Source organism: Corynebacterium sp. MSK150 (assembly GCF_030229215.1).
Classification (GTDB): domain Bacteria; phylum Actinomycetota; class Actinomycetes; order Mycobacteriales; family Mycobacteriaceae; genus Corynebacterium.
Map to the genome: position 1 here is coordinate 1 of NZ_JASPHM010000009.1, position 54,647 is coordinate 54,647.

Below are 54,647 nucleotides of genomic sequence, written 5' to 3' on the forward strand. Positions count from 1 at the left end.
TCCTAGCGCACCGTCGGCCGTACTGATTATCCCAACGACTAGGACTTCACTTACACCGTCTACGCCCAGTCAGCCGGCCTGGAAGCTGGCAAATCTAACCCCCACCGACACGCCGAACCAGACACACATTTTGACCCTTAACCCCCCAAAGCTCCCTGGCGGAGAAAAACTAAAATAGACCCCGACCTGTATTAACAGGTCGGGGCCTTGCGCGGTGGCGGCGGGATTTGAACCCGCGGTTGGGGGTTACCCAACAATCGCTTTCGAGGCGATCACCTTCGGCCGCTCGGACACGCCACCGCGTTCCAGATTACGGGAGTGGGCCCGAGCGACAAAATCGCTGCGCCGGCGGGGTGCCAGCGCAGCGAGATACGGAAACGAGGGACGAGGATTAGTCGTCCTTCAGGCCGCCGATAACCTCGTTGGCCTTGTCCTTGATGCCGTCGGCAGCGTCAGACAGCTTGTCCTTAGCCTCGGAGGTGACCTGGTCGGCCTTGCCCTCGTTGGCTACGTCCTCGTTGCCGGTAGCTTCGCCGTAGGCTTCCTTTGCCTTGCCTACGAGGCCATCCTTCTTGTTTTCCAAATCGCCCATAATCACTCCTTTGAGTAGACGGTTGTTGTATAACGACCAGTGTACGCGCGTTTAGCGCAGGCCGTCGAAGAATTTACGGAGCCCGGCGGCGCACTCCTCTTCGAGCACGCCGCCGCGGACCTGCGGGGTAAAGGGGGCGGTGGGGGCACGCAGGACATCGATAAGCGAGCCGCACGCGCCCGTCTTGGGTTCAAAGGCGCCGAAGACGACGGAAGACACCCGCGCGGCCTGCAGCGCACCGGCACACATGGCGCAAGGTTCCAGGGTGACCACGAGTTCGCAGCCGGAAAGCCGCCAGCCATCGCCGTGTACACGGACGGCCTGGCGAATGGCCTCAACCTCGGCGTGGGCGGTGGGGTCCGCCAGCTTTTCGCGGCGGTTGACGCCGGTGGCAAGTTCGGTTCCGGCGGCGTCGTAAAGCACCGCACCCACGGGGACATCGCCGGCCGGCGTACGCTTGGCGACGTCGAGAGCGCGGCGCATCCGAGCCTCAGCGCGCAGCAGGGGCTCAGGCGTTATCAATGACGTCTTCCAACTCATCGCCAAAGCCGAGCTCGCCGGCGATGCGCAGCAACATATCGGAAGGCCAGTCCTCATCATTGTCAATGATGTAGCCCACCTGGTCCTCGGACAGGCCAAGGTCGGCGAAAATATCGAAATCGCCCTCGCCATAAGGATCGGCCTCTTCGGGGTCCACATCCGGGATTTCATGGTCGTTGATATCCATGAAATCGGCAGCGAAGTCATCGTCCACGCCATAGGTGGCATCCGAGATGAGCATCTTCACCCCGCCCGGCACCGGGCGCACGGCAATAAAATAGGCATCCTCCACGCACAGCAGCGCGAACGCAGCACCCTCGGAACGCAGGCTGCGCACCGCATTGATGGAGGTCTGCGGATCCTCAAAGTCATCGTTGAAGCTGCGCACCAGCCATTGGCCCGCGTTGCGGGCGACGGTTACTGCGAAGGAGTAATTTTCGTTGCTCATACCTCGTGAGATTAGTCGTGTTGTGCCACAATTGTCATCGTGAGTTCTCAAGATGTTCAACGCCCTATCTGCATTATTGGCCTCGGCCTCATCGGCGGCTCTTTGCTGCGCGATCTCGCCGGATACAATCACCACGTTTTTGGCTACAACCACTCCACATCCGGCGCCCGCACTGCAGTAAAGCAGGGTTTTGACGTCACCGATGATCTTCCCGCGATTTTGACCCGCGCGGAGACGGAGAACGCGCTCATTGTCATAGCCGTGCCGATGGGCGCTGTGGGAAGCGTCCTCGATGCCATTCAGGAGCACGCGCCCAGTTGCGGCATTACGGACGTCGTTTCCGTTAAGACGGCCGTGCGCCAGCAGGTGCTGGAGCGCGGTATGGAGTCGCGCTACGTGGGCGGCCACCCAATGGCGGGCACGTCCAAGTCCGGTTGGGATAACTCGCAGAAGGATCTGTTCCGCCGTGCGGCGTGGGGCATTACCTATGACTACGCCGCCGAGTGCGAGGCGCGCGGGGAAAAGATTCCGAAGCAGTGGATTGAGACCTTCACCGAGGTCGTGCGCATGACCCAGATGGTGCACGCAGAGGCGGTGCCTATCCGCGTGGCTAATCACGATGCCGCGGTGGCGCGCATTTCCCACCTGCCACACGTTTTTGCGGAGATCCTCGCCGTGGTGGGCGATAACGGCGGAATCCTGGCGCAGTCCCTGTCTGCCGGTTCTTTCAAGGACGCTACCCGCGTGGCCGGCACGCACCCGGAGCTGGTGCAGCAGATGTGCGAGACCAATGCGCCGGCGTTGGTGGAAGCATTGGACGAAGCCTTGGACCTGCTGCGCGATGCCCGCGAGAAGCTCGACTCCCCCGAGCCTTCCATCGCTGAGCTTTCCGACGCCGGCTATCGCGCCCGCACCCGCATCGATGCCCGTTCCGGCGCGCGCAAGGAATCGGTCTCCCCGATCAAGATTTCTTCCCGCCCGGTGCTGCGCCTCCACCCAGGCGGTCCGAACTGGGTGGCGCAGCTGCGCCAATCCGAGTCCCTGGGCGGGCGCATCGAGATTTTCTAGTCCTCACGGCCGCGGTTGCGCAGGCGGGGAATCCGCGCCAGCACCGCGGCGGCGATAAGGCCGATGGCGGCTATGCCCGCATAGAGCCCCGCACGATCTGCACTGGTCTGCGGGGTTTTCGGCGGTTCGGGAGTGGTTGCCGCGGTGAGAATCGCTTCCTTATCGCGTCCGCTCACTACTGCCTCGATCCACTCCTTGGTGCCGGCCAGAGTGGTAATAGCCGCACTAGGTGAAGGCAGGTCTGGGTCCCCGTTCGCGGTGCCCGCCGTGGCGAGTCCGGCGAGCTTACCGTCTACAAAGAAGGGGCCGCCGGAGTCACCACCCTGCATGCCGGCCCGGCCGGTGGAGTGTACGTCGAGGATGGCGCTTTCAATTAGTGGCATCGGGCCATCTGGCGCCCCACCCGGCATCGCCTCGCTGGCTGGCACGCTTTCCGTACCCTCCGGCATTTTAAGTCCCGGCATGGCCTCGGCCGCGGGAATGCTTTCTCCGCCAGCGGCGTCCTCGGCGCCATCCTCGGCCGCGTCTGCGGCGCCTGGTTCGGTGGAGCTGGCGGGGCCAGCAGGGCCGGCGCCGAGGAGCTCAGCCACTTCCATCTCCGCCTGCGGCAGCTGGCCGCGGCGCGCCATGGAGGAACTGCTGCTCCAGCCGTAAAGCGTGCCGCGCTGGCCAGGTTCTGGAACTTGAGTGGAAATCTCTGCGGGTTTTGTATCGGTGACGGGGGTGGTGAGGTGGAGAAGGGCGGCGTCGGAAAGCGGGGATAGCGCCCACGAATCGGCGTCGTAGGTGGTGCCATTGATGCGGGCCTGGGTGCCCTCGTTATTGACGGACTCGAGGCAGTGGCGGGCGGTGAGCACCCACTGGGCGGCCACGAGGGTGCCGGTGCAATCGCCGAAGCTGCCCACGCGTCCTATCTTGAGTTGGGCGACGGTACGGGCTTCCGGGGAGTCCGGAGCTGGTTCGCCGTGTTCGAGTGCAGTGGCCGGGGCGGCAGTCAGTGCCACGATGCTGGCGGCGAGCAAGGCAGGGAAGATTTTGTGCTGCATGATTAGTCCTTCTTTCCGGCAGGAACGGCGATGGCGATAACTTTGGCGACGGCCCATTCGGCCGGCCCCTTCCCTATCAGGCGGCGCCATAGGCTCGCGAAGACGAGGAAGAGGGCGATGAACGCGCAGGCCCAGGCGGTGTTGTGCAGGGAGACGTGGCTCTGCCAGTAGTAAGCGGTGAGCACATGCAGGATGTAGATGCTCAGCGACATTGCCCCCAGCGCAGCAAAGGGATACGCCAGCTTAGGCACCGCTCGACCGATAAGCAGGCATAGGTGCAGGACGATAGCGGCGACGGCGATGGATAGGACGATCTCTCCCAGCACGCCGGTGTGGCCGGTAAAGCGCAGCCAGCCAGGCATATCCGGGGCAAAGCGGAAGTAAAAGCCGGCTGCCGCAACGGCCGCGGCGATGGCGGTGGACACCCACTGGGCAGCGGCGCGGGAGCTGCGGATATAGACCTCATAGAGCAGCATGCCAGCGAGGAAATAGGCGCAATAGGCCAGTAGCGGATAGACCTGCGGAAGGGTCAGCGGCGCATATTTTACGGTCGCGGCGGCGGTGGCAGCGGCGAGGAGCAGGAGCTTCCACCACCAGCGCAGCGGCGGGACCCAGGACACAAGGATCATCGTGATGCCGATGACCACGAGGACGATTTGAATCTCGCCGCCCACGGGCAGCAGGGCGAGGCCGATAAGTGTGATTATGCAGCCGCGGGCGATGATGCGCAGGAACGTGGTCGCCGTGAAATCGCGGGAAATAAGCATCAACGTGACGCCGGCCAGGATGGCGAATAGTGCGGCGGGCAGGCCATTTAAAATGACCTTGGTATGCCACACCAAGGAGGCCATATGCAGAACTATCATGCCGATAATCGCAAGTGAGCGGGCTATATCGAGCCCTACGATGCGCGAGGGTGCTAACACCTAGCGTTCTCCTTCAAGACGGAGGGGAACGCGTCGCCGCGCTCCCCTTGTTAATAAAGACTTTCTTTTTCTACTAAGTCTGTCTGGAAGGTTGCTGCAAATATTTTATACGTGTCCTGCATTTTATAAGTGGATTGCGTGAGACTTGCGCAGAACTAGTCGCGGAAGGAACTATCGCGGCGCTTGCGCGAACGGGAAGGATCGGCGGCCAGCTTTAGAAGCGGGGCTGCGGCGATGCCGATGGCCAAGCCGGCCACAAAGAGCCAGAACATGCCAGAGCCCAGCCACAGCATGAGGCCGAGGATGGCGCCGGCGATGAGGCCGGAAACAAGCGAGGAGGTCTTCATAGAGCGGAACTTAGGTGAGGCGGGCTAAGATACAAGAAAAGCCGCCCGAAGGCGGCTGATTTTGTGCGCCCGGAGGGATTCGAACCCCCAACCTTCTGATCCGTAGTCAGATGCTCTATCCGTTGAGCTACGGGCGCAGACCGTTGGTAAGCAGTGCGTGCGCTCTGCTGTGCAACGAGAATTTACTATACCCACGGTCCGGAAAACTAACAAATCGCCTGTTCACCCGGCGTTCACCTGATGGAAATGGAGACAATTAGGGAGCGATGAGAGCGGCAACTTCGGCGTCGGAAAGCAGAGCGCCCCGGAGCGCCCTGAGGGTGGACTGGTGATCGAAGTCGATACCGATAAGGACAATTTCGGTACCGGGCGTCACGTCATTTGCAGCCCAGAGCGAAGCTGGCACGATTTGAAGGTTAGGCCCAGCCTGCTGCCAAGCGTGGGCGAGTTGAAGATCGGTATCGAGCCAGCAATACCCCTTAGAACGCACCAGGCCGGTACTGGCACGAAGGGCGGCGAGCAGACGATCGCGGTTAAAGGGGCGGTCGGCGCGGAAAACGACGGAGGAAATGCCATATTCCTCGGTTTCGGGCGTGTGCGGCTTAGCCAGCTCCTCGGCGTAGCCATGGTAAGTCGCGGCAGTGGCGGAGTCGTACAGGTGGGCATCGAGGACCAGCCGTGGGTCAATGGCACCATCAGTGACCATTACGACTCGGGCACGGGGGTTCATAGCGCGAACGGTTGCGATGACGCGCTCGGTTTCGGCAGCATCAACCAAATCGGTCTTGGTAACAAGGATGAGGTCAGCAAACTCGACTTGGTCCACGAGTAGGTCTGCCACGGTACGATCATCGCTGGGTGTGGCCTCAATATTCTCAGACGCGAGGCTCTTGCCGCGACGCAGGTAATCAAGAAAGGTGGAAGCATCCACGAGAGAGACCATGGTGTCGATAGGGGCGACGTCGGCAAGCGTGGTGCCGTCCGCAAACTCCCATTCAAAGGTGGCAGCCACGGGCATAGGCTCGGAAATGCCAGTGGACTCGATGACGATCTGATCGAAGCGGCCGGAGCGGGCCAGCTTACCTACGGATTCGATGAGATCCTCGCGCAGGGTGCAGCAGATACAGCCATTGGATAGCTCGACAAAGCGATCCTCACCGCGCTCGAGGTGCCCCTCGCCAGCAACGAGGGCGGCATCGATATTGACCTCGGAGAAGTCGTTGACGATGACGGCAAGCTTGCGCCCTTCGCGGTTGGCAAGCAGGTGGTTCAAGAGCGTGGTTTTTCCGCTGCCCAAAAATCCGGACAGTACAGTAACGGGTGTAGCCATTCCCTAATGATAACGTTTTTCATTAGGGAATGGCTACGAAGCCCCTACCCTCAAATGGACAGGCCGAAGATTGGCACTGCCAGCAAGTACACCGTCAGGGTGATGAGGAAAATGCCGATGATATTGAGGCCAAGGCCGCCCTTGATCATCTCGCCGATCTTGACGTAGCCAGAGCCATAGGCAATGGCGTTCGGCGGGGTGGCAACTGGGAGCATGAATGCGCAGGTTGCCGCGAGGGCCACCGGGATGGTGAGGAGAAGGACGTTGATATCGCCATCGGCAGTAAGGCCCACGCCCACGGCGACGCCACCCATAATCGGAATGAACGTGGCCGCTGTCGCGGTATTGGAGGTGATCTCCGTCAGGAAGAGCACCAGCGCAGCCACGGCAGAGACGATGAGGACAACCGGAAGGACGCTAAGCCCCTTGGCCATTTCACCAATCCACAGGGACAGGCCGGAGGCATTAAAGACCGAGGACAGCGACAAGCCGCCGCCGAAGAGCAGGAGGACGTCCCACGGCATTTCATTGGCCGTCTTCCAGTCCAGCAAGCGGATACGGCGCTGGTTGTCCGCGGGCAGGATAAAGAGCAAGATGCCGGCGGCGATGCCCACGATGGCATCGTCATAGTTCTCAAATTCCTTGAGGACCAGCGGCAGGGTAACCCAGGCTGCGGCAGCGAGGACGAAGATGATGCCCGTCATGATCTGGGGGCGGGTCCAGGGGCCGAGTGCCTTAATTTCGTCATTAATGAGCTCGCGCCCGCCTGGAATATCCTTCATTTCCGGCTTGAAAACGGTAATGAGCAGGGCCCAGGCAATCAGCAAGAAGGTCACGGCGAGCGGCACACCAACCGCCATCCACCGACCAAAGCCGAGGGTTACGTCCCAGGTATCGGCCATATATGCATTGAGGAAGGCATTCGGCGGGGTGCCGATGAGCGTACCCAGCGAACCGATGGAAGCGGAGTAGGCAATACCCAGCATCAGCGCCGTGGCAAACTTCTTTTGCTTTTCCCAGCCACCTACGGTTTCCGCGGTCAGCGCGAGCACCGAGGTACCGATAGGCAGCATCACCACTGCCGTAGCGGTATTAGATACCCACATGGACAAAAAGCCGGTGGCCAGCATGAATCCCAAGATCAGGCGCTTGGGCGAGGTGCCGATAATCTTCACCACGTACAGCGCTAGGCGGCGGTGCAGGTTCCAGCGCTGCAGAGCAAGCGCGATAAGGAAGCCACCCATGAACAAGAAAATGGTCGCGGACGCGTATGGGGCGCCCACTTCCTTAATCGTGCCCACACCGGCGAGCGGGAAGATGACCAGCGGCAGCAGCGCGGTGGCGGCGAGCGGAATGGCCTCGGTCATCCACCACACGCCCATCAAGATGGTTACTGCGGCGACGGTACGGATGGCACTGAGCGTGTACTCGGCTTCCGGATCTGCACCCGCGGAGCCCTGTACGGTCTCGATCGCATTCGAGGGGAAGATAAAGAAGACCAGTATGGCCAAACCCAAGCCGATGAAAAGGCCGATGAACTGACGGCGCCACTCGCTGCGCGGCGCTCCGGGGGCCTCGTCACCTTCGGTGTGGGCGGTAGATTCGTGAGTATGCGGGGTGGTCATACCGCGCGCTCCTTCACTTAGAGAGGATTGTGCTGTGGGATATGCTCCGTATTTCCCAGTTTATTAGCTAGGCCGAGGCAGCAGACCGAAAGTTATCCAGTTCACTGCGAAGCATGCACTGACCATACAAAACATGTGACGCAGAAACCATATCCCGCCACACGCGATCACCCCCGCACCCCCGTAGAGCACACATCGCACCTGCCCGAAACCGGAAACGACTCCACCACTTCCCCACCCCCGAACCGTAGGGAGGCGTGCTAGATTCCCAGCACGGTCTTGGCAATCAGGAAGTAGATAATCAGGCCCGTGGCATCACAGAAGGTAGAGATGAAGGGGTTGGAAAAGACCGCCGGATCGGCGCCGATGGTCTTAGCCACGATGGGCATAAGCCCGCCGACGGTCGCGGAAATGGAACAGATCAAAAACAGCGTTGAGCCGATGACGAGGCCGATGCTTAGGCCATAGACCAGGGTGGCCAGCGCCAGGCCAGCTAGTCCCAGCACAGTGCCGAGCAGCATGCCGACGCGCAGCTCGCGCCACATAACGGCGAGGAGGTCGCGCGTGCGGACGTCGCCCAGCGCCAAGGCACGCGTCACCGTGGTAGCCGCCTGGTTGCCGGTATTTCCACCGGTGCCGGTTAGCAGCGGAATAAAGAGGGACAGAACCACGGCCTTGGCCAGTGTGTCTTCAAAGGAATCGAGTACCTGCACCGTTAGCAGCGCAGAGACGGCCAGCACGAGCAGCCACACGATGCGCGAACGCACCAGCTTGAGCAACGGAGTGGACAGGTACGGCTGCTGGAGGGCCTCGGTACCGCCGGCGCGAGCAGAGTCCTCGCTATCTTCTTCCTCCACGATGTCGGTAGCGTCATCCCACGTCAGCAGGCCGACAAGGCGATGCGACTCATCCACAACGGGCAGCGCGAGCATATCCAGTGGCAGGAACCAGCGCGCGGTTTCCTCGGCATCAGCACCGGCACGAGCAAAGATGGGATCGTGCATAATATCGGCCATGGCCAAAGCGGCATCGGCGGTAAAGATTTCACGCAGGCTCACCACGCCCACTAGGCGCCGATCTTCGCGCGTGATGGGCACGGTATAGATGGTTTCTAGCTCATTCGCCGTCTCCCGCAGTTTGAATAGCGCGTCCTTAACGCTCATTTCTGGGTGGATGACGGGCACCTCGGGCGACATGCGGCGTCCCACCGAGCCCTTGTCGTAGCCCAGCACCACGCCCGTGACATCGCGCTTGGATTGAGTCAGCGAGCGCAGCAGGCGATCGGCGATTTCCGCGGGAAGCTCGTCCAACAAGGCCACCCGGTCTTCCGGATCGAGCTCATCAAAGAACTCATAGACATCGGAATTGCCCAGCTCATCGATGATATCCGCCTGGTGCTTGGCATCGAGGGCATCAAAGACGGCGATCGATTTTTGGCGCGGCAGCAGGCGCAGGGCCAGCGCCGCGCGGATGGCATTTTGCCGCTCGACGACGGCGATGAGATCCTGCAGCGGCACCCTACCCAAAAGTTCTTGCAGGCGCGGGGCCTTTTGTGGATCGATGGCGTCTTCTTGTTTCAGCCACGCTTCGACGATATCGCTAGCCTGCTCGGTGGTCTCCGCCATCGCCCTGCCTTTCTCTCTGGGATTAAGCTCCCTGAGTATTAATTACAGCCCATTTAGACTACGCCATGCTGCAGGGAATGCCGCTAGCCGGCAACCTGCCGGTGACCGGTTACCGCAAGGTGCGGCCTATCCCCGTCCAACGTGAGGTTTCCGGTGAATTCTTGGGTAGCGCAGCAGGCCGGGTCATCGTCAGCATAGGCACGCCAGGTGACGGTGACCGTGTCTTTGGTCCACTGCAGCTGCTGGATATGCCCACGTGCTGGGGGCATTCCCTCCCGTTCCCAATCATCCACCTTGGTGATGTAATTCAGGTCGTTGTCATAGATGAGCAAGTTATCCGGCCATCCCGTGCCGCCCTTATTACAGACGTAGGTAATAACGGCTTCGTCCCTGCCATCACCGTTGATATCCGCGTAGGCGCCCATTGGCGTATCGTCCTGATTCGACTTCAGGCCAGCCATCGCATGGGGGTAGCCAGCCTTCAGGCTTTCCGGCAAATTGCCGCCTTCTAGGTTGCCAGCTTGGTTCTCACATAGTGCCGGCACCCACAAACTGTCTAAGGCTTCTACCGGGATGATTTTGTTTTCCCCGCCAGCCTCGGTGTCTTTGCCTTTGCCGGCATCGGCTACGGTTTCTGTGTCATCTGCGGAACCATCAGCGGAGTCTTCCTCGGCTTCGGTCGCGGTATCGGACGCGGCCGCCGCAGAGGAGCTCGGGGCAGTGCCGGTGAAATTCGGCTTATCCGCGGACTCGGTGGAGTCAGTGGAATTGGAACAGCCGCTCAAGGCGGCAGCGGCGGTCGCCGCGACGACGGCAAGAGGGAGAGATAGGGATTTAGGCATAGGCATAATATACAGCGCCACGGCTCCCCGAGCCGGGTGAAAACCTAGAAGAAGAGCCCCCACAGTGCGAAGGCAGCCAGCAGCGACACGAGCCCCGCAGTGCTCGCAAGGATGACCGCGTGGGGAAGGGAACGGTGGGTGGATAAGGCGGCGTCGACAAGCGCGGCACGCTGCCACACCGCCAAGGCCAACGCCACAACACCGGCGGCTAGGAAGACTAGTGGCAAGAAGACGTGCACGCTCACCGCCCGCATTACCCCCAGCACCACCAAGGACAACGCCAAAAGGGTGCGCTGCCACGATAGGCGGGTGCGTTCGGGCTGCAGGCCGGGATCAAATAGTGGGCTAGCCAAGAAACTCGCCCACTACTAGCGCGCCCGCTACCACCATAATCGCCACGACGAGCACCGGGATGGCAAAGCTAAAGGGCAACGGGCGTTCCTCACGCATCGCGCGTTCAGACTGCTTCCAATGCACCCACGCCACTAGCGGCAGAATAATGGCGACGACCAGCATGAATACCGACACCGCAGAGCGCAATTCGGCCGGCAGGGGAACGTCAAAGGCCTCGAGTGCCACGCCGCCAGCAATCAACGCCAGGGAGGTGCGGATCCACGCCAAGAACGTGCGCTCATTAGCGAGCGTGAAACGCGGATCAGGGTCGGTGCCAACCGCAAACACCGAGCGGGGAAACCTCGAGTCACTCATGGGTACCACTTTATATTCATTTGCCATCCGCGTCGTGATAAGCCCGCGCAACGCTTAGCCTTCCCGTAGTCTCAAAGGCGCAGGCCAGCACCTGAGTAATGGAGCATTCACGCCCTATGTGCCTGCCCCTATGCGACTTCCAACTTGCCTCCCCTAACGAAGACAAGTTTTTCAGCGACGAGAACATCACGCGCGTCATGGTGTTCTTTCCTGATGGTTTCACTGCAGTCCTGCCAGAACTCGCAACGCAGAGACTTCTTTCTGTGTCGCCTGCACAGCTGAAATATTATGACGCCGCTGTAGCGAAAAGCCATGCCGATCTGCGCGTGAGCGCCCCTCGAGAATAACGGCTGGCTGCTCTTGAGCGTGCTCGCGGGCGATCCGGTTTCTGAAGGCGTCCTCGACATAGGCCTCAACCAGCGACAGATGGGGGCAGCGCTATCCCGGGTGGGGCGCGAGTGGGTACCAGGCTTTCTGAATTAATCCGCTGTAGCGAGTTATAGTCGGGCCCATGATTGAAGTTGCCGCCGTAGTTTTCCGTAATTCCTTTGGCCATGTCCTCACCGTGCGCAAGGAGTCTTCCACCAAGTTCCAGCTGCCCGGCGGCAAGCTGGAGGCCGGCGAAACCCCAGTACAGGCCGCGGCCCGCGAGGTCGCAGAAGAGATCGGCGTTGACGTCCGCCTCCCTGAGCTATCCCTACTCGGCACCTTCGACGCCCCGGCCGCCAACGAACCCGGCGAAACCGTGCGCGGACGCATCTTTACTTATCCGCGCCCCGTCCTTGCCCGCGCTGCCGCAGAGATTGCCGAGGTCGCGTGGGTAGACCCGGCCAACCCGGATCGCGAGCTCGCCCACCTCTTGCGTGACGAGGTCTTTCCCGCCCTGCGTCCCTAAACCCCCGACCGTCTCCAAGGCGCTTCCCCCTCTTCCTATTGCGCCTCCTTAGAGGTCAACTTAGAGTTATTTTCATCAGGACTTATTGATGAAAGGACGTCCCGCCATGCCGCAACCATCCGCACCTGGGCCTATCACAACGATTTGCTTCCTCGTCCTCGGAGTTATTAGCTCTGTGATCGCCATTCTCTTGGTGCCCGCCCTCTTCCACGAGGTCACTTCTTTGCGTGCTGCGGCATTTACCGGAAGCTTTATCTTCGGCACCGGCATGCTCGTGCTCTTCCGCCGCTGCGCCGCGTACCAGCGCTAATAGCAGAATTCTCAGCCCCTCAACCCGAGCTTTGCGCCGCCACCTGAAATGAGAAAATCCCGAGCTCGCACGCTCGGGATTAGATGGCGGAGATGAGAGGATTCGAACCTCCGGACCCCAGAAGGGTCAACTCCTTAGCAGGGAGCCCCATTCGGCCGCTCTGGCACATCTCCACGGTTCACAAGGAACCTCGTTTGAGAATACCTGCCTGCCCCGCCGCTGCCAAACTAGCCCCCTGCTTTCGCGCCCGCAGCAAAGGCGCAGGCCCTAAAGTGGGAGGCATGATTCGCCCAGACCTGAAAGCCATCCCCGCCTACGTCGCCGGTGCGCGCAACGATGACGCGCTCAAGCTCTCCTCCAACGAGGCGGCACACCCGCCGCTACCGGAGGCGGCCGCGGCCATGGCGGAGGCCGTGACGAAGGCCAACCGTTACCCGGATATTGCGGCCACCGCGCTGCGCGAGGACCTCGCCGCGCACCTGGGTGTGGATTATGGACAGGTTGCGGTGGGCACCGGATCGTCCGCGCTGTGCCAACAGTTGGTGGAAATTGCCGCTACCCCTGGTGAAGAAGTCCTCTTCCCGTGGCGCTCCTTCGAGGCCTATCCCATCTTTGCCCAAGTAGTCGGCGCCCACCCCATCCCGGTTCCGCTAGGTGCAGACCAGCGCGTGGATCTGCCGGCCATGGCGGACAAGATTACGGACAAGACCCGGCTCATCTTCGTGTGCAACCCCAATAACCCGTCCGGCACCACGGTGACCAAGGACGAGTTCGCCGCCTTCATGGATGCCGTGCCTGCCGACGTCCTCGTCGCCCTCGACGAGGCCTATATCGAATACAACCGTGCCACCAACATTCCGTTGGGTACAGAGCTGGTGGGCACCTATCCGAATCTGGTGTGCCTGCGCACCTTCTCAAAGGCTTATGGCCTGGCCGGGGTGCGCATCGGTTATGCCTTTGGTCCGGAAAATATTATTGAGGCCCTCAATAAGGTGGCCATCCCCTTTTCCGCTAGCACCGTGGCGCAGGTTGGTGCGCGCGCGGCACTGGCGGCGCAGGATTCGCTACGGGAGCGCACCGATGAGGCCGTCGCCCAGCGCGAGCGCCTAGAAGAAGCCTTGCAGGACTGGGGAGTGCCGCATTCCGAGGCAAACCATGTCTGGCTGCCGGCCGCGAATCTGGCCCGCCTTGGTACCCCGCAGGAGGTCGCCGCTCGCCTGGCCGAACACGGCGTGCTCGTGCGCGCGTTTAGCGAAGGCATACGCATTACAGTGACCACTGAGGAAGAAACCGACACCCTACTGCAGGCGTGGAACGCAACCATAGGAGGCTAAATGCGCTCGCTCATTAACTTCGCCCTGAATGTCTTTGCCATCGCGGTGGCGCTGTGGGCGGTAGTTGCCGTCATTCCCGGCATCACCATCACCCCAGCAGAGACCGGCAATTTCATCGCCGTCGCCATCGTCTTCATCATTATTAATGCCGTGGTCATGCCGGTCCTGCGCGTCCTCGGCGCGCCGCTGACCTGCCTGACGCTCGGACTTTTCTCCCTCGTCATCAACGGCGCCGCGCTCATCATCGTGGAGTGGGCGCTCAATTCCCTGGACCTGGGGATCGGCCACCTCGTCATCGACTCCTGGGGCGCCGCGATCATCGGCGCCATCGTGCTGTCCATCGTCAGCAGCGTCATCAACTTCTTTACTAGCCCGCTGCGGCAGCGCGATTAGCCGCCCGCAAACGGCGGCAGGACGTCCACCCGGGTGACGCCAGCCAGTGGGGAATCCTTGGCGGTGTTCCCGGCGCCGTCGATAAGAAAGCTACAACGCCCCAAGACCTCTTTCAGGCTCATGCCGGCCTCGGTGGTGCCGGTATGCTCCCTGCCCAGCTGTGCCACCAGATCACCCAAGGTGGCGGGGGCTTCTACCTGCTCAGAAGCCACGCCCGCGGCGGCGCGGGCAGCGGCGAAATAGTGAACGGTCAACATGCCTCCACTATGCCCCGCACGCCCATGCCATGTCGAGACCGCGGGTAAACTAGCCGCCATGCGCACACCCGAGACTCACGCGCGCGCGGTCGCCGCGGCCCTGCCCGCACGCCAGGCCACCACCGTAGCCCTTCACCAGGCACAGGATATGGTGCTCGCTGCGGATATCCATGCCGGGTTCCCCTCCCCTCGCTTTGATAACTCCCAGATGGATGGCTACGCCCTCCCGCAGTGTGCGGCCGGGACCTACCCGGTGGGCCCCACCATCGCGGCCGGCACTGAGCCCGCCCAGGTACTCGACGGCCCGCTTGCCGGTGCCTGCCCCATCATGACCGGCGCCAAGGTGCCGGAAGGAACTGCAGCTATCGTGCCCATCGAGCGCTGCGAACCACAAGAATTCCTCTCCCCAGGTGCTCGCATCACCGTGCCAGAGACCTCGCCAGGCCAATTCATCCGCCGCACCGGCTCCGACCTGGAAGAAGGCGCCCTCCTCGCCGCCCGCGGCGATAGGCTCACGCCGGTCCGCTTGGCCGCCCTCGCTTCCCAAGGAATCGCCGAGGTAGAGGTCTACCGCCCCGCCCGCATCCTTATCTGCACCGGCGGCGCGGAAATCGGCCACGGCAGCGCCGCCATTCCGGATGCCAATGCGCCACTCTTGACGGCGATGGCCCACCGCGCCGGCATCGACGTCGCGGGCTATATCACTACCGACGATGACCCGCAGGCCCTTGAGCGCGCTTTCACAGAAGCCATCGCGCAACACCACCCGGACGCCATCATTACCTCAGGCGGAATCTCCGCCGGGAAATTTGAAGTAGTCCGCCAGGTGCTCGATGGCTGCTTCGGCCATGTGGACCAACAGCCCGGCGGACCGCAGGGCATCGCCGCATTCCGCGGCACGCCGGTAATCTGCTTGCCTGGAAACCCCATTTCCACGTTGGTGAGTTTCCGCCTCTTTGTTGCCCCAGCACTGGGCTGGGCACCAGAGCCTTTCCACGTCCCCCTCGCCGCGGGCATCGACGGCCTCCCGCACAAGGACCAATTTCGCCGCGGGCGCGTCGATTCCCGCGCTCATATCCTCGGTGGTGCCAGCTCCCACCTGCTCGCCCAAGCGGCAGACGCCACCCATCTCATCCGCATCCCTGCCGGTCAACGCCTAGAAAAAGACCAGGAAGTGGAGGTTTACCCACTATGAGCCCACAGCGCACCGCCATCGTCATTGTCGCCTCTACTCGCGCCGCCGAGGGCATCTACGAAGATCGCTCCGGTCCCATCGCGGTGGAGTTCTTGCGCCGCAGGGGCTTTGACTGCCCCGACGCGCGCATCGTCCCCGATGCCGAGATCGCCGCCGCCGTTGCCGCCGCCTTCGCGGAAAAGCCCGCGGTCATCCTGACTTCTGGCGGCACTGGGCTGACGCACGATGACCGCACGGTCGAGGCCGTCGCCCCACATATCACCCGCGAGCTGCCCGGCATCGCGGTGGCCTTCTGGCAGAAGGGATTGGAAAGCGTGCCCACCGCAGTGGCCTCTCGCGCCATTGCCGGCGTCAATGACTCCACCTTTGCCATGACGCTTCCCGGTTCTACCGGCGGGGTAAAAGATGGCTGCGCGGTTTTGGAAGAATTAATCGTTCCGATCGTCGATATGTTAGAAGGAAAACATGAGCACTGATCCCTCCTATGTGGCCGAGCAAACCGGGTGCACCATTGGCACGCTTCTGAGCGATCAACCCCTTGAATCCCTCCTTGCCGGTGCCAAGGAAGAGGCCGCCACGGCCGCCATGGGTGCTGTCGTCACCTTTGAGGGCATCGTCCGCGATCACGATGGCGGCCGGCCGAATGTCACCCTACTTTCCTATAGCGCCCACCCATCTGCGCCAGAGAAGCTGCAAGACGTCACCGATTCCGTCGCAGCCAACCACCCAGTGCGCCTGTGGGCCGCCCACCGCACGGGGGTTCTCAAGGTTGGCGACCTCGCCTTTGCGGTAGTAGCGGCCGCCGCGCACCGTGGCGATGCCTTCCGGGCCGCCGAGGAATGCGCCGATCGCGTCAAGGCGGAAGTCCCCATCTGGAAGGAGCAGAGCCACGGCGATGGTTCCACCAATTGGGTGGGCCTGGAATGAGTATCCGCTATGCCCGCCAGGAAGCGCTCTGGGGCGGGGAGGGCCAGCGCAAGCTCAGCGACGCCCACGTAGCGGTCATTGGCGCCGGCGGCCTGGGCTCCCCGGCCCTGCTTTACCTCGCCGGCGCGGGGGTGGGCCGCATTTCGCTTTTCGACGACGACGTGGTCTCCCCCTCCAACCTGCACCGCCAAGTCATCCACACCACCGCCGCCATCGGCACGCCGAAAACGGAGTCCGCCGCGGCCGCCGTCCGCGCGCTCAATCCAGAGGTGGACATCACCTGCCACGGCCGCCTCGAATCAGCGACAGCGCTCGAGCAGCTACACGGCTGCGATCTCATCCTCGACGGCACCGATAACTTCGACGCCCGCTACCTCAGCTCCTGGGCTGCCCACGAGCTCGGCATCCCGCACGTATGGGCCTCCATCCTCGGCTTCGACGCACAGCTCAGCGTTTTCTGGTCCGGCCACGGCCCCGTCTACGAGGATGTCTTCCCCACCGCTCCCGCACCCGGCGAGGTTCCTTCCTGCTCCCAGGCCGGAGTTCTAGGACCAGTGGTCGGCATTGTCGGCTCAGCCATGGCGCTCGAAGCGCTCAAACTCATCACCGGCGTAGGCACCCCACTCATCGGCACGCTCGGCTACTTCGACGCCCTTTCCGGTACCTGGGAATATATCCCGCTTCAGTCCACCGGCGCACAACCTACTCAACCTGCCGACGCCCCCGAGGTCCGCGAGGTTCCCCTACACGCCCCGCTTATCGACGTCCGCACCTCCCCCGAGCGCGCCCAATCCGCTATCCCCAATTCCACTCACTTTGAGCTCGACCGCATCCTCGCCGGCGAAGATCCCGACATCGAACCAGATGCTGCGGCCGTTATCTACTGCGCCAGTGGCATCCGCTCCGCCCAAGCCGTCGATGTCCTCCGCAAGCGCGGCTTCCCCCTCGTCGTCTCCTTGCGCGGCGGCATCAATTCCTGGCTCGAGCAGCAGTAACCGAATGCCCCTTGGCAAGACCGCAGCCTAACGGTCGATTTTGGTTTTATGCTCCTTATTTCGCGCAAAAAGGAACCAGACAAGTGGCCCGAGGAACGGGTAGGCAAATGCCGCCATCACCAGCAATACCTTGACGCCTCCGCTATATCCCGAGCGGATGATGGAAATGAGAGAGGCCAACCAAAAGACCAACAGACCAATAACGATGACGGCTCCTAGCCCGCTCCATAGCCAGTCATACGATGCCGGTATCTGCTCCTCGGCCAAGTAGGAAATGTAATTTGTCATAGTCGCCTCAACGTTAACGGTGTTTGAAAGTCCGTACCTCAAGGTAGAAGCTCAATGTAAACGCTGTCTGGCCGTGGACTTAAGTTTCACTGTCGCTCAGCGAAACCGTCCCACAACGTGAGTAGGCACCCTACCGAATCGGTAGGGTGCCTTAATACCGCACTCCCTCGCTCAGAAGCTATAAGATTCTATGCTCCTTTAATTTAGAAAGGAAGCTTAGGCAGCTGCGGAGACGGCGGGATTTGAACCCGCGGAGGTATTACCTCGCCGGTTTTCAAGACCGGTGCATTCGGCCGCTCTGCCACGTCTCCACGTTGTATTTCGTAAACGCTCTTCGCGCCTACGAACCAACTTAGTCAGTGTACTAAATTGATAGCCCGGTTTCCCAAAAAGCCACCTGCAGCACTGAATGTCACCGCAAAATACTCCGAATTTCGTGGCACAGGACACACAAGGTTCGTTAGATTGGGCCCATGACTACAACACACATGAAGGCCATCGTTCAGACCGACCCGCAGGATCGTCGGTCCTTAGAGCTCCGCGAAGTTGACGTCCCGCAGCTGCGCCCCGGCGAAGTGCTTGTGAAGGTGCAGGCGGCCGGCGTTAACCGCGGCGATATCCTGCAGACGATGGGTGCCTATCCGCCACCACCGGGGGCGTCGGAAATCTTGGGCTTAGAAGCAGCAGGCACCATTGTCGATGCCGGGGATACGAACTGGGAGGTAGGCACCGAGGTGGGCTGCCTGCTTGCCGGTGGTGGCTACGCCGAATACGTCGCGGTTCCGCAGGGCCAGCTGCTTCCCGTGCCCAAGGGGTTGAGCGTCGAGGAAACTGCAGCGGTGGTTGAGGTCGGATGCACCGTGTGGTCCAACCTGGGCATTGAGGCAGGCCTTCACGAGGGCCAGCGCGTCCTCATCCATGGCGGAGGCGGCGGCATTGGCACTTTTGCCATTCAGGTAGCCAAGGCGCTCGGTGCAGAGGTGGCGGTGACGGCCGGGTCGCAGGAGAAATTGGAGCGTTGCCGCGAGCTGGGCGCCGATATTCTCATCAACTATAAGGAGCACGACTTCGTAGAAGAGTTGAAGGGAAGCTGCGATGTCATTTTGGACATCATCGGCGCGAAATATCTGGAAAAGAATATGAAGTGCCTGGCTAAGGACGGCAAGCTCATCATCATTGGCATGCAAGGCGGTACCAAGGCGGAAATCAACTTGGGCGCCATGCTGCCCAAGCGCCTGACCATCCAGGGCACGACGCTGCGCGCCCGCGACTTAGAAGACAAGGCACAGATTGTGGCGGGCACGGTAGAAAATGTGTGGCCCATGTTGGAAGACGGCCGCGTAAAGCACGCGCTGCATGCTACTTACCCGCTTGCCGACGCCGCCCAGGCCCACACCGCCCTAGACAGCGGCGAGGTCACCGGCACCTTGGTTCTTACCGTTTAAGCCAGCGAGGCTACGACGCGGATGAGATGCTCAACGTCGTGATAGGTGTTGAAGGGGCCGAGCGCAACGGTAACGGCACCGCCAATTTCTTCCACGCCCATCTCCGTGAGCAACGGGGTCTGCGGGGCAAGCGTGGTAACAAGTCCGTTATCAAAAAGGCGCTTGTACACGGTCTCGGCCGGAACACCCTTTACCGCGAAGGTGAGGCGCGGCAGGCGATCGTCGGAGGCGCCCGCGGCAGCCTCCCCGGTCACGCCAAGAATATGCACGGCGGGCAGGGTGCTCAAGAAGGAATAGAGGTCAGCGCGCAGATCCTCCAAGTAGACGCTGAGCGCATCCATGGAGGTGCGCAGGCGCTTGCGGCGCGAGCCGCTCTCCCCACCGGCGAGGGCGGCAAGATGGTCCACGAGCGGTCCGACACCGCCGGCCAAGCCAGAGGAAATGGGTGTTTCCAGCTTGCGAGAACCCTTGCCGGTATGCACCGGATCGAGGGCGTCGAGGCGGCGGAACATGCGGGTATCGCGGAAGACAAGCGCCGCTAGCTGCGGTCCGCCCAGCAATCCCAGGTCGAGGCCTAAGATATCGGCGCCGAGATCATCGAAGTTGATGGGGCGGTAGGGAGCGATCGCAGAGACGTCGAGAAGCGTCCAGGCGCGGGAGCGCTCATGGACGGTGTCAATGATCTCAGCGGCCGGGGATACCGTACCCAAAAGCTCGTGCGCGGCGGAGAAGGCAACGAGGCGCGTGGAGCCATCGACAAGCTCGGCAAATTGGAAACCTGGCAGCTCACCCGTGCCCAAGTCTGGCTGGGCCCAGCGGGTTTCTGCCTTGACCTCAGAAAACGCCGAGTACAAAGACGGTGGATCCAGCTTGGAGAGCACCACCGAGGAATTGCTGCCCAACAGCGGACGGGCCGTCTGCGCCAAGGACTGGTACAACACGGGCAAGGACGGGCCAAGCACCACGCGGTCTGCCTTGGACCCGGTCAGATCCGCTACAGCCATGCGTGCGGCGGTGTAATTACCATCGCCTTCCAAACGGCCCGGCGCGGGCGTGGCAGAGTGGGCGCCGCCTGGGCCCTCCTGGGTGGCCACTGCGGTGGACATCCGGAAGGATCGCGCCACGCCGGAGGCGACGCGCTCAGAAATTTGGGGCACCGCGTGCGCGTTGAGGTAGGTCCAACCATCAGATAGCCCGGTGTATAAACCGCGCACACTGAATACGTCGTAGTGTGCCGAAGCTCCTGCTGGCATTACGGTCCCCTTCTTTATCGCGCTAGGCATCGCCACACAGTGGCGGTCGGTTCCCTACTGTATACGCGTTTGGCCCAAGTTTCCCAAATTTGAATTTTCGCTGGATACTGCTGTTTTCGCAGGCTGGCGGCGTGTAGTTCCCGTTTGCCCAGCCCGCGCGCTAGGGTGTTGAGCGTGCAAGATAACAATCAACTGCGCGCTGATATCGCCCGCATGACCTCCCAGCCAGACGGCGAGGCCACCCCAGCGTCCCAGTCCGAGACCCTCAAGGCCGCCTTCGCGGACCTGGCGCAGGGTGCACAGCAGCGCGAGCTGTGGTTCAAACTGGGCATTCAAGATATTAAGCAGCGCTACCGCCGCTCTGTCCTGGGCCCGTTTTGGATCACCATCGCCACCGGTGTGATGGCCCTTGCCTTGGGCCTGTTGTATTCCATGCTCTTCCAGATTCCCGTCGCGGAGTTCCTCCCCCACGTCACCGTGGGCCTTATTATGTGGACCTTCATCTCGGGTTGCATCAAGGAAGGCTCCACCGTATTCATTGACAACGAGGGCTTGATTAAACAGCTCCCAGCCCCGCTGTCGGTACACGTATACCGCTTGGTGTGGCGCCAGACGCTGTTTTTAGGCCATAACCTCATCATCTGGTTGCTGCTTATCCTTATCTTCCCGCGCAGCCTAGGCTGGGAGTTCTTCCTCTTCCTTCCCGGCTTGGCCTTGTTGCTGGTCAACGGCGTGTGGGTCACAATGTTCTTTGGCATCATCGCTACCCGCTTCCGTGACGTCGCTCCGCTGCTTGAAGCACTGACCCAGCTGCTGTTCTACGTCACCCCGATTGTGTGGATGACCAATACCTTGAAGGACCAGGGCGGTGCGGTGTCCAGCCGCGCCCGCATCGCGGAAATCAACCCGCTCTATCACTACCTGGAAATCGTCCGTGCGCCCATGATCGGTGAACCGGTGGCCGCCTACCACTGGTGGATCGTCATCGGTTGCACCGTACTCGGCCTGCTCATCGCCGGCTTGGTCATGCGCAAGTGGCGCTTCCGCGTCAGCTACTGGGTTTAAGCCCACGCCCTGCACTTCCTGAGATTCCTCGAAAGGATACAGACTGATGGTCTCGATTGATACGTATAACGCGTGCGTGGACTTTCCCATCTTTGATGCCAAATCCCGCTCGCTAAAGAAGGCCATGCTTTCTTCCGCCGGCGGCGCCATTGGCAAAAATGCCCAGAACACCGTCGTGGTGGAGGCGCTAAAGGATATTAACCTGCACCTGCGCGAGGGCGACCGCGTGGGTTTGGTGGGCCATAACGGCGCCGGCAAGTCCACCCTGCTGCGTCTTTTGTCTGGCATTTACGAGCCCACCCGTGGTTCTGCCGATGTGCGCGGCCGCGTGGCCCCCGTCTTTGATTTGGGCGTAGGCATGGACCCAGAGGTCTCTGGCTACGACAACATCATTATCCGTGGCCTCTTTTTGGGCCAGTCCATCAAGCAGATGAAGAAAAAGATGGATGAGATTGCGGAGTTTTCTGAACTCGGCGATTATCTCTCCATGCCGCTGCGCACCTATTCCACCGGTATGCGCGTGCGCTTGGCGCTCGGCGTGGTGACATCCATTGAGCCGGAAATCTTGCTGTTGGATGAGGGCATCGGCGCCGTCGACGCCGCTTTCATGGCCAAGGCCCGTGTGCGTCTACAAGAGCTGGTGAAGCGCTCCGGCATCCTGGTCTTTGCCTCCCACTCCAATGACTTCTTGGCGCAGCTGTGTAATACCGCACTGTGGATCGACCACGGTGAGATCCGCTCGGTGGGCGAGGTTTCCGAGGTCGTCGGCGAATACGAAGGCCCTGAAGTGGGTGAGTATGTGCGCGACCTGCGCGAGCGTTTTGAAAATGAGGACACCAGCGGCAACTAGCTGAGCATACGCAGCAACTGGTCCCCCACACCTTTCACGTCCACCCGCAGCCCTTCCGGCCGGTGATAGTCCGCGGCGCTAAGACGCGCGCTGACCACCGGCCGGTTGACTTTTTCTGGGCCGGCAGGCTCTTCCTTTTTCTCGGTACTTATGCGGTAGCCCATCTTTTCACTCACCCGGGCTGAGGCAAGATTGGTCTCTATCCAACTGGTGCGCAGCGAATGCGCATCGAGGTGGGAGAAGGAAAACTCGGCCACCGCTTGGCGGATAAGCGTGCCATAGCCTTGGCTTTGGAAGCGGTGTAATACCCATGATGCGGTTTCCACCTCCCGCGCGGTCGCAAAGTTTTCTGCCGCCAAGTCCACCACACCCACCATTTCTTGGGTTTCTACGTCGCGGGCGATGAAATCCAAGGTCCACTTTTGGGCACATAGCTTTGCACGATGATCCCAACGGTGCTGCGCCATGGCGGCGGGGGTATTCATCTTCTCATCAAAGAGCCAAGGAAAGGCGTGCTCTGGGATATTCGCGCCATAGATATCTGTCGCACCGACTTGGGCCACGCACGCGATGTCTTCATCGCGCATGACGCGCAGGACGACTCCACGGCCAGTATCATCGCTGGCCCGAATGATCACCGCAAAAGGCGGCCAGATACTTTCCATACACTTCACAGTATCCACAAAGCTGCGGCCATATCTAGTTTTCGCTTCCCCCACGCGGAGTGTTTCTGCGCTGGTCCCCCTACCCCGGTGGCAAGATGGAACCCATGACTGCCACCCTGACTTCCACCGGTTCCACCGCCGCCGTCATTGTTACCCATCAGCGCGCCGAGCTACTGCGGGCCTCGCTTGAACAGGTAGTCCACCAAACCCACCCCGTGCAGTGGGTAGTCGTGGTGGATAATGGCGCGGAAGATGCGGTGCGCGAACTCGTCGAATCCATGGCGGGTGACCGGGGCGTCTACGTGCCCTCGGAAACCAACCTGGGCGGCGCCGGTGGCTTTGCACTGGGCTTTCTTACCGCTCTTTCTTTGGGCGCCGATGCCGTGTGGTGCGCCGATGATGACGGCCGCCCTGCCGATCACGCGGTACTAGCGGAGCTGTATCGAGTGGCAGAAGCCAACCGCCTGCATGAGGTCTCCCCGGCGGTATGCAATATTGACGATCCCGGCCGCCTCGCCTTCCCTCTGCGCCAGGGGCTGGTATGGCGCCGCCGGATGGACGAGCTGGAGGGCGATTTCCTGCCCGGCATCGCCTCGCTCTTTAATGGCGCGCTGATTTCCGCCGCGGCCATGGAGATCATTGGCGTGCCGGACTACCGGCTATTTATCCGCGGCGATGAGGTGGAATACCATCGCCGGCTGGTTAATTCCGGGCTCTCCTTCGGCACGGCGCTGACCACTAGCTACCTGCACCCGGACGGATCGGATGAGTTCAAGCCCATCCTGGGCGGCAAGATGCATACCCAGTACCCAGAAGGTGAGTTCAAGCGCTTTTTCACCTACCGCAATCGCGGCTACCTGCTGTGGCAGCGCGGCATGCGCAAGCTACTGCCCCAGGAATTTGCCCGCTTTGGCTGGTTCTTCTTGGTCCAGCGCCACGATCCGGCCGGCTTTATCGAATGGCTAAAGCTCCACAACCGCGGGCGCCAAGAAGATTTCCGCCGACCTCACCAGGGCTAGGACGGATCCTGCTTGGCGACGACCCTGACTCCCGTCTTCCTGAAAATAATCCAGCGCTGCACCGCAAAGTTCACCACGGTGGCGGTGCCCTGCGAGATGGCAAAGGCCACCACGAGGGAGAGGGTGGAGTTCCACTCCCAGTGGACGTCGAAAAGCTCAAAGAGGAACTTATAGGCCACCATATTGACCACGAAGGTCACGCCGTAGGTGGCAAGTACCCCGGCGAAGCGCACCGCGGTGGCTTTGGCTTGGAAGGTCCAGCGGCGATTGAGCAGATAGGCCGCCCAGGTACCGACGATAAAGCCCACCGCCCGCGCCGGATCGGCGCTCAGCAGGCCGAAGCCGATCTGCAGGAGCCAGGTTAAGGAGACGTCGATAAGCGCGGCAAGTGCCCCCGTCACCGCGAACTTGGCGCTTTGCACGCGCAGGCTGGTCGAGCGCGAAGCCCGCTGGGCCGCGCCGCGCCACGTCCGTGGGGAGGCTGCTGCCATCTACTTTTCCTTAAAGATAAAGACCCTTTGAATGGCAAAGTTGGTCACCGTGGCCACGCCTTGGGCGATGACGAAGGCGATGGTGTCTTTCACCGCCCCCTCAAAGCCGAGGGCCATAAGCGGCTCATTGAGCACCCAATACAGGAAGTTTTGGACCGCAAAGGTAGAGGCGTACAAGATGCCCACGGTCGCGGCCGTGCGGCCAGACACCTTGGCCCCAAAGGTCCACCGCGCATTGGCTAGGTAGGCGGCGATGGTGCCAAAAACCCAACCGATGGCCTTGGCGGCGGAACGGTGCAGCCCCAAATAGGTCAATAGCAGCGTGAGACCATAGTCAATGGCGGCGGTAAATACGCCCACGGAAATAAAACGCACCAGCTGGGTGTGCAGCGAGGTGGACGAGGGCTTTACTTCTACGGCGTCGTCAGCGGAATTAGTCACGAGTGAGTAGCCTACCCGCGCAAGAGCGCTCGGTACATGTCCAACCGATCCACCGGCGCGGCGGATCCGGCGCCATAAGCGCCTACCCCGGCTAATTGCTGTAGAGACGCCGCACACAGCTCCCGCACGTCGGCGCCGGAGAGCGCCGTGCCATCGTCATTGACCCAGCCGAGCGCATCCATGGTGGTCTCCACGACGGAATCGGTCAGCTCCGCGCCACCCATGCAGGATAGGGCCAGCGCCATGGACCAAAAGGCGTCTTTGCCTTCATGGGTCACCTCGCGCGGCAGGCTGGCGAGCACGCGGGCGGTATGCGGTGTGAGGTCGGTTTCCCTGCCTAGGTCCATCGCTTGCAGTAGCGGGACAAAATCATAGAGTTTGGTGCGCTCAATCAAATTGCGCACGGGGGACGATACCGCGGAAAAGACTTCATCGGTAACCTCTTGGCCAGTCAATTCGCGGTTGACGCTGGTCAGCTCAAAAGGCTGAAAGAGCGATCCGGAGCCACCCACGCACAACGCCTCTGGGGTGCCATTATCGCGGGGATAAATCTCGGCTACTACTAGCTCGAAGTCCCACAGTCCCCAGGCGAAGTCGATTTGATCGCCCTCGCGCCACAGGAATTCGGAGGCCTGGCGCTCCGGATCGATGCGCGGGCCACGGGCCTCGGTGTGTTCATAAAAGTGCCAGGGGGATTCCTCCTCCGGCAGGCCAAAGCAGATGCGCAGCACGCGGTGCAGCTCGGTGAAGGTCAGGGCATCGCTAAAACCTATCTGGCGGTGCACCTCGCCATCGGCGCGAATATTCGCGGCTTGGCAGATGATAGTGAGGGGCTCGCGCTTGAGGGGTACCACGCCATCGGCGCGTTTGGCCCGCGCCTGTGCGATATCGGTGACCCCTGCGTTCATGAGCCCCACCATACGCAAGTTTTAGGAAGCTAGTTTTGCAATATCCCGTGCTTCTAGCTCACTAATGAGGAACGTCAGCGCCGCACCAATGGCACCCAAGAGGGTCCACGGCCGCTTGGCACCGCGCTTGCGCAGGAACTTCACCATGCGGCGGGAAAGGGCAACGTTCATCCAGCCGCCCAGGATGAGCAGCAGCACCACTGCGGCAAAAATAGCCCACAGCTTGAGGCCTTGATCGGCACTATCCTGCGGCGAGCGCGGCTCATCACCATCCTGCTCAGCGTGCGCGTTGGTATAGGCCACCAGGGCGCCAAAGCCAAAGAAAGACAAGGTATACGCGGTGATCAAACCGCCCTTGGACGTGATCCAATCCGGATAGGAGGTCGCAATGCCCACGGCGGCAGCCTGGGTGATGCGGCCAGCCAGGGTGTCATCGAGGGCGTAATTGTCTTGGCGCTGATCGTGCATCTCACGGTTGTTGGTCATAGCGACTACTTTAAGCGGCGGTAAGCTAATGCGCATGTACTCGGAAAAGACAGAGCATATGACGCCGGCGCAACAGGCGGCACAGGATGTGCGCGCGGAGGACGATAAGCGCAACGGCCACTTCGAGGCCACGGAGCATACCGATGTGCCGTTGAGCCCTTTCATGACTCGCCTGATGGCAGAGGAATTGCCCATGCTGGATTCCTCCTCACGGGCTCGCGTCTATGAACTTTTGCGGGAGTACGATGGCCCCATTATTGAATCCCAGGAGGAGCTGCCGGAGGAGATCCGCACACTCATGGATCTGTAAACGGGCACATTCGGGCAGTACAAACGTCCGTTTTGTACCGAATATCACTCGGGTCACTCCAACCACCCTCGTGTGAGCTAGGTAGGCTAGAGAAGCGACATAAATCCGTCGAGCAAAGAGTAAGAGATGGAATTACATACCACTGAAAAGTCCCTGCACGGCTGGGGCCGCACCGCCCCGACGACCGCCCACGTTCTCGCCACCGAAGACGTGGACGTCATTAAGAAGGCCGTGGCCCAGGTTGCAGAAGATAACTCGGATAAGCCCGCCCACCTGCGCCGTGGCGTCATCGCCCGCGGTATGGGCCGCTCCTACGGTGACCCCGCCCAAAATGGCGGTGGCCTGGTCATCGACATGCAAAAACTCAATAAGATCCACTCCATCGACCCGGAGTCCGCTCTGGTGGACGTCGATGGCGGCGTCACCTTGGATCAGCTGATGAAGGCCGCCCTGCCATATGGCCTGTGGGTTCCGGTTCTACCGGGTACCCGCCAGGTCACCATCGGTGGTGCTATCGGCCCGGATATTCACGGCAAGAACCACCACTCCGCCGGTTCCTTTGGTGACCACGTCGTCTCCATGGAGCTGCTCGTGGCCGATGGCCGCGTGCTGCACCTGACCCCGGAGGGCTCCGAGGACGACCCGAGCGGCGACCTCTTCTGGGCCACCGTCGGCGGCATGGGCCTGACCGGCATCATCCTGCGCGCCACCATCCGCATGACCAAGACGGAAACCGCCTACTTCATCGCGGATACGGACCGCACCGATAACTTGGATGAGACCATCGCCTTCCACTCCGATGGTTCCGAGCACAACTACACCTATTCTTCTGCCTGGTTCGATGTCATTTCACCAGAACCAAAGCTGGGCCGCTCCACTATTTCCCGCGGCTCGCTGGCCACCCTGGCACAGCTGGAAGAGCTCGCCCCGAAGCTGGCCAAGGACCCACTGAAGTTCAATGCGCCGCAGCTGATGACGGTGCCGGATATCTTCCCGTCTTGGACCATGAATAAGCTCTCCCTCTCCGCTGTGGGTCTGGCGTACTACACCATGGGTGCACCGGCGAAGAACCAGGTCAAGAACCTGACGCAGTTCTACCAGCCGCTGGATCTCATCGGCGAGTGGAACCGCGGCTACGGTTCCAAGGGCTTCCTGCAGTACCAGTTCGTGGTACCGACCGAGGCCGTGGAGCCGTTCAAGGAGATCATCCGCGATATGCAGCGCTCCGGCCACTACTCCGCCCTCAACGTGTTCAAACTCTTCGGTGAAGGCAACCGCGCGCCGCTGTCCTACCCGATGCCGGGCTGGAATGTCTGCGTGGACTTCCCCATTCGTCCGGGCCTGGGCAAGTTCCTGGATGACCTGGACCGCCGCGTGATGGAATTCGGCGGCCGCCTCTACCTGGCCAAGGAATCCCGTACCTCCGCGGAGAACTTCCACAAGATGTACCCGGGCATGGAAGGCTGGCTGAAGACCCGCAACGAGATCGACCCGACCGGCGTCTTTGCCTCCGATATGTCCCGCCGCCTCGAGCTGCACTAATCACTGGAAATAACACCTTTAAGGAGATTTACTGACCATGCTTAATGCAGTAGGCCAAGCACAACACATCCTGCTTCTGGGCGGCACCTCTGAGATCGGCCTCGGCGTCGTCTCCGAGTTCCTGCAGCGCGGCCCGGCCAAGGTCACCCTGGCCGCCCGCCCGGAGTCCCCGCGCATCGCGCAGGCCAAGGCTGACCTAGAATCCCGCGGCGCTGACGTAGAGGTCCTCGACTTCGATGCCACCGACTTCGACTCCCACCCGGACGTTATTAATAAGGCCTGGGCCCGCGGCGACGTCGACGTAGCCATCGTTGCCTTCGGCACCCTGGGTGACCAGGAAGAGCTGTGGCAAAACCACGACAAGGCCGTCGCCTCCGCACAGACCAACTACACCGCACCGGTGTCCGTAGGCGTGCTCTTGGGTGAGAAGTTCAAGCACCAAGGCCACGGCACCATCATCGCTATGTCCTCCGTAGCAGGCATGCGCGTGCGCCGTTCCAACTTTGTCTACGGCGCTTCCAAGGCCGGCGTGGACGGCTTCTACATCAACCTGGGCGAGGCCCTGCGTGGCACCGGAGCCAACGTGCTGGTTGTCCGCCCGGGCCAGGTGCGCACCAAGATGTCCGCCGAGGCTGGCGACGCCCCACTGACCGTCAACGTCTCCGACGTTGCCGAGGCCACCGTCAAGGCCGTACTCGAGGGCAAGCAGTCCATCTTCGTACACCCACTGTTTGAGTACGTGTCTTTGGCATTCAAGTTCATCCCGCAGGCCATCTTCCGCAAGCTGCCGTTCTAAAACGCCGCATCTTTCCGCGCTGGCGCCAGCCGGCCGGCTCGCCTCCGCCCCGCCCCCGCTCTTTCGCCTCGCCGCACACCCGCGGCGAGGGAAGTGACGGGGGCGGTGGTGTATCAGGGGGACGTCGGCAAGCAAGTGCTCACCTGCCCGCGCCAAATCTGGGCTGGGGGGCTTGGGTATGCGAAACTAATGGGCATGACAAGCACCGCTGTACCCGCCCAGTCAACGCCCGTGAGCGAGGATAACCGCACCGAGGCCTACCGCGCCGATGCGCTGACCCCTCGCGCGACCTTGCTGGGTATTGTGCTGGCCGCCCTGGCCGGTGGCGTGGTAACGCTGCTGGGATGGTTTGCCTTCAAGACGGTCTCGCTGCCGTCCTTTAATACCTCCATGGTCACCCGCGCGCTGGCCACGGTGGGTGTGGTGCTCACGCTGGCCTTGGCCGGCGGGCTGTGCGTGTGGTGGCTCTATGACCACTACAAGGAGACCTTTGCCCGGCCACGCTGGCGGGCCTGGCTGACCTACGCGGTCACCTACCTGTCTCCCGCTTTGCTGACCCTGGCCGCCGTGGGCCTGCCGCTGTCTGCCTCCCGCTTGTGGCTCGATGGCGTACAGGTGGATCAGGCGTTCCGCACCCAGTTCCTCACCCGTTCGGTGGATGAGATGGGCTATGCGGACATGAACTACCAGGACATGCCGTCCTTCTATCCGATTGGCTGGTTCTGGTTGGGTGGCCGCTTGGGTGCGCTCATGGGAATTCCGGGCTGGGAGGTCTACCAGCCCTGGGCGCTCATCTCCATTGCCGTGGCCGGTTGTATTTTGGTGCCCATCTGGCAGCGCCTGACCAGTTCCCTGCCGGTCGCCACCGCCATCGCCCTGGTGACCACCGCGATTACACTCACCATCGCGGCCGAGGAGCCCTATTCCGCGGTCATTGCCATGGGGCTGCCCGCCGTTGCGGTACTTAGCGCCCGCGCCTTCCGCGGCTCCGGGCTGGCTACCCTGGGAGTAACGCTCTACCTGGGCATTTCCGCTACGTTCTATACCCTTTTCACCGGTGCGGCCGCACTTACAGTAGTCAGCCTCATCGCGCTGTTTACCGCGCTCTATGAGCATACGTGGCGCCCCATCCTGCGCCTGGTGATCATGGCGGTAGGCTCCATTGCCATCGCGCTTATCGCCTGGGGGCCCTACCTATGGTCGGTCATGCACTCACCGGCGCCACTGCAAACCACCGCGCAGCACTACCTGCCGGAGGAAGGCACGCAAATTCCAGTGCCTTTCTTGTCTTTCAGCATTGTGGGCTTCCTCTGCCTCATGGGGCTTATTTACATCGTCATCCGCCTCAATGACGTGGAGGTACGCGCGCTGGGCATCTCCCTCCTTGGCACCTACCTGTGGACCGTGGTGTCTATGGTGGCAACCCTGGCCGGCACCACGCTGCTCAGCTTCCGCCTCGAGGTGATCGTGGTGCTCCTCTTTGCCACCGCCGGCATCCTAGCCCTGGCAGAGATTCGTCTACTCGGCGTGCACCGCCTCTACCCGGCGCGGTTCTCCCACACCACCAATAAGCAGATCACCGCGGTCTTTGGCATCATCTTGGCCCTGGCCGGCGTCTTCTATGCGCAGCAGATCCCAGAGGCCAACGAGGACGCCATCGATCACGCCTATAGCGATACCGATGGCTACGGCGAACGCGCGGACCGCTTCACCAGCGATTCCGCCCACTACTACCTGGATATCCACAACTTTATTCAGGACCAGGGCTATACGCCGGATGAAACGGTGGTGCTCACGGATGAAAAGACCTTCATGTCTTATTACCCCTACTGGGGCTTTAACGCCTTTACCAGCCACTACGCTAATCCCTTGGGCGAGTTCAGCACCCGCAATGAACAGATTGAGACCTGGGCCAATGATTCCTGGGATATGCAGCCGGAGGAGTTCCGCAAAGCCTTGGATTCTGCCGCCTGGCGCGGCCCGGATGTCATGATGTTCCGCGGCGACCTGGAGAATAAGGACGATGGCTTCAAGCTCCACCTAGCAGAAGATATCTATCCCAACCAGCCGAATATTCGCTACCGCGCGGTCTTCTTCAATGCCGACGTTTTTGATAAGGGCTGGAAGTTGCAGCAAACCGGTCCCTTTGTAACAGCCGTTCGCACCAAGTAAGTTCACCCACACTTCCCGCCCGTGGCAGGGTGTGCCCGCGGGCCGAAGGGGTTATCTGACGTAAACTAATCGCCGTGTCAGATAGCCTCACTACGAATACCACCCAAGCGCGACCTGCCGCTGCCGGCTCCCGCTTCACCGCCGCCCCCGCGGGCCTGCGGTGGACCGCAATCATTGCCGGGCTGATTGGTTTCCTGTGTTTTGTAGCGACCCCGCTACTGCCGGTGACCCAAACCCAGTCCTCTTATGATTGGCCACAGCATGATTCCGTGCAGTCCATCAACGCGCCGCTCATTTCCGTCGCCCCAGAGGACCTGAAGGCCACCATCCCCATCTCCGCAGTCGATGAACTGCGCGAGGGCCAGTCCATGGTCTACGGCACCGTCCCACCGGAGTCCAAGAAGGCCTCCAACCGCGGCCTTTTCGTCCGTGCGAATGACGAGGGCCTGTCCGTTGTGTCCTTGGATGAGGTGCTGCTTACCCTCAACGCCCAAGAGGTAGCCAAGCTCCCCAAGGACGCCAGGATTGAAATTTCCGCTACGGGCGATGGCACCTCCGTGAGCGTGGGCGAGCATGAAAAGACCACCGAGGAGGATCTGCGCCCGCAGGTCACCGGCGTTTATACCGAAATCGACGATAAGGCTGACGTGCAAGCCCTGCTTGACGACGGCCTCAATGTCCACGTCGATATCAACTCCCGCTTTACCTCGTCCCCGACGTTGCTCAAGACCATTGCCATGTGGCTGGGCATGGCCATGGTGGTCGTGTCCCTGTTCTGCCTGTGGCGCATCGACCGCCTCGATGGCCGCCGCTTCGGCTTCATGCCCGAGACGTGGAAGAAGGTGCGCCCGCTCGATGGCGTGGTGGCCGCCATTTTGGGATTCTGGTACATCCTCGGCGCCAATACCTCCGATGATGGCTTCATCTTCTCCATGAGCCGCGTCTTCGATCACGCGACCTATATGGCCAATTACTACCGCTGGTACGGCGTGCCGGAGGCGCCCTTTGGCTCCCCCTATTACGACCTGGTTGCCGTACTCTCCCAGATTTCTACCGCCTCGGTCTTCGTGCGCCTGCCGGGCCTGATTTCCGGGCTCATCATCTGGTTTATCCTTTCCCGCGAGATGCTGCCGCGCTTTGGCCAGCTTGTCGACGGCCGCCGGGTCGCCCACTGGACCGCAGCGCTGATGTTTTTGGCCTTCTGGCTGCCGTATAACAACGGCACTCGCCCAGAGCCCATCGTGGCGCTCGGTGTGATGTTTACCTGGGCTTCCTTCGAGCGCGCCATTGCCACCCGCCGCCTGCTTCCGGCGGCCGTGGGCACCATCGCCGCAACCATCACCTTGGCCGCCGGCCCCACCGGCCTTTTTGCCGTGGGCGTATTCCTGGTCAGCCTGCCGCACCTCTTCCGCACCATGGCCGAGCGCGTGCCATCCATGGGCGGTGGCGCCCTCGGCTGGCTTTCGCTCATTGCACCATTCCTGAGCGCTGGCACCGCCATCATGGTCGCCGCCTTTGGTGACCAGACGCTCTCTACCGTGCTGGAATCCACTCGCGTGCGCTCCGAAGTCGGCCCCTCCCTGCCGTGGTACGCGGAGTACGCGCGCTACTCCACCCTCTTCCAGGAATCCGTGGATGGCTCGCTGACCCGCCGCTTCGCGGTCTTCACCATGCTCTTCTGCCTGGTGCTCATCGTGGCGGCCTTTATCAAGAACCGTCGCGTCGTTGGTGCTGCCGTCGGCCCGACCCAGCGCCTACTCATCATCGTGGCGCTGTCCATGTTCTTCCTCATGTTCACCCCCACCAAGTGGACCCACCACTTTGGCATCTACGCCGGCGTGGCCGGTGTCATCGCCGCCCTCGGTGCCGTGGTGCTCTCTCAGTTTGCGCTGCGTTCGCCGCGCGCTCGCACCTTCGCCATCGCCGCGGTGGTCTTCTTGCTCGCCATCTCCTTCGCCGGCTGGAACGCCTGGTGGTACGTATCCTCCTTTGGCATTCCGTGGTGGGATCGCACGGTGCAGCTCAAGGCCATCGAGGCCAATAAGGTGCTGCTCGCCATCGCCCTCATCATCTTCGCCATCGGCGTGGTGCAGTCCCTGCGCCATAGCTACCGCAAGTCCCAGGCAGAAGAGGCTGGCGCACTCGCGGAGTTTGAAAAGAATGCCGCCGCCAAGGTCTCACGTTCGGCCGGCATCATGTCCGCGCCCATCGCCCTGGCCTGCGCCATCGTGGTAGCCCTTTCTTGTGCTTCCTTTGCCAAGGCCACCGTCTCCCAGGCGGATTCCTACTCCGTGGGCAAGGGCAACCTGGCTTCTCTGCGCGGCAATACCTGCGCGCTGGCGGATCAGACCATGGTGGAGACCAATACCAATGACTCCTTCCTGACCCCGGTGGACGGCGACTTGGGCGATTCCCTGGTGGATGAGGACGAAACCCACACCGGTTTCGACCCGAACTTCATCCCGGAATCCATCGAGCCGGAAAACCAGAACTCCGCCTCCGTGGGTGCCATCGCGGATGGCTCCAGCAATTCCTCCTCCGATAGCGCGGATACTGCTACCTCGGGCGCGGATGCTGAATCCGGCGGCGCGAGCGATTCTGCCGATTCCCAGGAGTCGAAGGATAAGAAGGACAAGAAGTCCAAGGAAACCACCAATACCTCTGAGGGCGGCGTGCGCGGCACCCAGGGCGTCAATGGCTCCACCATGCACCTGCCATTCAACCTGGACTACACCAAGGTGCCGGTGCTCGGTTCCTATAACGAGGGCCAAGACTCCACCTCTGAAGTAACCACCAAGTGGTACAACCTGCCAGAGGCCAAGGACAATACCCCGGTTCTCGCCGTGTCCGCAGCCGGCAATATCTACCACCACGATGTCAACGGGGTGGAGCAAGAAGGCATGGAGCTTCGCCTCGAGTACGGCACCATCGATGGCTCCGGAAAGGTCACCAATACCGGCGAGGAAGAACTCTCCGCCGTCGGCGCCACGCCGAAGTGGCGCAACCTGCGCCTGCCGCTGGATAAGCTGCCGCAAGACGCCAACGTGGTGCGCCTGGTAGCCACGGATGATTCCACCGATGAGGAAGATTGGCTGGCCTTTACCCCGCCGCGCGTACCGGAGCTGGATACCATCAATAACCAGTTCTCCAAGGACACCCCGGCGCTGCTGGACTGGGCCGTAGCCCTGCAGTTCCCATGTCAGCGCACCTTCGACCACTTTGCCGGTGTGACGGAAATCCCGGAGTACCGCGTCCTGCCGGATTCCTCGGCGCAGACCTCGCTAACGGACTTCCAGTCCTTCTCCGGTGGTGGCGCCATGTCCACCGCGGAGGCGGTCAACTACTCCTATGAGATCCCGAGCTACCTCAATAATGACTGGGCCCGCGATTGGGGTGCCATTGAAAAGTACGAGCTGCGTACCGATTCACAGGGCAATGCCCCAGTCCCCGCCGAGATCGATTATGAGGACGTTACCCGTTCCGGTCTGTGGAAAGACTCCGAGATGAAGATTCGCCCCGAGGGCGAGGAATAGTCTCACCTGCGGCAGCGCCTCGGCCCCGCTGCGGGGCGCGCAACCGCCGCACAATCCAATCGCCTAGGAAAAAGATCACAAGCGAGGCGCCAAAGAGCGGCGCGATGATCGAATAGGCCATCACCCCCGCCAGCACGGCGGGGGTAATTTTTAGCTCGGGCAGGCCGCGGCGCGGCTTTATCCACCACATCCGCAGACCCGCGATACTCACCACGAGCAATCCCAAGGCCAGCGCCGCCAAGGCGATCTGGCTATAGATGCCAAAAAGCGTCCCCATGTGCAGCTGGATGAGCCACGAGGTTAGCTGTGCGGCAAGCGGCCAGTCGGCGGAATTGATGCGGTCGATGACCTCCCCGTTCGGGGTCACTGCTACGGCATCGCTGCGCAGCTTAAAGGCCGCACGAGCCTCCCGCACGCCCCACGCATCGCCGGGCTTTTCCGGCGGGGTCATTTCCAGCACTCCGGTCAAACCCTGGCTACGGGCGGTCGATTCTGCAGTTTGGGCTCCGGCGAGTTCTGCGGCACCGTGGTGTCCCGTATGCCCGGCGTGACCCGCGTGCCCGGCGTGGTTGGCATGCTCCCCCGCCCCAGTACTAGCCCCCGCTTCTGCAACGGAGGTCGCCACGGACGGTTCCTTCCAATTAAGTTCCTCCCGCACCTTGCCAATACCTGTGCCCGCCACCAGCGACCATGTCAGGCCGGTAACGGTAAGAAAGAGGAAGCCCGGCAACAACCAGGCACCCACGCGGGCGTGCAGCGCCAGTACCGTGGAGCGCTTCTTCTTATTCCTTTGTTTACGCTTGAGCCACAGGTAGAGACCGAGGATGCTCAGCGCGCCGAGCCACGAGGCCGCAAGTTCGGCATAGAGACGGCCAGGCTCGCCCAACCATAGGGTGCGGTGGCCATTAGAGGCCCACGTACGGAAAGGCAGCGCCCGCGAGCCGCCATATTGTTGTAGTTCGCCAGTGATGTGCAGGTCCACCGGGTCTACAAAGACAGCGTGGGTATAGCTGGAATTGGGGGCGGTGGGGTCGTCGAAAAGCACGCGGGTGGTCTCCTGCGGGTCTTCGGAAGGCTCAACCCGAATCACCGTCCCATCCGGGTGCTGGCGCTGGGCGGCGGCAATCTGCTCGTCTAGGCTGCGTGGGTTGCCTGGCGCGGTGGCGGTTACCTCATCGTGATAAATCCACGGTTCAAAGGTGGGTGCCAAGGCATAGAGAAACCCGCTTAACGCTGCGACAATGAGAAAGGGCGCAATGATTACGCCGGCGAATTTATGCAGGCGCGATAGCGCGCCATGAGTGGATATGGTCATGCGGAACTAGTCGCGAGCCTATTGAAACTAGTTCCCTTTTATCATGGAACCTCCAGGCAATTGTTATTTTTCCAACTCTCCTGCCAGGAACGCGGCCGCATCCCGCACGCGCTGACGGGCAACCACCGGGGTAGACACGCGGTGGGTAGAGACATAATCGCGCGCCACGGCGCCGGGCACAGAAACACGCGCAGCAATCTCATCCTCGGTCGCGGTCTGGACGAAAATATCCGGGCAGAGCTTAGAAAGGTCCGCCGGAATTGCATAGCCGACACGGAGGTCCTCCGGCAGATTTTCCAGGGCACCGAAGTCGGGGAAGGTGAGCAGGAGGGCGTCGGCAGGCGCCAGCACCGCCAGCGCCCCGCCGGAGGAATAACCCCAGGTAGTAACGCTAGAAGCACCCTGCGCGCGGGCATAGTCAATGGCCTGCTGCACGGCAGTGACCATCTCCGCCACGGTGTGCTCGGGGGCGAGCGGATAATCCACGTCGATAATGGTGGTGCCGGATAGCTGCGCGGCAGCGGCTACCTCGGGGCGCCACTGCATCTCCAGCGCTTGGCCATCGCCGCGCCACCAGCCGCCCGAATGCAGCGACACCGCCCACCGGCCGGTGGGCGTGCTGGGCCGGAAAATGGCACCCACCTCGGATTCTCCTACGCTAATGCCCTCCGTGTACGCAGTACCTGGCAGCGCATGATCCACCGCAGTACCGAGCACTATCATTGCCGCATGGGTAATGCGATCCGGCAAGAGCGCGCAATATTGGTCCGCCTCAGGGGAGCCGCCCCCGGCCCACGGCGGGCGAAAATCCGGGGTGTCATAGTGGGCGTCGATATAGGCAACAAGCTGCTCGAGCTGTTCCTTCTCCTCCATCTGGCGGTCTTGGCCGCCGATGTGCCATTCCTGGCCGGGCTCCAGCGGGCGGTGCGGGTCCTGGTTAGCATCTGCGTTAGTCATGCCACCGAGCCTACGCGCACCGCCTACCGGCTAAAAGGGCTACCAGATGGTGACGCGATCCTCTGGCGCAATGTACATGGCAGAATCCTCCGCCACGTCAAAGGCCTCGTAGAACTCCGCGATATTGGCAGCGATGAGGTTGCAGCGGAACTCCGCCGGCGAGTGCGGGTCAATGGCCAGGTACTGGGTGGCCATCTCCGGGCGGATGGCGGTGCGCCACACGCGGGCCCAGGATAGGAAAAAGCGCTGCAGGCCGGTGTAGGTGTGCTCGGCCAACTCCGGCTCGGCGCCGTCTGCCTCGAACTTCTCCTCCTTGCCCTGCAGGTCAATGCCCTTATCGGCGCAGTAGTTCTTGAAAGCCACCACAGCGATACCCAAACCGCCCAAGTCACCGATATTCTCGCCCAGGGTGAAGCTGCCGTTGACACCGGTGGAGTCGATGCCGGCCTCCTTGAGCACCGTCGGTACCTGGCCATTGAACTGCTCCACCAGCTTGGCGGTGAGCTTTTCAAAGGCCGCGCGGTCCTCCTCGGACCACCAGGAGTTCAGGTTGCCCTGGCCATCAAATTGCGAGCCCTGGTCATCAAAGCCATGGCCAATCTCGTGGCCGATGACGGCACCGATGGCGCCGAAGTTTTCTGCGGCATCAGCATCCGGGTTATAAAACGGCGGGCGCAGGATGGCGGCCGGGAAGGTGATGTCATTGACTACCGGGTTATAGAAGGCGTTGACCGTCTGCGGGGTGGTCACCCATTCATCGCGGTCGGCCGGCTTACCAATCTTGGCCAGCTCAAAGTCATGGGAGAAGGCGGAGCCGGCGCGGGCATTGGCCAGCAGGTCCGCGCCCTTGCCAGAGACCTCGAGCCCCGAGTAATCGCGCCAGGAATCCGGGAAGCCAATCTTGGCCTTGAACTGGGACAGCTTTTCTAGCGCGCGCTCGCGGGTGGCCGGCGTCATCCACTCCAGCTGGGAGATGCGCTCACGGTAGGCGGCGATGAGATAGTCCACCAGCTCATCCATCTCGCGCTTGGAAGAGGCCGGGAAGTGCTTATCCACAAATACCTGGCCAATCTCTTCGCCAACGAGGGACTCGGCCAAGCCCACGGCGCGCTTCCAGCGGTCGCGCTGCTGGGTAGCGCCGGAGAGCTCGGTGCCATAGAACTCGAAGTTCTTCGCGCCTACTTCCTCCGGCAACAAAGCCGCGCGGGAGCGCAGGATGTGCCAGGTGGCCCACAGCTGCCAATCGGCCATGCGCGCGGTGGTAAAGAGGCGCTCGAAGTGCTCGAGGTAGGACGGCATCATATTGACCACGCGGTGCTCTGGCAGGTTGCCGCCGGAGAGCAAAGCGCGGGTCATGGTGGGCAACTCGCTAAATTCGCAGGGGTTATAGGTCTTAACCGCATCGCGGGTGGAGACCACGTCCCAATGGCCAGCGGCCAGCTCCTTTTCCAAGGCGACGATGCGATGGGCGGCTACCTCGGCGCCCAGGCCAAAGAGGCGGGCTGGGTCGAGGAATTCCAGCATCTCGGCCACGTGCTTTTCATAAGCGCTCAGCGTTTCCGCGTGGGCTTCCTCGCGGTAATAAGCCTCGTCCGGCAGGCCCAGGCCGGATTGGATGACATAAGCAATGGCGTCCTCGGAACCAGAGTCCTTGGATACCCAGAAGGTCACCGGGGAGCCGACGCCGGTGCGCTCAAGTTCACCCAGGCGCTGCGCCAGTTCCTCTGGGCCGGCCGCGCTCAGGCGGTCCAGATCCGCGTCCAATGGAGCCATGCCGGCCGCGTTAACCCCCTCGGTATCCATAAAGGAGGCATAGAGCTTGCCCGGGCGGCCGGTGTCCTTGTCCACGATCTCGTGCACGAGTTCCTCCGCCTCATCGCGCAGCGCGTGGAAGGTGCCATCCACGCCGCGATCATCGGGAATGACGTGGCTTTCCAGCCAGGGTCCATTGACTAGTTGATAAAGATCTTTCATGCTTGCCACTCTAGGTCAAAGCAGCAAGATAAGGTGTGGGCTATGGAATTTTATCGCTTTCCTCCAGCCCATCCGCGGCGCCTTTTCCTCGCCGTTATTGCGTTCGTGGCGGTGGTTCTCGCTCTGCCCACAATTGTGCAGGCGGCGCTGGCTGATTCCTCCGCAGACGTCGAGCAGGTCACCCTGACCGAGCCCAGCCAGGACTGGAAGATTGACGTTCCCGATCTCTACTGCGAGCGCGATTATGAATCCCTCGCCAGCATCGGCTGGACCTGCGGCGATGTCAGCGTACAGGCCACCCTCACCGAGGACGCCAAGGACGATGCCACCACCTTGCGCCGCATGGTTCGCGCCCTCGCCATGGCTTCCCTGCCGGCCGACGCCCCTACCTTTGACGGCACGAATGGAGCGCTCCTGCTTGCCGACGCCCCCTCCTCCACCGCCGCCCTCTCCCTCGACGGCACCGGCGAGGATGAAAACAAAGATTGGGTGGTCACCGTGACCGGAAAGGGCGATCAGGCCCGGGCCACCACCTCGCGCATCTGGCATGCCTTCGGCCAAGAGGAATTACCCGCCGATGCTGATGCAGAATTCGCTGACTTCTCCGGGGAGTTGATGTACTAGATGTCCAAGCTCTTTCGCACCACGCTGTGGATCCTCTCCGGTGTTGGCCTCATTGCATTCTTGGTCCAGACGTTGAGCACATTCTTAATCTCTCCCCTGATGGGCCTGCTCAGCCTGCTCATCGCCGCCGTGCTCGTAACGCTGGTCATCTACCTGCTGCAACGCAGCCCCATGTGGGCACGCCCGGCGCGCCTGTGGGCCCTACTGGCTTTCCTTTGGGGCGGCGGTGTGGCCGTAGCCCTAGCGCTTATCAGCTCCGGTCCTGTCATGCAGCTCGCCATTGGCACCGGTTGGGTCGATGCCATGATGTCCTGGAGCGGCGCCTACCCAGAGGAAATCTCCAAGGCTACCGGCGTTATCTTCGTGCTCATGTCCTTCCGCCAGCTCAACCGCCCGTGGCATGGCTGGATAGTGGGCGCAGTGGTAGGCCTAGGCTTCGAGGCCTGCGAGAACATCCTCTACGGCGCCATGGGTGCCACCATGCACCCCAATAGCGATATTCAGGGCCTATTTGAGATGTGGGGCCTACGGCTTATCGCCGGCCCTGGCCTGCACGTCTTGCTCACCGCGCTGGCCGGCTGGGGCATCGGCTGGGCACTCTATGCCGCGGCCAAACCGCTGTGGTGGCGCATCGGCGTTTTCCTCGGCTACCTAGCCGCCGCTTTTCTCCTCCACTTTTGCTGGAACTACCTGCACGATTCCGAGGTCGCCGCCATCATCCAGGCCGTCACGGTAGCGCTTATCCTCTACCCGCTGAGCATATGGCTGGTACTGCGCGGCAATAAGCTCGCCAAGGCCGATGAGAGTTATAGCCACAGCACTGCCGACGACGCCCTCGCCTACATCCGCTAAAGCTCGCCGCCTTCATACAAAACAAGCACGTTTCGCCCTTTTCATGCTCCGTGAGAGACGAAACGTGCTTGTTTTGTCAGTGCTATGCCCCGGCTTCTACGAGCAGCACTCCCCCGACAATGAGTACCACGCCGAGAGATTTTAACCAAGTAAACGGCTCCTTGAACAGGAGATACGAGGCAATGGCGGTCAAAGCAACACCGGTAGCAGCCCAAATGCCGTAGGCCACGCCCAGATCCATGCCGGCCTTTAGCACGAGCGCCAAGAAGCCGTAGGCAGAGACATAGCACAGGGCAACGAGCGCCACCCAGAAGCGGCGGCCGGTTACCGCGGACATGCGCAGGCACAGCGTGCCGGTGACCTCAATGGCGGTGGCGAGGAAAAGGAGGAACCAGATCATTGCGGCGCCACCTCCACGGTGCGGTCGTGGTCCTTGTCCGGCTTAGCGCCCATTTCCACGCAGAAGACGCCGCCCATAATGAGCGCGATGCCGGCGAGCTTTACTGCGCCGAGCGGCTCGCCAAATAGCGCGGCGGAAAGCAGCGCAGTGGAAATGACTCCACCAGATGCCCAGAGGCCGTAGGCCACGCCCACGTTGACGCCTTCTTGCATGACGCGGTGCAGCAGCACGAAGGCGAGGATGAAGCAAAGAGCGGCCACACCGTAGATCCAGAAATGGTCCACGGCGTATTTCAGCGCGATGGTACCCACGACCTCGCTGGTTATCGCGAGAAAAAGGATGAACCAGGCCCTCACTCCATCAACTCCTGTAATTCGCGGGCGTCGATTCCGTGCTCGTGCATTTTAACGCGGCCGCCAGCGTGCGCGATGGCCTCGCGATCCCAGAATTCTGCGGCGCGGGCGGGATCGTGGGAGGCGCCATCGGCGCGGACGACGCGCCACCATGCAGCACCGCCGCCGTGGCGCTTTAATACGGTGCCGACGTTGCGCGCGCCGCAGCCGGCCACCTTAGCCACCTCGCCATAGGAGGTGACGTTGCCGGGCGGGATTACGGCAACGACCGCCAATACGCGCTTGACCAGTGGCGACTCACTCATCGCAATTACTGCGGGTCGAGTCCCAGGACGTCATCCGATTCGGTCGGCTCCTCTTCGGGGGCGTCTTCGACCTCGGTGAGGGTGATGGTTGCGCCGGTGGAATCGGCCAAAAGGCACATGCGGCCGAAGGGCGAATCCCATGGCTCGCGGATGACCTCGCCGCCTAGTTCCACGGCCTTCTTCGCAGCGGCGTCGATATCGCGAACGCCCAAATAGGTCTGCCAGAAGCTCGGGACCTGCGGCGGGAACTGCCCCTCGGCGTTCCACAGTCCAGCAAACGGCGCACCGTCTTCTTCCGCGGTGGCGTAGATGAAGTTCTCATCTTCGGACTGCATGGCGCGGATTTCCCAGTTGAAAAGCTCGCCATAAAAATCCATCGCGCTCTGAAAGCCCGAGGTAGCGGTGAGCTCGTGCCAGACCGGGGTGCCGGGCTCGCCGGCGGCCACGAAGTGCTCCGGGCCGGCGGGCTGGATGAGGCCGAACATGCCCCCGGCGGCGTCGACAAGCAGGGCCATGTGCCCCAGCTGCACCTGCTGCGGCTCGACTAGGATGCGCCCGCCGAGGTTCTGCGCGCGCTGGCAATCGCCCGCGATGTCCTTGGACAGGAAGTAGGTCACCCACGTATCCGGCATGGGGGCCTCCTCCGGCTGCGGGATCAGCCCAGCGATGGGCAGGCCCTGCAGGCGCGCCATCTGGTACGGATTATCTTCGCCGGACTCGGCGGAAATTTCCCAGCCCAGCACCTGCTCGTAAAAGTGTGCGGACTTGCGCGGGTCCGAGGTGGTCAGGTCGATCCAGTAGGGCATGCCCACTTCAGCTTCGAATGCTGGCATCTACATATTCCTCCACTTTTCTGGATCAAAGTCATCGTCGGCCGTGGCTTCATCGAAGTAATCATCGTCATCGTCCGGCTCGCCCACACGCGCGCAGGCATCCTCGATGCACACCTCATCGCCTGGGTGGAGCATGGCGCCCCGGCGCGTCTCGGGCTCGCCATTGACCGTAACTACGCCTTCTGCGATGAGCTCTTTAGCTTCGCCACCGGTAGCCACCAAGCTGGCCAGCTTGATGAACTGGCCCAATTTGATGGAGTCGCCATTGATAGGAATGTCTAGCATGCCGCCCAGCTTACCCAGCCCGCGCGCGGCTATCGCTACGGGTGGGCGATATGGAAGAAATCCAGCACCGTATCGGTGGTCCACTCCGCTTTCACCAAACCGGAATGGTCCGTGGCCCCGCCGTTCCACGTGTGCGTGCCGCCGTGGATGGTGTACTGCTCAGTGCGCGCATCACATACCCGCCAGGTGAAGTGCTCCACCGCTTCTTTCCGACGCCTCTTTGGAAACGGATTGCACCCATTCTCCTTCGCAATCCCGCGTAGCGATTTTTTGACCGAGTGGTAGTGCGCACCGTGCTGGCGCCCACCGCCATATTTCATCAACACGTCTTCAGTACCGTGAATATCAAGGTAATCTGTGGGCTCACTGGCGCAGTCCTTTTCCACGCGGTCATACTTTGCCGCCGAAACCGTGGCCACCGCGTCGAATAGACCCGGCCGCTTGCACGTCACCGCGCGGGCAAATCCGCCGCCATTGGAAAAGCCCACGCCATAGGTGGTGTCCGTGGCGGGATAGTGGCGGCGAACGAAATCAATCGTGTCATCGACGTATTTGAGGTCATCCTCCAAGCTAGTCACCGCGTACGGTGCCGGCGCCCACGCCTTGCCCGCACCTTGGACAAAGACGGTAATGGCATCGCCCTGAGATAAGTCGGTGCCTTTGAACATATTTCCTGCATCCATCTCATAGCCGTGCATCGCCACGACCACGGGCAGGCGGTGGTGCTTATCCACATTAAACGGTACGTGCACCACAAAACTGCGATGATTTTGCAGGTTAATGATCTGGTAGCGGCCATTGGCCGTTGTGCCCTCGTCCGGCAGCGTGGTGATATAGCCATCGGCCGCGCCTTGCGATTCATTTGGCACGCTGCCCGGCAACGGCGGCTCTTCCTCGCACCCCGCCATGAGTCCGGCTGCCGCGCATAACCCAGCGCACAGGGCCATTGTTTTCTTGCCGATTTTAATCACGAGCGCGCAGCTTCACCGCCGTGCCGGTGGCCGTGACCATCAGCATGTCATTCGACGTTCCCATGGGCGAATAATCGAAGGCGATGCCCACCACACCATCGGCCCCGAGCTCCTGACCGCGACGCCACAATTCATCGAGTGCCGCCTCACGCGCCTTGATGGCCTCGCTCTCGTACCCGGCGGAGCGTCCACCGGTGATATTGCGGATGGATGCCCCGAAATCCTTCAGCATATTAATACCGATGACCGTTTCCCCGGCGATAATGCGGATATAGTCCGTGATTTCATAGCCATCAACGGTATTGGTAGTGGTAAAAATCATGGCCCCAGATTACATGGCTATAAGTCCACGCACTCCTTCAAAAAGGATGATGACACCCAGCAGCAAGAAGACCACGCCGCTGACAATATCCACCCAGGCGGAGTTCTTAGCCATCCACTTCGAGACCGCGCGGGTACTCAAAGCCACGCCTACAAAGAGCACGAGGCTTTCCAGAATCAGTACGGCACCCACCATGAGATTGGCGCCGATGCCCATACCGGGATCAATGAAATTGGCAAAGATGGCGCCAAAGAAGATGACCACCTTGGGGTTCGAAAGATCGCAGATAAATCCCATGCGATAGGCAGTGCCCGCCTTGATGATGCCGTCCGGTGTAAACCCGCGCGGCTGCGGGGCGCGGGTTTCGGTGCCCACGACGGTTGCGGGCGCGCGCCGCTCCTTGATGCCACCGGTAATGGCGGTATAGGCCATCCACAGCAGGTAACAGCCACCGAGAACCTGCAGCGCCACCAGAATGCCAGGGTGCGCGGAAATCAGCGCGGACAGCCCCGCCAAGGAGGCCACGGTCCAAATGGTAAGGCCGGTAGTGCTACCAAGTGCCGCCCATACCGCCGCGCGCGTGGAGCGCGCGCCCAAGCGAATAATCTGCACTACGTCTGGGCCCGGCGAGGCCATCGCCGCGAACCACACACCCATTAAGGTCACCAGGGCGCTAATAGCCACCTAACACCTCCATACTCGCATGCGATTAGATTAACGCATGCCACTATAAGAAGTCTCTCACCTGCAGCGAAACAGGTAAGTTCTGTGATTTAGGTAGCTTCTCAATCTATCTTCTTTTAGGAGCCCACGGGCCGCACTAGCCGAGGAGCTCGAGTGCGCCCTCTACGGCCATCACAAGGCCCAGTACCGCAAAGATCAGTCCCGAAACGATGTCAATGGCCGCGGAATGATGCGCAATCCAGCGCGATGCTGCGCGCACAATGAGAGCAAAGGTAGAAAACCACGTCAAGGACATCGCCAAGAGGATTACCGCCACCGCAACGGTCCACGTGGGCGACATATCGGGGCGAATAAACTGCGCGAAAACCGCGCCGAAGAAAACGAGCGCTTTCGGATTGGACAGGTTCGTGACCACTCCGAGCTTATAGGCGCGCCACCCAGTCATGTCATCAATGCTGCCGGCCGCAATGGCCTGTTCCGTGTAATTCTCAGTGCCCACCACCACGGTGGGCGCGCGGCGGGATGCAAACCCGGAACGAATCGAGGACACACCCATATAGATAAGAAAGAGCCCACCAATAAGTTGCAGCGCACCCAGCACGCTCGGCCGCGCGGCGATCACCGCGGAGAGGCCAGCCAAAAATGCCGTGACCCAAAACACTGTGCCGCTGCACACCCCAACGCACACATCAACCCGGCGCCGGTCGACCGCGGGGCCACGCGGATGACTTGAACCCCGTCGAGTTCAAGTTCAACGTGTAGCTAGGCCCCGGGGTTACCCACGCAGAACTCGTTGCCTTCCGGGTCCTGCATGACGGTCCACACCAATCCCGGCGCTTCGTGGGTGGTGAGTTCGGTGGCGCCTAGGTCTTTGAGGCGTTCTATTAAAGTTTCGCGCTCCGCCCCGCCAACGTCGACGTGCATGCGGTTTTTCCCAGGTGTCGGCTCCTCAACGCGCTGAAATCCCAGCGCCGGGGTGGAATCAACCATCACGAAATCGCCGTAATCCGCGGCGATTTCGCAGGCGGTTGCGGCAGACCAAAACTTGGCGAGCTTTGAGGGATCGTGGCAGTCGAAGGTGATCTGGCGGATCGTGAAGTTGGGATCGCTCATGGTTTCCATGATGGGCGCGCGTCAGCGCGCCTGCAACAATGCGGGGTGTTTCTGGTGGGGGCATCAGACCAGTTCTCTCCGGCCATGTCAGCCCCATACGTCATAATGGAGGTATGGCCGAGCTGGACCCCGAGTGGGCGATCAATGAGATAGACGCGTTCCTGCAAGTCACAGCGAAGGTAGTCCCCGACATGGGCCCGGGCATCGCCTACCTTGGAACCGTTATGAGTGGATCGCCGACTGAGGCTGCGGCACGCGCCCATGTCGTTGAAATGATCCTTGACCGAGTGCTTCCCGGGTGGAAACAAAGACTCCCGGTCCAGGACAAGGAGTATAGCTGGCTGAGGGGTCAAGCGGCCCGGGCCAAGACAGCGCTTGAACGTCGGTCTGAACTCGCTGAAAAGCTCGGAGAGAATACGCCAGACTTAGATGCAGCCAATCTGCATCCGTGGGCGTGGGAAAATGGCAAGGGTTACTGGAATCACGGACACTACCATCAAGCCGTGATGCAGGCTGCCATCCGCGTCAATGCAGAGACCCAAGCGAAACTGAACCGCCTAGACGTATCTGAAACAGCACTTTTCAACGAGGCGTTTTCACTCCATGATCCGAAACGTAATGCGCCGCGCCTTCGGCTTATGGAAAATGATGGCAGTAAGACGTTTGAGAACCTGCATCGGGGCGCCCGCGCCTTTGCAGAGGGCTTGTACGCGGCTATCCGCAATCCCGGGATGCATGTTCCACACGACGGTGGTGAGGAGCAAGTCGCGTTGGAGCAGCTCGCGGCTTTCAGCCTATTGGCTCGCTGGGTTGATAAGGCTACCGTCCTGGAGGGGTGACAACATCGGTTTACGGGATAGCAGTCCGCTTGAGCGAAGGATGTGGGGAGCACGAACGCCTGTAATGGAGGTGCCGGGTGCTCAGTCAGCAAGGCCGTCCAGGACCATCGCCGTAGTTTTGTGCAAGGTTAACGCCAGCGACTGGGCTGGGTCCAAGAATGAATCTCGCACACGTTAAACTGCGCCGACACTCTGTGGAGTTCAAATTAAACGTGTAACGCGGGGCGTTGATGACGCTTCGCGTTATTGGGGGTAGGTTGAAGCGCGGCCTGTTCGTTCGCCGACGCGGCCGCCGCCGGATTCTCGGCGGCGATTCCGGCCCGAACCTCGGGGACATCCCCCCATCTTCAATAACTTTAGTGAGCACGACCACGACCATCTGATCTGGTGCGCTGGTTTTCGTTCGGCTCTCGGTCTATTCCGCCACCTCATGCGCGGCCGCGAAACCGCGGTGAAGAATCTGCATCTAGTCGGTTACGGCAACTGGAACGGCGAGGGCTCGGCAACGCTGATGAGGGTGGGGTCCTTTGTCAAACACACTGCCCAGGTAGTCGCAGGCTGTGTCGATGAGACTCGGCGACACTCCGAATGGATGTCCGCGGTATCAAGGCCGCTGAACTATTCAAGTTGCAGGACGTAAAGAGTCTCGCGGTGACGCTTGGTCCCTGAGCAAGTTCGATCCTTCCACGATCTGCGCTGGAGACGCCGAGCGCTCGGGGCCCTTGACCGGCTGGGGCACGTGCCGGGGGTGGCTCGCCCACAGCCCCCGTGCCCACACGCACCGAGAAGGGACAGATCACCGAGTACGATCCCGATTCCACGGAGACGGACCGTAAACTCGAATGACGTGCCTGGCCCAAGGTGTGTCCGCTCGGCGTGTGTGGTTTAACCCTTATGAGACTTGCCGGTCACAGCCTCAGTGCTTCGCTTGCGCAGCCCGCAGGCCGTTCAAGATCACGATCACTTCGGCGACCTCGTGAACCAACACGACGGCGGCCAGGCCCAGCACGCCGCTGATCGCCAGTGGCAACAACACGATGATGATGGCCAGAGACAGCACGATGTTCTGGTTGATGATCCGGCTTCCTCGGCGGGCGTGCTGCAGCGCCTTCGGGATTAGCCGGAGGTCGTGGCCGGTGAAGGCGACGTCAGCGGACTCGATCGCGGCGTCAGAGCCGGTCGCTCCCATCGCTATGCCCACCGTCGCGCCCGCCAGTGCCGGCGCGTCGTTGATGCCGTCGCCGATCATCGCTGTCGACGTCTTGGAGGAGAATTCGGCGACGATGCTTGCCTTGTCCTCAGGGCGCAGCTCGGCGCGCACGTCGTTGATTCCGGCGATTCCAGCCAGCGCCCGGGCGGTGCGAGTGTTGTCGCCGGTGAGCATGCTTACTTCCACGTCGTTGGCGTGCAGGGCCTGCACGGCTTCGGGCACCTCGGGCCGCAACTCGTCGCGGACCCCGATCGCCCCGGCGAGAGCGTCATCGACGGTGACCAGGACGCAGGTCTGGCCCTCGGACTCCATGCGCTCAACGTCTGCTTTCAGTAGCCCGGCGTCGATCCATCGGGGGCTGCCCACCAGCACCCGTCGGCCTTCGACGGTGCCGCCGATGCCATGCCCAGCTTCCTCGCTGATGTCCGAGGCGGTGGGCGCTTCGGGCCCCGCTGCCGCGATCGCCGCAGCGAGGGGGTGTGTCGATTGCTGCTCAACTGCTGCCGCGAAGGAAAGCACCTGCGGCCGATCGAATCCGTCTGCCGGGACCACTCCGGTAACCTCAGGCTGGTTGCGGGTAAGGGTTCCGGTTTTGTCCACTGCCAGGTGACGGATGCCGCCGAGTCGCTCGAACGCCGCGCCGGACTTGATGACCACTCCGAACTGGCTGGCCGCGCCGATCGCGGCCACGACCGTCAGCGGCACGGAGATTGCCAGCGCGCACGGCGACGCTGCGACCAGGACTACCAGCGCACGGGTGATCCACGTCTCAGGGTCGCCCAGCAGCGAGCCGATCACGCCGACCAGCACCGCCAGGATCATCACCCCGGGCACTAGGGGTTGGGCAATCCGGTCGGCGATCCGGGCGCGGTCGCCCTTTTCCGCCTGCGCTTGCTCGACTAGGTCCACGAGTGTGGTCAGCGAGTTGTCCGTTCCAGCTGCGGTCGTCTCGACCTCCAGCACCCCGGCGGAGTTGATCGCTCCCGCAGGCACTTCGTCGCCGGGCGCAACCTCCTCCGGAATGGATTCTCCGGTGATCGCTGAGGTGTCAAGGCTGGAGCGCCCGGACCGAATGATGCCGTCCGTGGCGATCCGCTCCCCGGGGCGCACGAGCATTAGCTCGCCAACCTCGAGGTCCTTCGCTTCGACCTCGGCCGCTGTGCCGTCGCGCAGCACCGTCGCGGTCTGCGGTACCAGCTTCAACAGCGCCCGCAGTCCGCCTTGGGCCCGGTCCATCGCCTTGTCTTCCAGTGCCTCGGCGATCGAGTACAGGAACGCTAGCGCCGCGGCCTCTCCGACGAATCCGAGGATCACCGCGCCGACCGCGCTGATCGTCATTAGCAAGCCAATGCCGAGCTTGCGCTTCGTGACAAGGTTTCGGATCGCTCCAGGCGCGAACGTGTAAGCGCCCAACAGCAGGCCAACCCAATACAGTACCGTCGCGGGCGTCTCCAAGTCGGACCAGTCCAGCGCCAGTCCTGTTATGAGGGCTACGCCGGAGAAGATCGGCAGCAGTAGCTCAGGGTCCTTCCACCATGGCCGATCGAGCTCGTCAATCTCCGTGCCGGTTTCGTGTTCGCATCCACATGCTGAACTCATGCGTTCGTTCCTTTCTCGCCGCAGTCGGGCACCGAGCACTCAGTGTCGATACAGGGGGCATTCTCGTCGACGGCCAGTGTCGCGTTGACTAGCGCTTCGAGCGCTGCCGCGAGGTGGGGATCGGCGATTTCGTAGCGGGTCTTGCGGCCCTCCGGCTCAGCGACGACAATGCCACAATCGCGCAGGCAGGATAGGTGGTTCGAGACGTTCGAGCGGGTCAGATCCAAGCTTTGCGCGAGCACGGCCGGGTAGCTCGGACCGTCTAGTAGGGTTAGCAGGATTCGGGAGCGCGTCGGATCAGCCATGGCCCGGCCGAGCCGGTTCATGACGTCGAGGCGCGAAGCAATAGTCAGCATATGCTGAACTATACAGTGTGCGGTGAACTATTTAAAATGGGCTGAACTAACAGTCACGCGAAAGTCCTGCGACCTGCAAGTATTAGTCGATGGGATAGGCGATGACTGGTCCTTCACGGTTCGGCTGCCAACAACGAGGGGGCGACGTGGGCGGCGAAATTCTCCAGAATCTTCACGTGAATGTCCACACCCACCCCTGTGGGGATGGTGATGAACAGGGTGTCGGCGGACATGACGGCGGCGTCGGTGCGGCCAGCGACACTGACACCAGGTTCTCCATCAAGGGCTAGACACTCACGGACATTGCGTACGGGTCGAACCACACGTAGCGAAGCTTTCTAATAGCCAAATGACTAACTCTTTTCGCTGGTATCCGGGAATGATACTTCCTTGAAGTCGGCGGTGTTGGCTACCCCACGTACGAAGTACTGGAACTGCTGCTTGGAAACCACTTTGGTCTACGAAGCCATAGCCTTCAAGCTACATCGCAGGAAAATTCCATTTCACGGTCAGTATGGGCCTTTTGCAGTTGGTTAATTCGAAATTCGTTCACCATCTCCTTAGCCACCCGCACGATTAACGCGGTGTTTCGCCATCTTCACGCGAGGCAAGCAGCTCCTTCAAATGCGCATCGATGTCATCGAGCTTTTTAACAACCGCAACGGCGAAAACGATACTAATGACTACAGCGATAATGCTGAGCATCACTGTCCTCCTTTACTCTGGCGCTTCATTACATTGGCCCTGATTCCTTGCCAGGCGATTAAACCATGGTTCTGGTCAGGCGGAAGGGTGCGCGGTGGGAAAGGGGGACGTCGGCAAGCAAAAGCGCCGCGCCCCAAGGATGGGAAACGCGGCGCTAGAGCAATCCAGCGGGATGGTGCTTAGTGGTCAGCGCCCTGGATGGAGTGCTTGTGATCGCGGACTGCTTCGCCCTCAGCGTAGAGCGGCATATCCTGCTTAGCCTTGTACCACTCGGCGTGGTTCGGCTCGAGCGGGGTGCGGCCGGCGATGAGGTCGGCAGCCTTCTCGCCCACCATCATGGTTGGGGAGTAGATATTGCCGTTGGTCACGGACGGGAAGACGGAGGCATCCGCAATGTAGAGGCCCTCAACGCCCCACACGCCCATGGTGTCCGGGTTAACCACGGCCATCGGATCGGACTCCGCGCCCATCTTGGCGGTGCAGGATGGGTGCAGCGCGGTCTCGCCATCGTTGCGGACCCATTCCAAGATCTCTTCATCGGTCTGGACATCCGGGCCCGGGCTGAACTCGCGGGCGCCGACCTCTTCCATGGCCTTGGTATCCAGCAGGGAGCGGGCAACGCGCACGGCCTCAACCCACTCGCGGCGGTCCTGGTCGGTCTTCAGGTAGTTGAAGAGGATAGACGGCTTGTCGTGGATATCGGCGCTCTTGATGTGAACGTGGCCCTTAGTATCGGAGAACATCGGACCCACGTGCCACTGGAAGCCGTGCTTGACGTCCGCCTTCTGGCCGTCGTAACGCACGGCCATCGGCAGGAAGTGGAACATGAGGTTCGGGTAATCCTCATTTTCATTGGAGCGCACGAAGCCGCCGCCCTCGAAGTGGGAGGTAGCAACCGGGCCCTTGTGGGTCAGCAGCCACTGCAGGCCCATGAACGGCCAGCGCCACTTATCCAGGTAAGGCTGGGAGGAAGCGGTGGACTTGGTGGTCTCATACTGGATGTAGACCTCAAGGTGGTCCTGCAGGTTCTCGCCCACACCCGGCAGGTGCTTGACGACGTCAATTCCGTGCTTCTCCAGAATCTCACGGTCACCAATGCCGGAAATCTCCAGCAGCTGCGGGGTATTGATGGCGCCAGCGGACAGGACGATCTTCTCGGCGTACACGCGGTGAACGCCACCCTGCCACTCATACTCAACGCCGACGGCCTTCTGGCCCTCGAAGAGGATCTTGGTGGTGAACGCGCGGGTACGGATCTCGAGGTTCTCGCGATCCATGTTGGGGTACAGGTAAGCGCGGGCAGCGGACCAACGCTTGCCGTTCTTAATATTGCGGTCGAACGGCGCGAAGCCCTCCTGGCGGTAACCGTTGACGTCATTGGTCAGGTTGTAGCCGGCCTCCTGCACGGACTTGAACAGGGCCTGGAAGAGCTCGGAGGTAGCCGGGCCGCGGGAGAGGTACAGCGGGCCATCGTGACCACGGCGCGGATCGTTCGGCTCGGCCGCAGCGGCGGTCTCCATGCGGTTGAAGTACGGCAGGCAGTGGGCGAAGTCCCAGTTTTCCATGCCTGGGTTCTGGCCCCACTTCTCGTAGTCCATCGGGTTACCGCGCTGGTAGATCATGCCGTTGATGGAGGAAGAACCACCGAGGACCTTGCCGCGGGCGTGGTAGACGCGGCGGCCGTTCATCTCCGGCTCCGGATCGGACTCGTACATCCAGTCGTAGTTCTTTGCACCAATCGGGAAAGAGAAGCCGGATGGCATGTGGATGAACAGATCCCACAGGGAATCTGGGCGTCCGGCCTCGAGGACCAGCACGCGGGTGTTCTTGTCTTCGGTCAGGCGTGCGGCGATGACGGAGCCTGCGGAGCCACCGCCAACGACGACTACGTCGCTTACTTCATCGGTGACCTTCTTAGCGGAGCGCTTCTTGGTCAGCTTGTCCATAAAACCCATAAATCCCCTTCTTTCTGTGAAATATTTCACACGTCAAGATTGCCCCACCGGAAGTGAAAATATTGTAATTTATACAAAAGTCTGCATTTATTCACATCGCCTTATGTGCGGGCACTACCTCCAGAATACACATCCCTCTAGAAGTTTGCCCATCTTAATGTATATTTACCTTGTCCGGATGGATGTCTCTGGAGATGAAATCCGAAGTCTTTGCGCATAGTTCGCCCGAATATGATTCATTTCACTCACCTATCTCTCCCTGCGATCTTGTGAGCATTTTGGGGCACCCGTGCGAAAGATTCGGCCCAAACCAACCAACAATAGGAGAAGTAGATGGCTAACTTTGACCCTCACGATCCTGAGGAGTCTCACACTTCAAGTAAAGCCCCCCAAGAAGGGGGTAAAAACACCTCTCTCGCAACCCCCTCTGGAGAGCCCAAGAAGCGCAGTCCGCGCTACCAAGTCCGCGCCCTCGTCGGCAGCTACAAGGCCGAAACCGGCGATGCCGTAGGCGCAGATCAGGTCCCTGCTCCCAAGACAAACTGGCCGGTATTTATCATCTCTGGCGTCCTCATTATTGCCATGGCGCTCTATGCTGGGCTCGGCCGCGATTCCGCGGCAGAAACCCTCGCCAGTGTGACCGGCTGGATCGGCCACAACCTTGGCTGGTTCTATGTCCTCACCGCCACCATCGCCGTGGTCTTCGTGCTCTATATTGCCTTTTCCAATGCCGGCAATATCCGCCTCGGACCGGACCACTCGCGGCCAAAATTCAATACCTTCTCCTGGGCGTCCATGCTCTTTGCCGCTGGCATCGGCGTGGACCTCATGTTCTTCGCCGTGGCCGAGCCGGTCACCATGTATATGCAGCCACCGGTCGGGGACGGCGAGACCATGGAGGCCGCCAAGGAAGCCGTGGTTTATGCCATGTTCCACTATGGCCTCACCGGCTGGGCGCTTTATGCCCTTATGGGCATGGCCTTTGGCTACTTTGCCTACCGCCTGAACATGCCGCTGGCTATCCGTTCCGCGCTCTATCCGCTCATCGGCAAGCGCGTGCACGGCCCTATCGGTTCCGCGGTGGATATCGCGGCCATGCTGGGCACCGTCTTCGGCGTGACCGCCTCCCTGGGCATCGGCGTGGTGCAGCTGTCCTATGGCTTCCACCTCATCTTCGGCATCGAGCAGGGCCTGGGCCTGCAGTCCGCCCTCATTATCATTGCGGTGGCCATTGCCACGCTGTCGGCCGTATCCGGCGTCGATAAGGGCATTCGCTTCCTCTCCGAGCTCAACGTCTATCTGGCCATCGCGCTGATGGTCTACGTCGTGGTCTTTGGCAAGACCGCCTACCTCTTCGATGCCATCGTGACCAATATCGGTGACTACGTTGCAAAGTTCCCGTCTTGGACCATGGAAACCTTCGCCTTTGCCGATGACCAGGCCACCGTGGATACCTGGATGCAGTCCTGGACCCTCTTCTTCTGGGCATGGTGGATCGCCTGGGCTACCTTCGTCGGCCTCTTCCTGGCCCGCATCTCCCGCGGCCGCACCCTGCGCCAGTTCATCTTCGGCACCCTGACCTTCCCGTTCCTGTTCATCCTGATGTGGATGTCCTTCTTCGGTAACACTGCCTTGGACATGGTCCGCTCCGGTGACTACCCCGAGTTCGCCGAAAACGCGATCAACGTGCCGGAACAGGGCTTCTACGACATGCTGCACGAGTTCCCAGGCTCCGGCATCGTCATCTTCTTGACCACCTTCATCGGACTGCTGCTCTACATCACCTCGGCCGACTCCGGCGCGCTGGTGATGTCCAACTTCACCTCCCGCATTACCGATAACCGCCAGGATGGCGCGCGCTGGCTGCGCATCTTCTGGTCCGTCACCGTGGGCGCGCTGACCCTGGCACTGCTGCAGATCGACGGCATCGCCACCGTGCAGTCCGCGACCGTCGTGATGGGCCTGCCCTTCGCGTTCGTGGTCTACCTCATCATGTTCTCCCTGTGGAAGTCCCTGCGCCTGGAAAACGTCCAGCGCGAGGCCCGCACCACCGCTATGCACGGCGTGATTTCCTCCCGCACCGAGCGCGAGCCTTCGGATTCCAACCTATGGAAGAATCGCCTCGACCGCGCCAATACCTACCCCTCCAAGCAGGAGATGGATACCTACCTGCGCGAAACCGCTACCTACGCCCTCGAGCAGGTGGCAACGCACATGCGCACTCGCGGCTACGATGCCCTCTTGCTCACCAGCGAGCTTCCCGACGTCGAACTTCCCCAGCTCGACCTCGAAGTTAAGCTGCACAATGAACGCATGTTTCGCTACCAG

61 protein-coding genes and 4 tRNA genes (1 of these 65 running past the window's edge) are annotated in these 54,647 nt (G+C 61.4%); 23 read left to right on the forward strand and 42 right to left on the reverse strand.

The window, feature by feature from the left end:
• Positions 1-212: 212 nt before the first annotated feature.
• The 4 genes from QP941_RS06820 to QP941_RS06835 form a co-directional block, all read right to left on the reverse strand.
• Positions 213-300: transfer RNA gene (locus tag QP941_RS06820), tRNA-Ser, on the reverse strand.
• A 91-nt stretch (positions 301-391) separates the two neighbouring features.
• Entirely contained in the window at positions 392-592 is a 201-nt protein-coding gene (locus QP941_RS06825) for a CsbD family protein (RefSeq protein WP_250413150.1), read from the reverse strand.
• Positions 593-643: 51 nt separating this feature from the next.
• Positions 644-1,075, reverse strand: a complete 432-nt coding sequence (locus QP941_RS06830) for a nucleoside deaminase (protein ID WP_284868552.1) — start codon at positions 1,073-1,075, stop codon at positions 644-646.
• A 25-nt stretch (positions 1,076-1,100) separates the two neighbouring features.
• The gene (locus QP941_RS06835) at positions 1,101-1,580 is read right to left on the reverse strand and encodes a tRNA adenosine deaminase-associated protein (RefSeq protein WP_005323176.1); all 480 of its coding nucleotides are present in this window, start codon (positions 1,578-1,580) and stop codon (positions 1,101-1,103) included.
• Positions 1,581-1,619: 39 nt separating this feature from the next.
• On the opposite strand from QP941_RS06835, the gene QP941_RS06840 reads away from it, so the two are divergent.
• Positions 1,620-2,648 carry a prephenate dehydrogenase gene (locus tag QP941_RS06840; protein ID WP_284868476.1) on the forward strand — a complete coding sequence of 343 codons (1,029 nt, stop codon included), beginning with the start codon at positions 1,620-1,622 and terminating at the stop codon, positions 2,646-2,648.
• On the opposite strand, the gene QP941_RS06845 is transcribed toward QP941_RS06840, so the two are convergent.
• The 10 genes from QP941_RS06845 to QP941_RS06890 form a co-directional block, all read right to left on the reverse strand.
• Positions 2,645-3,694 carry a trypsin-like serine protease gene (locus QP941_RS06845; protein WP_284844630.1) on the reverse strand — a complete coding sequence of 350 codons (1,050 nt, stop codon included), beginning with the start codon at positions 3,692-3,694 and terminating at the stop codon, positions 2,645-2,647. The genes QP941_RS06840 and QP941_RS06845 overlap by 4 nt on opposite strands.
• A 2-nt stretch (positions 3,695-3,696) precedes the next feature.
• Positions 3,697-4,560, reverse strand: coding sequence for an acyltransferase family protein (locus QP941_RS06850; protein WP_502869200.1), 864 nt, complete (start codon positions 4,558-4,560; stop codon positions 3,697-3,699).
• A 215-nt stretch (positions 4,561-4,775) separates the two neighbouring features.
• Positions 4,776-4,967: a hypothetical protein gene (locus tag QP941_RS06855; protein ID WP_225746109.1), complete on the reverse strand. Its 192-nt coding sequence runs from the start codon at positions 4,965-4,967 to the stop codon at positions 4,776-4,778.
• Between the two features lie 64 nt (positions 4,968-5,031).
• Positions 5,032-5,104 (reverse strand) — tRNA-Arg (locus QP941_RS06860).
• A 119-nt stretch (positions 5,105-5,223) separates the two neighbouring features.
• On the reverse strand, positions 5,224-6,297 hold the full coding sequence (locus QP941_RS06865; RefSeq protein WP_284868478.1) for a GTP-binding protein: 1,074 nt from the start codon (positions 6,295-6,297) through the stop codon (positions 5,224-5,226).
• Between the two features lie 50 nt (positions 6,298-6,347).
• Positions 6,348-7,922: an SLC13 family permease gene (locus QP941_RS06870; RefSeq protein WP_284868479.1), complete on the reverse strand. Its 1,575-nt coding sequence runs from the start codon at positions 7,920-7,922 to the stop codon at positions 6,348-6,350.
• A 260-nt stretch (positions 7,923-8,182) separates the two neighbouring features.
• Complete coding sequence (mgtE, locus tag QP941_RS06875) at positions 8,183-9,547, reverse strand: magnesium transporter (RefSeq protein WP_284868480.1); 1,365 nt, start codon at positions 9,545-9,547, stop codon at positions 8,183-8,185.
• A gap of 83 nt (positions 9,548-9,630) precedes the next feature.
• Complete coding sequence (locus QP941_RS06880; RefSeq protein WP_284868481.1) at positions 9,631-10,389, reverse strand: hypothetical protein; 759 nt, start codon at positions 10,387-10,389, stop codon at positions 9,631-9,633.
• Between the two features lie 44 nt (positions 10,390-10,433).
• Positions 10,434-10,742 carry a DUF202 domain-containing protein gene (locus QP941_RS06885; RefSeq protein ID WP_239194011.1) on the reverse strand — a complete coding sequence of 103 codons (309 nt, stop codon included), beginning with the start codon at positions 10,740-10,742 and terminating at the stop codon, positions 10,434-10,436.
• Positions 10,735-11,097, reverse strand: a complete 363-nt coding sequence (locus tag QP941_RS06890; RefSeq protein WP_204610495.1) for a YidH family protein — start codon at positions 11,095-11,097, stop codon at positions 10,735-10,737. Before QP941_RS06890 ends, QP941_RS06885 begins: the two co-directional genes overlap by 8 nt.
• Positions 11,098-11,195: 98 nt before the next feature.
• Here QP941_RS06890 and QP941_RS06895 point away from each other — a divergent pair, with 98 nt between their 5' ends.
• The 3 genes from QP941_RS06895 to QP941_RS06905 all read left to right on the forward strand — a co-directional run bounded on the left by QP941_RS06895 (position 11,196) and on the right by QP941_RS06905 (position 12,302).
• The gene (locus tag QP941_RS06895) at positions 11,196-11,444 is read left to right on the forward strand and encodes a hypothetical protein (protein WP_284868482.1); all 249 of its coding nucleotides are present in this window, start codon (positions 11,196-11,198) and stop codon (positions 11,442-11,444) included.
• Between the two features lie 164 nt (positions 11,445-11,608).
• Complete coding sequence (locus QP941_RS06900) at positions 11,609-11,992, forward strand: NUDIX hydrolase (protein ID WP_284868483.1); 384 nt, start codon at positions 11,609-11,611, stop codon at positions 11,990-11,992.
• 106 nt (positions 11,993-12,098) lie between these two features.
• On the forward strand, positions 12,099-12,302 hold the full coding sequence (locus QP941_RS06905) for a hemolysin III family channel protein (RefSeq protein ID WP_284868484.1): 204 nt from the start codon (positions 12,099-12,101) through the stop codon (positions 12,300-12,302).
• Between the two features lie 84 nt (positions 12,303-12,386).
• On the opposite strand, the gene QP941_RS06910 is transcribed toward QP941_RS06905, so the two are convergent.
• Positions 12,387-12,475: transfer RNA gene (locus QP941_RS06910), tRNA-Ser, on the reverse strand.
• Between the two features lie 108 nt (positions 12,476-12,583).
• Here QP941_RS06910 and hisC point away from each other — a divergent pair.
• Together hisC and QP941_RS06920 are read left to right on the forward strand one after the other, a co-directional pair.
• Complete coding sequence (gene hisC, locus QP941_RS06915) at positions 12,584-13,636, forward strand: histidinol-phosphate transaminase (RefSeq protein WP_284868485.1); 1,053 nt, start codon at positions 12,584-12,586, stop codon at positions 13,634-13,636.
• Positions 13,637-14,029, forward strand: a complete 393-nt coding sequence (locus QP941_RS06920) for a phage holin family protein (protein ID WP_284815816.1) — start codon at positions 13,637-13,639, stop codon at positions 14,027-14,029.
• On the opposite strand, the gene QP941_RS06925 is transcribed toward QP941_RS06920, so the two are convergent.
• On the reverse strand, positions 14,026-14,286 hold the full coding sequence (locus QP941_RS06925) for a MoaD/ThiS family protein (protein ID WP_284868486.1): 261 nt from the start codon (positions 14,284-14,286) through the stop codon (positions 14,026-14,028). The genes QP941_RS06920 and QP941_RS06925 overlap by 4 nt on opposite strands.
• Before the next feature lie 58 nt (positions 14,287-14,344).
• On the opposite strand from QP941_RS06925, the gene QP941_RS06930 reads away from it, so the two are divergent.
• From QP941_RS06930 to QP941_RS06945, 4 genes are read left to right on the forward strand one after another with little or no spacing between them, the layout of a single operon-like run.
• Entirely contained in the window at positions 14,345-15,481 is a 1,137-nt protein-coding gene (locus tag QP941_RS06930) for a molybdopterin molybdotransferase MoeA (RefSeq protein WP_284868487.1), read from the forward strand.
• On the forward strand, positions 15,478-15,957 hold the full coding sequence (locus tag QP941_RS06935; protein WP_284868488.1) for a MogA/MoaB family molybdenum cofactor biosynthesis protein: 480 nt from the start codon (positions 15,478-15,480) through the stop codon (positions 15,955-15,957). Before QP941_RS06930 ends, QP941_RS06935 begins: the two co-directional genes overlap by 4 nt.
• On the forward strand, positions 15,947-16,408 hold the full coding sequence (locus QP941_RS06940; protein ID WP_284868489.1) for a molybdenum cofactor biosynthesis protein MoaE: 462 nt from the start codon (positions 15,947-15,949) through the stop codon (positions 16,406-16,408). The genes QP941_RS06935 and QP941_RS06940 overlap by 11 nt, the downstream gene beginning before the upstream one ends.
• Positions 16,405-17,403 (forward strand): ThiF family adenylyltransferase, encoded by a 999-nt coding sequence (locus QP941_RS06945; RefSeq protein ID WP_284868490.1) that lies wholly within the window; start codon positions 16,405-16,407, stop codon positions 17,401-17,403. Before QP941_RS06940 ends, QP941_RS06945 begins: the two co-directional genes overlap by 4 nt.
• Positions 17,404-17,430: 27 nt before the next feature.
• Here QP941_RS06945 and QP941_RS06950 read toward each other — a convergent pair whose 3' ends face one another.
• On the reverse strand, positions 17,431-17,691 hold the full coding sequence (locus QP941_RS06950) for a hypothetical protein (RefSeq protein WP_284868491.1): 261 nt from the start codon (positions 17,689-17,691) through the stop codon (positions 17,431-17,433).
• Positions 17,692-17,918: 227 nt separating this feature from the next.
• Positions 17,919-18,002: transfer RNA gene (locus QP941_RS06955), tRNA-Ser, on the reverse strand.
• A 177-nt stretch (positions 18,003-18,179) separates the two neighbouring features.
• Here QP941_RS06955 and QP941_RS06960 point away from each other — a divergent pair.
• The gene (locus tag QP941_RS06960; protein WP_284868553.1) at positions 18,180-19,136 is read left to right on the forward strand and encodes an NAD(P)H-quinone oxidoreductase; all 957 of its coding nucleotides are present in this window, start codon (positions 18,180-18,182) and stop codon (positions 19,134-19,136) included.
• Here QP941_RS06960 and QP941_RS06965 read toward each other — a convergent pair.
• Positions 19,133-20,389, reverse strand: a complete 1,257-nt coding sequence (locus QP941_RS06965; protein WP_284868492.1) for an aminotransferase class V-fold PLP-dependent enzyme — start codon at positions 20,387-20,389, stop codon at positions 19,133-19,135. The genes QP941_RS06960 and QP941_RS06965 overlap by 4 nt on opposite strands.
• Positions 20,390-20,602: 213 nt before the next feature.
• Here QP941_RS06965 and wzm point away from each other — a divergent pair, with 213 nt between their 5' ends.
• Both wzm and wzt read left to right on the forward strand, forming a co-directional pair.
• Positions 20,603-21,454, forward strand: a complete 852-nt coding sequence (gene wzm, locus QP941_RS06970) for a galactan export ABC transporter permease subunit Wzm/RfbD (protein WP_284868554.1) — start codon at positions 20,603-20,605, stop codon at positions 21,452-21,454.
• Positions 21,455-21,500: 46 nt separating this feature from the next.
• On the forward strand, positions 21,501-22,304 hold the full coding sequence (gene wzt / locus QP941_RS06975; protein ID WP_005323203.1) for a galactan export ABC transporter ATP-binding subunit Wzt/RfbE: 804 nt from the start codon (positions 21,501-21,503) through the stop codon (positions 22,302-22,304).
• On the opposite strand, the gene QP941_RS06980 is transcribed toward wzt, so the two are convergent.
• Positions 22,301-22,969 carry a GNAT family N-acetyltransferase gene (locus QP941_RS06980; protein ID WP_284868493.1) on the reverse strand — a complete coding sequence of 223 codons (669 nt, stop codon included), beginning with the start codon at positions 22,967-22,969 and terminating at the stop codon, positions 22,301-22,303. The two genes, wzt and QP941_RS06980, sit on opposite strands and share 4 nt — an antisense overlap.
• Positions 22,970-23,064: 95 nt before the next feature.
• On the opposite strand from QP941_RS06980, the gene glfT1 reads away from it, so the two are divergent.
• On the forward strand, positions 23,065-23,988 hold the full coding sequence (gene glfT1, locus QP941_RS06985) for a galactofuranosyltransferase GlfT1 (protein WP_284766415.1): 924 nt from the start codon (positions 23,065-23,067) through the stop codon (positions 23,986-23,988).
• Here glfT1 and QP941_RS06990 read toward each other — a convergent pair.
• The 4 genes from QP941_RS06990 to QP941_RS07005 are packed head-to-tail and all read right to left on the reverse strand — an operon-like array spanning position 23,985 to position 26,314.
• On the reverse strand, positions 23,985-24,479 hold the full coding sequence (locus tag QP941_RS06990; RefSeq protein WP_284868494.1) for a GtrA family protein: 495 nt from the start codon (positions 24,477-24,479) through the stop codon (positions 23,985-23,987). The two genes, glfT1 and QP941_RS06990, sit on opposite strands and share 4 nt — an antisense overlap.
• Positions 24,480-24,920, reverse strand: coding sequence for a GtrA family protein (locus QP941_RS06995; RefSeq protein ID WP_284769274.1), 441 nt, complete (start codon positions 24,918-24,920; stop codon positions 24,480-24,482).
• A gap of 11 nt (positions 24,921-24,931) precedes the next feature.
• The gene (locus QP941_RS07000; protein WP_284769283.1) at positions 24,932-25,840 is read right to left on the reverse strand and encodes a plasmid pRiA4b ORF-3 family protein; all 909 of its coding nucleotides are present in this window, start codon (positions 25,838-25,840) and stop codon (positions 24,932-24,934) included.
• A gap of 9 nt (positions 25,841-25,849) precedes the next feature.
• Positions 25,850-26,314, reverse strand: a complete 465-nt coding sequence (locus QP941_RS07005) for a hypothetical protein (protein ID WP_284766417.1) — start codon at positions 26,312-26,314, stop codon at positions 25,850-25,852.
• 34 nt (positions 26,315-26,348) lie between these two features.
• Here QP941_RS07005 and QP941_RS07010 point away from each other — a divergent pair, with 34 nt between their 5' ends.
• The 5 genes from QP941_RS07010 to QP941_RS07030 all read left to right on the forward strand — a co-directional run bounded on the left by QP941_RS07010 (position 26,349) and on the right by QP941_RS07030 (position 34,667).
• Positions 26,349-26,624 carry a hypothetical protein gene (locus QP941_RS07010; RefSeq protein WP_198492349.1) on the forward strand — a complete coding sequence of 92 codons (276 nt, stop codon included), beginning with the start codon at positions 26,349-26,351 and terminating at the stop codon, positions 26,622-26,624.
• A gap of 126 nt (positions 26,625-26,750) precedes the next feature.
• Entirely contained in the window at positions 26,751-28,166 is a 1,416-nt protein-coding gene (gene dprE1 / locus QP941_RS07015) for a decaprenylphosphoryl-beta-D-ribose oxidase (protein ID WP_005329755.1), read from the forward strand.
• Positions 28,167-28,203: 37 nt separating this feature from the next.
• Positions 28,204-28,962, forward strand: a complete 759-nt coding sequence (gene dprE2 / locus QP941_RS07020) for a decaprenylphospho-beta-D-erythro-pentofuranosid-2-ulose 2-reductase (RefSeq protein WP_005329756.1) — start codon at positions 28,204-28,206, stop codon at positions 28,960-28,962.
• A 195-nt stretch (positions 28,963-29,157) separates the two neighbouring features.
• A complete protein-coding gene (locus tag QP941_RS07025) occupies positions 29,158-31,134 on the forward strand; it encodes a galactan 5-O-arabinofuranosyltransferase (protein WP_284815798.1) in 1,977 nt (658 codons plus the stop codon).
• Between the two features lie 74 nt (positions 31,135-31,208).
• Positions 31,209-34,667 carry an arabinosyltransferase domain-containing protein gene (locus tag QP941_RS07030; RefSeq protein ID WP_284868495.1) on the forward strand — a complete coding sequence of 1,153 codons (3,459 nt, stop codon included), beginning with the start codon at positions 31,209-31,211 and terminating at the stop codon, positions 34,665-34,667.
• Here the strand turns inward: QP941_RS07030 and QP941_RS07035 are convergent.
• From QP941_RS07035 to QP941_RS07045, 3 genes are all read right to left on the reverse strand, one after another.
• Entirely contained in the window at positions 34,606-35,982 is a 1,377-nt protein-coding gene (locus QP941_RS07035; RefSeq protein ID WP_284868496.1) for a PepSY-associated TM helix domain-containing protein, read from the reverse strand. The two genes, QP941_RS07030 and QP941_RS07035, sit on opposite strands and share 62 nt — an antisense overlap.
• A gap of 63 nt (positions 35,983-36,045) precedes the next feature.
• Positions 36,046-36,939, reverse strand: a complete 894-nt coding sequence (locus tag QP941_RS07040; RefSeq protein WP_284868497.1) for an alpha/beta hydrolase — start codon at positions 36,937-36,939, stop codon at positions 36,046-36,048.
• A gap of 39 nt (positions 36,940-36,978) precedes the next feature.
• Positions 36,979-38,913, reverse strand: coding sequence for a M13 family metallopeptidase (locus QP941_RS07045; protein WP_284868498.1), 1,935 nt, complete (start codon positions 38,911-38,913; stop codon positions 36,979-36,981).
• Positions 38,914-38,955: 42 nt separating this feature from the next.
• On the opposite strand from QP941_RS07045, the gene QP941_RS07050 reads away from it, so the two are divergent.
• Together QP941_RS07050 and QP941_RS07055 are read left to right on the forward strand one after the other, a co-directional pair.
• The gene (locus tag QP941_RS07050) at positions 38,956-39,537 is read left to right on the forward strand and encodes a hypothetical protein (protein ID WP_284868499.1); all 582 of its coding nucleotides are present in this window, start codon (positions 38,956-38,958) and stop codon (positions 39,535-39,537) included.
• A complete protein-coding gene (locus QP941_RS07055; protein WP_284868500.1) occupies positions 39,538-40,389 on the forward strand; it encodes a PrsW family intramembrane metalloprotease in 852 nt (283 codons plus the stop codon).
• A gap of 82 nt (positions 40,390-40,471) precedes the next feature.
• Here the strand turns inward: QP941_RS07055 and QP941_RS07060 are convergent, their stop codons facing one another.
• From QP941_RS07060 to QP941_RS07105, 10 genes are all read right to left on the reverse strand, one after another.
• A complete protein-coding gene (locus QP941_RS07060; protein WP_005323220.1) occupies positions 40,472-40,789 on the reverse strand; it encodes a DMT family transporter in 318 nt (105 codons plus the stop codon).
• On the reverse strand, positions 40,786-41,145 hold the full coding sequence (locus tag QP941_RS07065; protein WP_284868501.1) for a DMT family transporter: 360 nt from the start codon (positions 41,143-41,145) through the stop codon (positions 40,786-40,788). The genes QP941_RS07060 and QP941_RS07065 overlap by 4 nt, the downstream gene beginning before the upstream one ends.
• Positions 41,142-41,447 (reverse strand): MGMT family protein, encoded by a 306-nt coding sequence (locus QP941_RS07070; RefSeq protein ID WP_284868502.1) that lies wholly within the window; start codon positions 41,445-41,447, stop codon positions 41,142-41,144. The genes QP941_RS07065 and QP941_RS07070 overlap by 4 nt, the downstream gene beginning before the upstream one ends.
• A gap of 5 nt (positions 41,448-41,452) precedes the next feature.
• Positions 41,453-42,280 carry a VOC family protein gene (locus QP941_RS07075; RefSeq protein ID WP_284868503.1) on the reverse strand — a complete coding sequence of 276 codons (828 nt, stop codon included), beginning with the start codon at positions 42,278-42,280 and terminating at the stop codon, positions 41,453-41,455.
• Complete coding sequence (locus tag QP941_RS07080; protein ID WP_005323225.1) at positions 42,281-42,565, reverse strand: RNA-binding S4 domain-containing protein; 285 nt, start codon at positions 42,563-42,565, stop codon at positions 42,281-42,283.
• A gap of 35 nt (positions 42,566-42,600) precedes the next feature.
• A complete protein-coding gene (locus QP941_RS07085; protein ID WP_284868504.1) occupies positions 42,601-43,512 on the reverse strand; it encodes a CE1 family esterase in 912 nt (303 codons plus the stop codon).
• A gap of 16 nt (positions 43,513-43,528) precedes the next feature.
• Positions 43,529-43,858 (reverse strand): YbjQ family protein, encoded by a 330-nt coding sequence (locus QP941_RS07090; protein WP_049358954.1) that lies wholly within the window; start codon positions 43,856-43,858, stop codon positions 43,529-43,531.
• A gap of 9 nt (positions 43,859-43,867) precedes the next feature.
• Complete coding sequence (locus QP941_RS07095) at positions 43,868-44,542, reverse strand: LysE family translocator (RefSeq protein ID WP_005323229.1); 675 nt, start codon at positions 44,540-44,542, stop codon at positions 43,868-43,870.
• Positions 44,543-44,678: 136 nt separating this feature from the next.
• Positions 44,679-45,203 carry a LysE family translocator gene (locus QP941_RS07100; protein ID WP_284868505.1) on the reverse strand — a complete coding sequence of 175 codons (525 nt, stop codon included), beginning with the start codon at positions 45,201-45,203 and terminating at the stop codon, positions 44,679-44,681.
• 101 nt (positions 45,204-45,304) lie between these two features.
• Complete coding sequence (locus QP941_RS07105) at positions 45,305-45,655, reverse strand: VOC family protein (RefSeq protein WP_316986310.1); 351 nt, start codon at positions 45,653-45,655, stop codon at positions 45,305-45,307.
• 113 nt (positions 45,656-45,768) lie between these two features.
• On the opposite strand from QP941_RS07105, the gene QP941_RS07110 reads away from it, so the two are divergent.
• The gene (locus QP941_RS07110; RefSeq protein WP_284868506.1) at positions 45,769-46,494 is read left to right on the forward strand and encodes a TIGR02391 family protein; all 726 of its coding nucleotides are present in this window, start codon (positions 45,769-45,771) and stop codon (positions 46,492-46,494) included.
• Positions 46,495-47,410: 916 nt separating this feature from the next.
• Here QP941_RS07110 and QP941_RS07115 read toward each other — a convergent pair.
• The 5 genes from QP941_RS07115 to betA all read right to left on the reverse strand — a co-directional run bounded on the left by QP941_RS07115 (position 47,411) and on the right by betA (position 52,319).
• On the reverse strand, positions 47,411-49,303 hold the full coding sequence (locus QP941_RS07115; RefSeq protein ID WP_284868507.1) for a heavy metal translocating P-type ATPase: 1,893 nt from the start codon (positions 49,301-49,303) through the stop codon (positions 47,411-47,413).
• Positions 49,300-49,659 (reverse strand): Cd(II)/Pb(II)-sensing metalloregulatory transcriptional regulator CmtR, encoded by a 360-nt coding sequence (gene cmtR / locus QP941_RS07120; RefSeq protein WP_284868508.1) that lies wholly within the window; start codon positions 49,657-49,659, stop codon positions 49,300-49,302. Before cmtR ends, QP941_RS07115 begins: the two co-directional genes overlap by 4 nt.
• 113 nt (positions 49,660-49,772) lie before the next feature.
• A complete protein-coding gene (locus QP941_RS11670) occupies positions 49,773-49,982 on the reverse strand; it encodes a hypothetical protein (RefSeq protein WP_284868509.1) in 210 nt (69 codons plus the stop codon).
• A 253-nt stretch (positions 49,983-50,235) separates the two neighbouring features.
• Entirely contained in the window at positions 50,236-50,364 is a 129-nt protein-coding gene (locus tag QP941_RS07130; RefSeq protein ID WP_284868510.1) for a chemotaxis protein, read from the reverse strand.
• A 179-nt stretch (positions 50,365-50,543) separates the two neighbouring features.
• Positions 50,544-52,319, reverse strand: coding sequence for a choline dehydrogenase (gene betA / locus QP941_RS07135; RefSeq protein ID WP_225746137.1), 1,776 nt, complete (start codon positions 52,317-52,319; stop codon positions 50,544-50,546).
• A gap of 333 nt (positions 52,320-52,652) precedes the next feature.
• Between betA and betT the strand changes: the two genes are divergently transcribed.
• Positions 52,653-54,647 carry the 5' portion of a choline BCCT transporter BetT gene (betT, locus tag QP941_RS07140; protein WP_284868511.1) on the forward strand. 255 nt of this gene lie beyond the right edge of the window, so 1,995 of the gene's 2,250 nt are visible here — the first part of the coding sequence; its start codon is at positions 52,653-52,655; its stop codon lies beyond the right edge, outside the window.

Coding starts and splice junctions, on each gene's coding strand:
- QP941_RS07005 (WP_284766417.1), bottom strand. CDS start 26,314: ATGACCAACAACCGTGAGATGCACGATCAGCGCCAAGACAATTACGCC.
- hisC (WP_284868485.1), top strand. CDS start 12,584: ATGATTCGCCCAGACCTGAAAGCCATCCCCGCCTACGTCGCCGGTGCG.
- QP941_RS06935 (WP_284868488.1), top strand. CDS start 15,478: ATGAGCCCACAGCGCACCGCCATCGTCATTGTCGCCTCTACTCGCGCC.
- QP941_RS07025 (WP_284815798.1), top strand. CDS start 29,158: ATGACAAGCACCGCTGTACCCGCCCAGTCAACGCCCGTGAGCGAGGAT.
- QP941_RS06930 (WP_284868487.1), top strand. CDS start 14,345: ATGCGCACACCCGAGACTCACGCGCGCGCGGTCGCCGCGGCCCTGCCC.
- betA (WP_225746137.1), bottom strand. CDS start 52,319: ATGGGTTTTATGGACAAGCTGACCAAGAAGCGCTCCGCTAAGAAGGTC.
- QP941_RS07110 (WP_284868506.1), top strand. CDS start 45,769: ATGGCCGAGCTGGACCCCGAGTGGGCGATCAATGAGATAGACGCGTTC.
- QP941_RS07000 (WP_284769283.1), bottom strand. CDS start 25,840: ATGGTGGGGCTCATGAACGCAGGGGTCACCGATATCGCACAGGCGCGG.
- QP941_RS06905 (WP_284868484.1), top strand. CDS start 12,099: ATGCCGCAACCATCCGCACCTGGGCCTATCACAACGATTTGCTTCCTC.
- dprE2 (WP_005329756.1), top strand. CDS start 28,204: ATGCTTAATGCAGTAGGCCAAGCACAACACATCCTGCTTCTGGGCGGC.
- QP941_RS07010 (WP_198492349.1), top strand. CDS start 26,349: ATGTACTCGGAAAAGACAGAGCATATGACGCCGGCGCAACAGGCGGCA.
- QP941_RS07080 (WP_005323225.1), bottom strand. CDS start 42,565: ATGCTAGACATTCCTATCAATGGCGACTCCATCAAATTGGGCCAGTTC.
- QP941_RS07115 (WP_284868507.1), bottom strand. CDS start 49,303: ATGAGTTCAGCATGTGGATGCGAACACGAAACCGGCACGGAGATTGAC.
- QP941_RS07040 (WP_284868497.1), bottom strand. CDS start 36,939: ATGACTAACGCAGATGCTAACCAGGACCCGCACCGCCCGCTGGAGCCC.
- QP941_RS06865 (WP_284868478.1), bottom strand. CDS start 6,297: ATGGCTACACCCGTTACTGTACTGTCCGGATTTTTGGGCAGCGGAAAA.
- QP941_RS07075 (WP_284868503.1), bottom strand. CDS start 42,280: ATGCCAGCATTCGAAGCTGAAGTGGGCATGCCCTACTGGATCGACCTG.
- cmtR (WP_284868508.1), bottom strand. CDS start 49,659: ATGCTGACTATTGCTTCGCGCCTCGACGTCATGAACCGGCTCGGCCGG.
- QP941_RS07105 (WP_316986310.1), bottom strand. CDS start 45,655: ATGAGCGATCCCAACTTCACGATCCGCCAGATCACCTTCGACTGCCAC.
- QP941_RS06870 (WP_284868479.1), bottom strand. CDS start 7,922: ATGACCACCCCGCATACTCACGAATCTACCGCCCACACCGAAGGTGAC.
- QP941_RS06850 (WP_502869200.1), bottom strand. CDS start 4,560: ATGATAGTTCTGCATATGGCCTCCTTGGTGTGGCATACCAAGGTCATT.
- QP941_RS06900 (WP_284868483.1), top strand. CDS start 11,609: ATGATTGAAGTTGCCGCCGTAGTTTTCCGTAATTCCTTTGGCCATGTC.
- wzt (WP_005323203.1), top strand. CDS start 21,501: ATGGTCTCGATTGATACGTATAACGCGTGCGTGGACTTTCCCATCTTT.
- QP941_RS06880 (WP_284868481.1), bottom strand. CDS start 10,389: ATGCCTAAATCCCTATCTCTCCCTCTTGCCGTCGTCGCGGCGACCGCC.
- glfT1 (WP_284766415.1), top strand. CDS start 23,065: ATGGAACCCATGACTGCCACCCTGACTTCCACCGGTTCCACCGCCGCC.
- QP941_RS07045 (WP_284868498.1), bottom strand. CDS start 38,913: ATGAAAGATCTTTATCAACTAGTCAATGGACCCTGGCTGGAAAGCCAC.
- QP941_RS07130 (WP_284868510.1), bottom strand. CDS start 50,364: ATGCTCAGCATTATCGCTGTAGTCATTAGTATCGTTTTCGCCGTTGCG.
- QP941_RS06960 (WP_284868553.1), top strand. CDS start 18,180: ATGAAGGCCATCGTTCAGACCGACCCGCAGGATCGTCGGTCCTTAGAG.
- wzm (WP_284868554.1), top strand. CDS start 20,603: ATGACCTCCCAGCCAGACGGCGAGGCCACCCCAGCGTCCCAGTCCGAG.
- QP941_RS07050 (WP_284868499.1), top strand. CDS start 38,956: ATGGAATTTTATCGCTTTCCTCCAGCCCATCCGCGGCGCCTTTTCCTC.
- QP941_RS06890 (WP_204610495.1), bottom strand. CDS start 11,097: ATGAGTGACTCGAGGTTTCCCCGCTCGGTGTTTGCGGTTGGCACCGAC.
- QP941_RS06925 (WP_284868486.1), bottom strand. CDS start 14,286: ATGTTGACCGTTCACTATTTCGCCGCTGCCCGCGCCGCCGCGGGCGTG.
- dprE1 (WP_005329755.1), top strand. CDS start 26,751: ATGGAATTACATACCACTGAAAAGTCCCTGCACGGCTGGGGCCGCACC.
- QP941_RS06845 (WP_284844630.1), bottom strand. CDS start 3,694: ATGCAGCACAAAATCTTCCCTGCCTTGCTCGCCGCCAGCATCGTGGCA.
- QP941_RS06895 (WP_284868482.1), top strand. CDS start 11,196: ATGGAGCATTCACGCCCTATGTGCCTGCCCCTATGCGACTTCCAACTT.
- QP941_RS06950 (WP_284868491.1), bottom strand. CDS start 17,691: ATGACAAATTACATTTCCTACTTGGCCGAGGAGCAGATACCGGCATCG.
- QP941_RS06965 (WP_284868492.1), bottom strand. CDS start 20,389: ATGCCAGCAGGAGCTTCGGCACACTACGACGTATTCAGTGTGCGCGGT.
- QP941_RS06835 (WP_005323176.1), bottom strand. CDS start 1,580: ATGAGCAACGAAAATTACTCCTTCGCAGTAACCGTCGCCCGCAACGCG.
- QP941_RS06980 (WP_284868493.1), bottom strand. CDS start 22,969: ATGGAAAGTATCTGGCCGCCTTTTGCGGTGATCATTCGGGCCAGCGAT.
- QP941_RS06990 (WP_284868494.1), bottom strand. CDS start 24,479: ATGGCAGCAGCCTCCCCACGGACGTGGCGCGGCGCGGCCCAGCGGGCT.
- QP941_RS07070 (WP_284868502.1), bottom strand. CDS start 41,447: ATGAGTGAGTCGCCACTGGTCAAGCGCGTATTGGCGGTCGTTGCCGTA.
- QP941_RS06825 (WP_250413150.1), bottom strand. CDS start 592: ATGGGCGATTTGGAAAACAAGAAGGATGGCCTCGTAGGCAAGGCAAAG.
- QP941_RS06855 (WP_225746109.1), bottom strand. CDS start 4,967: ATGAAGACCTCCTCGCTTGTTTCCGGCCTCATCGCCGGCGCCATCCTC.
- QP941_RS07085 (WP_284868504.1), bottom strand. CDS start 43,512: ATGGCCCTGTGCGCTGGGTTATGCGCGGCAGCCGGACTCATGGCGGGG.
- QP941_RS07090 (WP_049358954.1), bottom strand. CDS start 43,858: ATGATTTTTACCACTACCAATACCGTTGATGGCTATGAAATCACGGAC.
- QP941_RS07035 (WP_284868496.1), bottom strand. CDS start 35,982: ATGACCATATCCACTCATGGCGCGCTATCGCGCCTGCATAAATTCGCC.
- QP941_RS06920 (WP_284815816.1), top strand. CDS start 13,637: ATGCGCTCGCTCATTAACTTCGCCCTGAATGTCTTTGCCATCGCGGTG.
- QP941_RS07055 (WP_284868500.1), top strand. CDS start 39,538: ATGTCCAAGCTCTTTCGCACCACGCTGTGGATCCTCTCCGGTGTTGGC.
- mgtE (WP_284868480.1), bottom strand. CDS start 9,547: ATGGCGGAGACCACCGAGCAGGCTAGCGATATCGTCGAAGCGTGGCTG.
- QP941_RS06945 (WP_284868490.1), top strand. CDS start 16,405: ATGAGTATCCGCTATGCCCGCCAGGAAGCGCTCTGGGGCGGGGAGGGC.
- QP941_RS07060 (WP_005323220.1), bottom strand. CDS start 40,789: ATGATCTGGTTCCTCCTTTTCCTCGCCACCGCCATTGAGGTCACCGGC.
- QP941_RS06830 (WP_284868552.1), bottom strand. CDS start 1,075: ATGCGCCGCGCTCTCGACGTCGCCAAGCGTACGCCGGCCGGCGATGTC.
- QP941_RS06940 (WP_284868489.1), top strand. CDS start 15,947: ATGAGCACTGATCCCTCCTATGTGGCCGAGCAAACCGGGTGCACCATT.